The 55,207-nt window shown below is 66.0% G+C and carries 59 protein-coding genes, 4 tRNA genes and 1 pseudogene (2 of these 64 running past the window's edge); 30 read left to right on the top strand and 34 right to left on the bottom strand.

Going from position 1 to position 55,207, the window contains the following annotated elements; genetic code table 11:
- Together IXW21_RS09395 and IXW21_RS09390 are read right to left on the bottom strand one after the other, a co-directional pair.
- Positions 1–362, bottom strand: partial view of a SufE family protein gene (locus IXW21_RS09395; protein ID WP_194763991.1) — the 5' portion only. It extends 70 nt beyond the left edge of the window; the window shows 362 of its 432 coding nt (coding positions 1–362); its start codon is at positions 360–362; the stop codon falls past the left edge of the window.
- A 19-nt stretch (positions 363–381) separates the two neighbouring features.
- Positions 382–1,275: a sulfurtransferase gene (locus IXW21_RS09390; RefSeq protein WP_194763990.1), complete on the bottom strand. Its 894-nt coding sequence runs from the start codon at positions 1,273–1,275 to the stop codon at positions 382–384.
- Positions 1,276–1,422: 147 nt separating this feature from the next.
- Here IXW21_RS09390 and zapE point away from each other — a divergent pair, with 147 nt between their 5' ends.
- The 3 genes from zapE (at position 1,423) to IXW21_RS09375 (ending at position 4,415) form a co-directional block, all read left to right on the top strand.
- The gene (gene zapE / locus IXW21_RS09385; protein ID WP_194763989.1) at positions 1,423–2,472 is read left to right on the top strand and encodes a cell division protein ZapE; all 1,050 of its coding nucleotides are present in this window, start codon (positions 1,423–1,425) and stop codon (positions 2,470–2,472) included.
- 114 nt (positions 2,473–2,586) lie between these two features.
- Positions 2,587–3,825, top strand: coding sequence for an ammonium transporter (locus IXW21_RS09380; protein WP_194763988.1), 1,239 nt, complete (start codon positions 2,587–2,589; stop codon positions 3,823–3,825).
- 20 nt (positions 3,826–3,845) lie between these two features.
- Positions 3,846–4,415: a type II toxin-antitoxin system PemK/MazF family toxin gene (locus IXW21_RS09375; RefSeq protein WP_323742205.1), complete on the top strand. Its 570-nt coding sequence runs from the start codon at positions 3,846–3,848 to the stop codon at positions 4,413–4,415.
- Here the strand turns inward: IXW21_RS09375 and IXW21_RS09370 are convergent.
- On the bottom strand, positions 4,394–5,053 hold the full coding sequence (locus IXW21_RS09370; RefSeq protein ID WP_194763987.1) for a Pr6Pr family membrane protein: 660 nt from the start codon (positions 5,051–5,053) through the stop codon (positions 4,394–4,396). The two genes, IXW21_RS09375 and IXW21_RS09370, sit on opposite strands and share 22 nt — an antisense overlap.
- 96 nt (positions 5,054–5,149) lie before the next feature.
- On the opposite strand from IXW21_RS09370, the gene IXW21_RS09365 reads away from it, so the two are divergent.
- Positions 5,150–5,533 carry an SPW repeat domain-containing protein gene (locus IXW21_RS09365; RefSeq protein ID WP_194763986.1) on the top strand — a complete coding sequence of 128 codons (384 nt, stop codon included), beginning with the start codon at positions 5,150–5,152 and terminating at the stop codon, positions 5,531–5,533.
- Positions 5,534–5,579: 46 nt separating this feature from the next.
- On the opposite strand, the gene IXW21_RS09360 is transcribed toward IXW21_RS09365, so the two are convergent.
- Positions 5,580–6,005, bottom strand: a complete 426-nt coding sequence (locus IXW21_RS09360) for a GIY-YIG nuclease family protein (RefSeq protein ID WP_323742204.1) — start codon at positions 6,003–6,005, stop codon at positions 5,580–5,582.
- Positions 6,006–6,170: 165 nt separating this feature from the next.
- Between IXW21_RS09360 and IXW21_RS09355 the strand changes: the two genes are divergently transcribed.
- Positions 6,171–6,263: a sigma factor-like helix-turn-helix DNA-binding protein gene (locus tag IXW21_RS09355; RefSeq protein ID WP_194763984.1), complete on the top strand. Its 93-nt coding sequence runs from the start codon at positions 6,171–6,173 to the stop codon at positions 6,261–6,263.
- Between the two features lie 62 nt (positions 6,264–6,325).
- On the top strand, positions 6,326–6,478 hold the full coding sequence (locus IXW21_RS09350) for a hypothetical protein (RefSeq protein WP_228528338.1): 153 nt from the start codon (positions 6,326–6,328) through the stop codon (positions 6,476–6,478).
- A 71-nt stretch (positions 6,479–6,549) separates the two neighbouring features.
- Here IXW21_RS09350 and IXW21_RS09345 read toward each other — a convergent pair whose 3' ends face one another.
- From IXW21_RS09345 to IXW21_RS09325, 6 genes are all read right to left on the bottom strand, one after another.
- Positions 6,550–7,365, bottom strand: coding sequence for an ABC transporter ATP-binding protein (locus IXW21_RS09345; RefSeq protein ID WP_194763983.1), 816 nt, complete (start codon positions 7,363–7,365; stop codon positions 6,550–6,552).
- Positions 7,362–8,429: a FecCD family ABC transporter permease gene (locus IXW21_RS09340; protein WP_323742203.1), complete on the bottom strand. Its 1,068-nt coding sequence runs from the start codon at positions 8,427–8,429 to the stop codon at positions 7,362–7,364. The genes IXW21_RS09345 and IXW21_RS09340 overlap by 4 nt, the downstream gene beginning before the upstream one ends.
- Positions 8,426–9,454, bottom strand: a complete 1,029-nt coding sequence (locus tag IXW21_RS18250) for an iron chelate uptake ABC transporter family permease subunit (protein WP_228528337.1) — start codon at positions 9,452–9,454, stop codon at positions 8,426–8,428. Before IXW21_RS18250 ends, IXW21_RS09340 begins: the two co-directional genes overlap by 4 nt.
- Positions 9,455–9,478: 24 nt before the next feature.
- The gene (locus IXW21_RS09335) at positions 9,479–10,369 is read right to left on the bottom strand and encodes a siderophore-interacting protein (protein WP_194763981.1); all 891 of its coding nucleotides are present in this window, start codon (positions 10,367–10,369) and stop codon (positions 9,479–9,481) included.
- Positions 10,366–11,331: an ABC transporter substrate-binding protein gene (locus IXW21_RS09330; protein WP_194763980.1), complete on the bottom strand. Its 966-nt coding sequence runs from the start codon at positions 11,329–11,331 to the stop codon at positions 10,366–10,368. Before IXW21_RS09330 ends, IXW21_RS09335 begins: the two co-directional genes overlap by 4 nt.
- Before the next feature lie 109 nt (positions 11,332–11,440).
- Positions 11,441–12,229 carry a helix-turn-helix domain-containing protein gene (locus IXW21_RS09325; protein ID WP_194763979.1) on the bottom strand — a complete coding sequence of 263 codons (789 nt, stop codon included), beginning with the start codon at positions 12,227–12,229 and terminating at the stop codon, positions 11,441–11,443.
- Between the two features lie 338 nt (positions 12,230–12,567).
- Between IXW21_RS09325 and IXW21_RS09320 the strand changes: the two genes are divergently transcribed.
- Positions 12,568–13,086 carry a hypothetical protein gene (locus tag IXW21_RS09320; protein WP_194763978.1) on the top strand — a complete coding sequence of 173 codons (519 nt, stop codon included), beginning with the start codon at positions 12,568–12,570 and terminating at the stop codon, positions 13,084–13,086.
- A 27-nt stretch (positions 13,087–13,113) separates the two neighbouring features.
- Entirely contained in the window at positions 13,114–14,223 is a 1,110-nt protein-coding gene (locus IXW21_RS09315) for a fatty acid desaturase family protein (RefSeq protein WP_194763977.1), read from the top strand.
- Between the two features lie 51 nt (positions 14,224–14,274).
- On the opposite strand, the gene IXW21_RS09310 is transcribed toward IXW21_RS09315, so the two are convergent.
- Positions 14,275–14,347: transfer RNA gene (locus tag IXW21_RS09310), tRNA-Val, on the bottom strand.
- 152 nt (positions 14,348–14,499) lie between these two features.
- Between IXW21_RS09310 and IXW21_RS09305 the strand changes: the two genes are divergently transcribed.
- The 4 genes from IXW21_RS09305 (at position 14,500) to IXW21_RS09290 (ending at position 15,827) form a co-directional block, all read left to right on the top strand.
- Positions 14,500–14,572: transfer RNA gene (locus IXW21_RS09305), tRNA-Gly, on the top strand.
- Between the two features lie 53 nt (positions 14,573–14,625).
- Positions 14,626–14,696: transfer RNA gene (locus tag IXW21_RS09300), tRNA-Cys, on the top strand.
- Between the two features lie 26 nt (positions 14,697–14,722).
- A tRNA-Val gene (locus tag IXW21_RS09295) sits at positions 14,723–14,794 on the top strand.
- A 160-nt stretch (positions 14,795–14,954) separates the two neighbouring features.
- The gene (locus tag IXW21_RS09290) at positions 14,955–15,827 is read left to right on the top strand and encodes a hypothetical protein (RefSeq protein ID WP_194763976.1); all 873 of its coding nucleotides are present in this window, start codon (positions 14,955–14,957) and stop codon (positions 15,825–15,827) included.
- A 217-nt stretch (positions 15,828–16,044) separates the two neighbouring features.
- On the opposite strand, the gene IXW21_RS09285 is transcribed toward IXW21_RS09290, so the two are convergent.
- Entirely contained in the window at positions 16,045–17,031 is a 987-nt protein-coding gene (locus IXW21_RS09285) for a hypothetical protein (RefSeq protein WP_194763975.1), read from the bottom strand.
- 358 nt (positions 17,032–17,389) lie between these two features.
- On the opposite strand from IXW21_RS09285, the gene IXW21_RS09280 reads away from it, so the two are divergent.
- On the top strand, positions 17,390–18,067 hold the full coding sequence (locus tag IXW21_RS09280; RefSeq protein ID WP_194763974.1) for a DUF6766 family protein: 678 nt from the start codon (positions 17,390–17,392) through the stop codon (positions 18,065–18,067).
- 169 nt (positions 18,068–18,236) lie between these two features.
- Entirely contained in the window at positions 18,237–18,515 is a 279-nt protein-coding gene (locus tag IXW21_RS09275) for a hypothetical protein (protein WP_194763973.1), read from the top strand.
- A gap of 211 nt (positions 18,516–18,726) precedes the next feature.
- Here the strand turns inward: IXW21_RS09275 and IXW21_RS09270 are convergent, their stop codons facing one another.
- The 17 genes from IXW21_RS09270 to IXW21_RS09190 form a co-directional block, all read right to left on the bottom strand.
- Positions 18,727–19,197, bottom strand: coding sequence for a hypothetical protein (locus IXW21_RS09270; protein WP_194763972.1), 471 nt, complete (start codon positions 19,195–19,197; stop codon positions 18,727–18,729).
- A 113-nt stretch (positions 19,198–19,310) separates the two neighbouring features.
- Complete coding sequence (locus IXW21_RS09265; protein ID WP_194763971.1) at positions 19,311–19,982, bottom strand: hypothetical protein; 672 nt, start codon at positions 19,980–19,982, stop codon at positions 19,311–19,313.
- A 45-nt stretch (positions 19,983–20,027) separates the two neighbouring features.
- Positions 20,028–22,805: a phage tail tape measure protein gene (locus IXW21_RS09260; protein WP_194763970.1), complete on the bottom strand. Its 2,778-nt coding sequence runs from the start codon at positions 22,803–22,805 to the stop codon at positions 20,028–20,030.
- A 214-nt stretch (positions 22,806–23,019) separates the two neighbouring features.
- Positions 23,020–23,931, bottom strand: a complete 912-nt coding sequence (locus IXW21_RS09255; RefSeq protein WP_194763969.1) for a hypothetical protein — start codon at positions 23,929–23,931, stop codon at positions 23,020–23,022.
- Positions 23,932–23,955: 24 nt separating this feature from the next.
- Positions 23,956–24,417, bottom strand: coding sequence for a hypothetical protein (locus IXW21_RS09250; RefSeq protein WP_194763968.1), 462 nt, complete (start codon positions 24,415–24,417; stop codon positions 23,956–23,958).
- A 189-nt stretch (positions 24,418–24,606) separates the two neighbouring features.
- A complete protein-coding gene (locus tag IXW21_RS09245; RefSeq protein WP_194763967.1) occupies positions 24,607–25,161 on the bottom strand; it encodes a hypothetical protein in 555 nt (184 codons plus the stop codon).
- A 50-nt stretch (positions 25,162–25,211) separates the two neighbouring features.
- On the bottom strand, positions 25,212–25,574 hold the full coding sequence (locus IXW21_RS09240; protein ID WP_194763966.1) for a hypothetical protein: 363 nt from the start codon (positions 25,572–25,574) through the stop codon (positions 25,212–25,214).
- A 20-nt stretch (positions 25,575–25,594) separates the two neighbouring features.
- The gene (locus tag IXW21_RS09235; RefSeq protein WP_194763965.1) at positions 25,595–25,870 is read right to left on the bottom strand and encodes a WhiB family transcriptional regulator; all 276 of its coding nucleotides are present in this window, start codon (positions 25,868–25,870) and stop codon (positions 25,595–25,597) included.
- Positions 25,867–27,069, bottom strand: coding sequence for an AAA family ATPase (locus IXW21_RS09230; protein WP_194763964.1), 1,203 nt, complete (start codon positions 27,067–27,069; stop codon positions 25,867–25,869). The genes IXW21_RS09235 and IXW21_RS09230 overlap by 4 nt, the downstream gene beginning before the upstream one ends.
- The gene (locus IXW21_RS09225) at positions 27,066–27,212 is read right to left on the bottom strand and encodes a hypothetical protein (protein WP_194763963.1); all 147 of its coding nucleotides are present in this window, start codon (positions 27,210–27,212) and stop codon (positions 27,066–27,068) included. Before IXW21_RS09225 ends, IXW21_RS09230 begins: the two co-directional genes overlap by 4 nt.
- A 191-nt stretch (positions 27,213–27,403) precedes the next feature.
- The gene (locus IXW21_RS09220) at positions 27,404–27,589 is read right to left on the bottom strand and encodes a helix-turn-helix transcriptional regulator (RefSeq protein WP_194763962.1); all 186 of its coding nucleotides are present in this window, start codon (positions 27,587–27,589) and stop codon (positions 27,404–27,406) included.
- 846 nt (positions 27,590–28,435) lie between these two features.
- Positions 28,436–28,591, bottom strand: coding sequence for a helix-turn-helix domain-containing protein (locus IXW21_RS18660; RefSeq protein WP_416361095.1), 156 nt, complete (start codon positions 28,589–28,591; stop codon positions 28,436–28,438).
- A 13-nt stretch (positions 28,592–28,604) separates the two neighbouring features.
- A complete protein-coding gene (locus IXW21_RS09210) occupies positions 28,605–29,261 on the bottom strand; it encodes a hypothetical protein (RefSeq protein WP_194763960.1) in 657 nt (218 codons plus the stop codon).
- Entirely contained in the window at positions 29,258–29,686 is a 429-nt protein-coding gene (locus IXW21_RS09205; protein ID WP_194763959.1) for a hypothetical protein, read from the bottom strand. Before IXW21_RS09205 ends, IXW21_RS09210 begins: the two co-directional genes overlap by 4 nt.
- Positions 29,687–29,772: 86 nt before the next feature.
- Positions 29,773–30,936, bottom strand: coding sequence for a tyrosine-type recombinase/integrase (locus IXW21_RS09200; protein WP_194763958.1), 1,164 nt, complete (start codon positions 30,934–30,936; stop codon positions 29,773–29,775).
- Between the two features lie 317 nt (positions 30,937–31,253).
- Positions 31,254–32,330: a 2,3-butanediol dehydrogenase gene (locus IXW21_RS09195; protein WP_228528336.1), complete on the bottom strand. Its 1,077-nt coding sequence runs from the start codon at positions 32,328–32,330 to the stop codon at positions 31,254–31,256.
- On the bottom strand, positions 32,327–32,878 hold the full coding sequence (locus tag IXW21_RS09190) for a TetR/AcrR family transcriptional regulator (RefSeq protein ID WP_194763957.1): 552 nt from the start codon (positions 32,876–32,878) through the stop codon (positions 32,327–32,329). The genes IXW21_RS09195 and IXW21_RS09190 overlap by 4 nt, the downstream gene beginning before the upstream one ends.
- An 80-nt stretch (positions 32,879–32,958) precedes the next feature.
- Between IXW21_RS09190 and IXW21_RS09185 the strand changes: the two genes are divergently transcribed.
- The gene (locus IXW21_RS09185; protein WP_194763956.1) at positions 32,959–33,735 is read left to right on the top strand and encodes an SDR family NAD(P)-dependent oxidoreductase; all 777 of its coding nucleotides are present in this window, start codon (positions 32,959–32,961) and stop codon (positions 33,733–33,735) included.
- A gap of 20 nt (positions 33,736–33,755) precedes the next feature.
- Here IXW21_RS09185 and IXW21_RS09180 read toward each other — a convergent pair whose 3' ends face one another.
- Both IXW21_RS09180 and IXW21_RS09175 read right to left on the bottom strand, forming a co-directional pair.
- Positions 33,756–35,105: a cryptochrome/photolyase family protein gene (locus tag IXW21_RS09180; RefSeq protein ID WP_194763955.1), complete on the bottom strand. Its 1,350-nt coding sequence runs from the start codon at positions 35,103–35,105 to the stop codon at positions 33,756–33,758.
- A gap of 56 nt (positions 35,106–35,161) precedes the next feature.
- The gene (locus IXW21_RS09175) at positions 35,162–35,581 is read right to left on the bottom strand and encodes a hypothetical protein (protein WP_194763954.1); all 420 of its coding nucleotides are present in this window, start codon (positions 35,579–35,581) and stop codon (positions 35,162–35,164) included.
- 77 nt (positions 35,582–35,658) lie between these two features.
- Between IXW21_RS09175 and IXW21_RS09170 the strand changes: the two genes are divergently transcribed.
- The 3 genes from IXW21_RS09170 (at position 35,659) to IXW21_RS09160 (ending at position 38,671) form a co-directional block, all read left to right on the top strand.
- Positions 35,659–36,018 carry a YnfA family protein gene (locus tag IXW21_RS09170; protein ID WP_194763953.1) on the top strand — a complete coding sequence of 120 codons (360 nt, stop codon included), beginning with the start codon at positions 35,659–35,661 and terminating at the stop codon, positions 36,016–36,018.
- Positions 36,019–36,139: 121 nt separating this feature from the next.
- The gene (gene thrS, locus IXW21_RS09165) at positions 36,140–38,086 is read left to right on the top strand and encodes a threonine--tRNA ligase (RefSeq protein ID WP_228528376.1); all 1,947 of its coding nucleotides are present in this window, start codon (positions 36,140–36,142) and stop codon (positions 38,084–38,086) included.
- Between the two features lie 24 nt (positions 38,087–38,110).
- Complete coding sequence (locus IXW21_RS09160; protein WP_416361094.1) at positions 38,111–38,671, top strand: HIT family protein; 561 nt, start codon at positions 38,111–38,113, stop codon at positions 38,669–38,671.
- Positions 38,672–38,677: 6 nt separating this feature from the next.
- Here the strand turns inward: IXW21_RS09160 and pdxY are convergent.
- A pseudogene (pdxY, locus tag IXW21_RS09155) lies at positions 38,678–39,531 on the bottom strand (pyridoxal kinase PdxY).
- 61 nt (positions 39,532–39,592) lie between these two features.
- Entirely contained in the window at positions 39,593–40,900 is a 1,308-nt protein-coding gene (locus IXW21_RS09150) for an aminotransferase class I/II-fold pyridoxal phosphate-dependent enzyme (protein WP_194763950.1), read from the bottom strand.
- A 113-nt stretch (positions 40,901–41,013) separates the two neighbouring features.
- Between IXW21_RS09150 and pdxS the strand changes: the two genes are divergently transcribed.
- The 5 genes from pdxS (at position 41,014) to IXW21_RS09125 (ending at position 48,043) form a co-directional block, all read left to right on the top strand.
- Positions 41,014–41,907: a pyridoxal 5'-phosphate synthase lyase subunit PdxS gene (gene pdxS, locus IXW21_RS09145; RefSeq protein WP_194763949.1), complete on the top strand. Its 894-nt coding sequence runs from the start codon at positions 41,014–41,016 to the stop codon at positions 41,905–41,907.
- The gene (gene pdxT / locus IXW21_RS09140) at positions 41,897–42,502 is read left to right on the top strand and encodes a pyridoxal 5'-phosphate synthase glutaminase subunit PdxT (protein WP_194763948.1); all 606 of its coding nucleotides are present in this window, start codon (positions 41,897–41,899) and stop codon (positions 42,500–42,502) included. Before pdxS ends, pdxT begins: the two co-directional genes overlap by 11 nt.
- A 75-nt stretch (positions 42,503–42,577) precedes the next feature.
- The gene (locus IXW21_RS09135) at positions 42,578–44,035 is read left to right on the top strand and encodes a DUF3375 domain-containing protein (RefSeq protein ID WP_194763947.1); all 1,458 of its coding nucleotides are present in this window, start codon (positions 42,578–42,580) and stop codon (positions 44,033–44,035) included.
- Positions 44,028–44,687 (top strand): DUF4194 domain-containing protein, encoded by a 660-nt coding sequence (locus IXW21_RS09130; RefSeq protein ID WP_194763946.1) that lies wholly within the window; start codon positions 44,028–44,030, stop codon positions 44,685–44,687. Before IXW21_RS09135 ends, IXW21_RS09130 begins: the two co-directional genes overlap by 8 nt.
- Complete coding sequence (locus IXW21_RS09125; RefSeq protein WP_194764045.1) at positions 44,684–48,043, top strand: ATP-binding protein; 3,360 nt, start codon at positions 44,684–44,686, stop codon at positions 48,041–48,043. The genes IXW21_RS09130 and IXW21_RS09125 overlap by 4 nt, the downstream gene beginning before the upstream one ends.
- Before the next feature lie 26 nt (positions 48,044–48,069).
- Here IXW21_RS09125 and IXW21_RS09120 read toward each other — a convergent pair whose 3' ends face one another.
- Positions 48,070–49,449, bottom strand: a complete 1,380-nt coding sequence (locus IXW21_RS09120) for a pyridoxal phosphate-dependent decarboxylase family protein (RefSeq protein WP_194763945.1) — start codon at positions 49,447–49,449, stop codon at positions 48,070–48,072.
- Positions 49,450–49,608: 159 nt separating this feature from the next.
- On the opposite strand from IXW21_RS09120, the gene IXW21_RS09115 reads away from it, so the two are divergent.
- From IXW21_RS09115 to secF, 7 genes are all read left to right on the top strand, one after another.
- Positions 49,609–50,370 (top strand): YebC/PmpR family DNA-binding transcriptional regulator, encoded by a 762-nt coding sequence (locus IXW21_RS09115; protein ID WP_194764044.1) that lies wholly within the window; start codon positions 49,609–49,611, stop codon positions 50,368–50,370.
- Positions 50,371–50,415: 45 nt separating this feature from the next.
- The gene (ruvC, locus tag IXW21_RS09110; protein WP_323742202.1) at positions 50,416–51,000 is read left to right on the top strand and encodes a crossover junction endodeoxyribonuclease RuvC; all 585 of its coding nucleotides are present in this window, start codon (positions 50,416–50,418) and stop codon (positions 50,998–51,000) included.
- A 9-nt stretch (positions 51,001–51,009) separates the two neighbouring features.
- Positions 51,010–51,615 (top strand): Holliday junction branch migration protein RuvA, encoded by a 606-nt coding sequence (gene ruvA, locus IXW21_RS09105; protein WP_194763944.1) that lies wholly within the window; start codon positions 51,010–51,012, stop codon positions 51,613–51,615.
- The gene (gene ruvB / locus IXW21_RS09100) at positions 51,608–52,633 is read left to right on the top strand and encodes a Holliday junction branch migration DNA helicase RuvB (RefSeq protein ID WP_194763943.1); all 1,026 of its coding nucleotides are present in this window, start codon (positions 51,608–51,610) and stop codon (positions 52,631–52,633) included. The genes ruvA and ruvB overlap by 8 nt, the downstream gene beginning before the upstream one ends.
- Before the next feature lie 76 nt (positions 52,634–52,709).
- Positions 52,710–53,117 carry a preprotein translocase subunit YajC gene (locus IXW21_RS09095; protein ID WP_194763942.1) on the top strand — a complete coding sequence of 136 codons (408 nt, stop codon included), beginning with the start codon at positions 52,710–52,712 and terminating at the stop codon, positions 53,115–53,117.
- A 61-nt stretch (positions 53,118–53,178) separates the two neighbouring features.
- Positions 53,179–54,909 (top strand): protein translocase subunit SecD, encoded by a 1,731-nt coding sequence (gene secD / locus IXW21_RS09090; RefSeq protein WP_194763941.1) that lies wholly within the window; start codon positions 53,179–53,181, stop codon positions 54,907–54,909.
- On the top strand, positions 54,909–55,207 hold the start of the coding sequence (gene secF / locus IXW21_RS09085; RefSeq protein ID WP_194763940.1) for a protein translocase subunit SecF. Its footprint extends 691 nt past the window's final position; 299 of the gene's 990 nt are visible here — the first part of the coding sequence; the start codon lies at positions 54,909–54,911; its stop codon lies off the right edge, out of view. Before secD ends, secF begins: the two co-directional genes overlap by 1 nt.

Genomic DNA, 55,207 nt, shown 5'->3' with positions numbered 1-55,207 from the left:
GAGACCGCTTTCGTGAGGCCGATGGACTGCGGATAGTCGTCGGGGATCGCGAGGACCTCGTCGGAGGTGAGGCCCGTGATGCCCTGCACCAGGATGCTGGCGAAGCCGCGCGTGGTCGGCGCCTCGGGCGGGGCTGTGGCGTGCATGGTGACGATGTCGTCGATCACCTCGACGTAGATGTAGACGGGCGACTGGCACTCGGCGACGCGCTCGCACATCTCCGGATGGTTCGCGACCTCGTCGGAGACCTCGGGAAGCTCATCCGAGTACTCCAGCAGCAACAGCAGTCGATCGGCCTCAGGGGTCTCGAGGAAGCCGTCGCGGATGTCGGCGAGAATGTCAGGGAGTTCGCTGGTGCTCATCCCTGACATTCTCACACGGTCAGAGGGTTCCCGGCTCTGCGCCCGTGACGATCGGAACGCGCACGGCGCTGCCCCACTCGGTCCACGACCCGTCGTAGTTACGGACGTTCTCGAAGCCGAGCAGGTGCTTGAGCACGAACCAGGTGTGGCTGGAACGCTCACCGATGCGGCAGTAGGCCACGACCTCGTCGCCGTCGGCCAGGCCGGCACCGTCGCGATAGATGGCGTCGAGCTCGGCACGGGACTTGAATCCGCCGTCTTCAGCGACCGCCTTGGCCCACGGGACGCTCTGCGCGGTCGGGATGTGCCCCGCCCGCAGCGTTCCCTCCTCGGGGTACGCGGGTGCCGTGGTGCGCTCACCGCTGTACTCCTCGGGAGAGCGCACGTCGATCAGCGGGCTGCCGATGTGCGCGAGCACGTCTTCCTTGTACGCGCGGATGACGGAGTCGTCTCGTTCGACGACCGGGTACTCGGTCGGGGTGATCTCAGGCGCGTCCCGGGTGATCTCTCGCTTTTCGGCGATCCAGCGATCGCGACCGCCGTCGAGCAGGCGCACGTCCTCGTGGCCGAAGAGGGAGAAGACCCACAGCGCGTAGGCCGCCCACCAGTTGTTCTTGTCGCCGTAGATGACGACGGTGTCGTCGCGGGATATGCCCTTGCGGCTCAGAAGCGCCGCGAAACCCTCACCGTCGACGTAGTCGCGAACGACCGGGTCGTTGAGCTCGGTGTGCCAGTCGACCTTCACCGCGCCCGGGATGTGGCCGGTCTCGTAGAGCAGCACGTCCTCGTCGGACTCGACCACGACCAGCCCCGGCTGACCGAGGCGCTCGGCGAGCCAGTCGGTGGTGACGAGACGGCCGGGTTCGGCGTACTCGGCGAACTTGGGTGACGACGTGTCGAACTCGATGGCCACAGGGATCTCCTCAGACTGTGAGCGGCGGTGCTGCCGGGTGCGGACGGCGTAGTGTTGATCCGTCACTTCGACGATAGATCCACGCCGAGCGCTCTGCACCCGATTCGTAAGACTTCGACACAGCTGCGCCCCCGATACAGGACCGTGATGACCGACACGCCCACCCGCACGGGCATCGTGCACCTCACCGATCGCCAGCCGACCGTCACCGGTCCCGAGATGCTCGCCAGCCTCGTGCCGCCGCCGCAGTTCGACGGTGCCACGTTCGAGAGCTATCGGGCGGACGATGCGTACCCCTCGCAGGACGAGGCCAAGGAGACGCTGATCCGCTTCGCGGGCCGAAGTGCTCCGGCCAAGCGGGGCGGCTTCTTCAGCCGTGCGAAGAAGGAGCCGGAACTCAAGCCCGGCGTCTATCTCGACGGTGGGTTCGGTGTCGGCAAGACCCACCTGCTCGCGTCGATCTATCACGCGATGCCGGCGCGAAGGAAGTACTTCGGATCGTTCATCGAGTACACGGCGCTCGTCGGCGCGCTCGGCTACAAGAACACCGTCGATCTGCTCAAGGGGGCAGACCTGCTCTGCATCGACGAGTTCGAACTCGACGACCCGGGCGACACGATGGTGATGACGCGCCTGATCGGCGAACTCGTGCCGACGGGCACCAAGCTCGCGGCCACCTCGAACACGCCTCCCAACGCCCTGGGCGAAGGGCGCTTCGCCGCCCAGGACTTCCTTCGTGAGATCCACGCGATGTCGGACAGCTTCCAGACCATCCGCATCGACGGCGTCGACTTCCGACAGCGCGCACTCGACGGGCACGCAGTGGTGAGCGATGAGGCCACGTACGCCGAAGCCATCGCCGCCGGCGCCGCCGAGGGAACAGCATCCGATGACTCCTTCGCCGACGTGATCCGCCACCTCGCACGGGTGCATCCGTCGCGCTACCTCCGTGTGATCACCGGACTCGACCTCGTCGGACTTCGGGACGTGCACGTGCTCACCGATCAGTCGGAGGCACTGCGCTTCGTGGCCTTCGTCGACCGGGTCTATGACGCGCAGATCCCGATCGTCGCGACGGGTGTGAGTCTCGACCAGGTCTTCGCCGAGGAGATGCTCGGCGGGGGATATCGCAAGAAGTACCTGCGCGCCATCTCCCGACTCAATGCACTCACACACGCGGATCGCAGCATCGCGTAACGCGATGTTCACACAGGAGCCGCGTCTGTAACGCCCAGGCAACAAACTTCACGCATTCCGGAAATCGGGCCTCGTCACACTGAAGCTCTCAGTTCCCGAATGTGAGGTTTGACTATGGATGCTCCAGGCAACATCTCCTGGGCGATCACCGCGACCGCCCTCGTACTGCTCATGACGCCCGGCGTCGCCTTCTTCTACGGCGGCCTCGTGAAGGCCAAGAGCGTCGTCAGCATGATGATGATGAGCTTCGGTTCGATCGGACTCGTGGCGGTGCTCTGGATCCTCTTCGGATTCTCGATGAGCGCTGTCGACAGCCCCACCGCCTTTGCAGGCAACCCCTTCGCCGACATCGGCCTCTCCTCCCTCGCCGAGGGCGAGGGATCCAACGTGGCACTCCTGGGAGTCGCCTACGGTGCCACCTTCGCGATCATCACGGTCGCGCTGATCTCCGGTGCGATCGCCGACCGTGCGAAGTTCGGCAGCTGGCTGATCTTCGCCGGCGTGTTCGCGACCGTCGGCTACTTCCCGGTCGCCGCCTGGGTCTGGGGTGGTGGCTGGATCATGAACCTCGGCACCACTCTCTTCGGCGAGGACAGCGGGATCGGCGTGATCGACTACGCCGGTGGAACGGCAGTGCACATCAACGCCGGTGCGGCGGCACTGGCCCTCGCGCTGGTCCTCGGAAAGCGGATCGGATTCCAGAAGGGAATCCTGAAGCCGCACAACGTGCCGCTCACGCTTCTCGGTGCTGCGCTGCTCTGGTTCGGATGGTTCGGCTTCAACGCCGGAGCCGAGTGGCTCGCGGAGGACATGGGCGGGGTCGGCCTCATCGGGCTCAACACCCTCGGCGCCACCGCGGCCGCGATCCTCGGATGGATCCTCATCGAGAAGATCAAGGACGGCAAGCCCACCTCGGTCGGCGCCGCCTCGGGTGCCGTCGCGGGTCTCGTCGCCATCACCCCCGCCTGCGCCAACCTGACCCCCGGCTGGTCGCTGCTGCTCGGCGCCATCGCCGGTATCGTCTGTGCACTCGCGGTCGAGATGAAGTTCCGCCTCGGCTTCGACGACTCGCTCGACGTCGTCGGCATCCACCTCGTCGGTGGCCTGATCGGAACCTTCTACCTCGGCTTCTTCGCCACCGGCACCGGCCTGTTCGTGGGTGGGGACGCTCGCCAGCTCGCCGTGCAGGCGATCGCCGCCCTCGGAGTGCTGATCTACTCCTTCGTGGTCGCCTTCATCATCGGCTTCGCGATCGAGAAGACGATCGGCTTCCGCGTCACCAACGAGGACGAGATCGCCGGTGTCGACCAGGTCGTGCACGGCGAGGAGGGCTACGCACTCGCCGACGCATGACATGCGGTTAGGGTGACCGTGTGGCAAAGAGCAACGGCATCCTGACAAGACTCGTGGAGATCCTTCTCACAACACTGGGATCTGACCGGGCGTCTCGGACCTCACCAGGTGCGAGGCGCCCGGACGCGCGTCTGCGCACCTCCGAGGAGGTGCGCTCGTCGCCGTCGGCGACGGGGAGAGGCACCACGACGGAGCGCATCGACCCCGAGCGCATCACCAGGCTCCGTATCGACTACGCTCCCGCGCGTGACGGCGCCCCCGACGCGGGCGAGATCGTGTGGACCTGGGTTCCCTACGAAGAGGGCGACGGACGCGGCAAGGACAGGCCCGTGCTGGTGATCGGGCGGCAGTCCGCGGACCGGGTGTACGCGGTGCGGATGACGAGCAAGCCGCACGACCGGGATCGTGATTACCTGTCGATCGGATCCGGTGCCTGGGACTCACAGGGACGCGAGTCCTGGGTCGACATCGAGCAGCTCTACAGCGTGCACGAGGCGGGACTGCGACGCGAGGCCGCTGTCCTCGACCGTTCCCGCTACGGCCGCGTCGCGGCGGCTCTCGTCGGCCGCTACGGCTGGGCGACCGCCTGAGAGCCAGCGGACTCCGGAAACCGACGCGCGACCCGCACTCTGCTGAGGCCCCACACGAGGGTTGCCGAGGCAAGCAGGGTCGCCAGCAGCGCCACGACGGTGATCGCCAGCATGAGCGTGCCTCTCTCCGGGAGAAGGAACCCGTAGGGCACCCATCCGTCCGTCCGTCCCCGGAACAGGACGACGACGAGCCAGAGCAGGGGATAGGTCAGCACCGCCCAGAGGCTCCTCCAGGGCTGGGGTCCGCGATCGGGGACGAACGCCCAGTCGATCAGGAGGAGCAGCGGCAGCGCCACGTGCAGGATCGTGCTGACCCATGCGGGCGCGCTGCCCGTGCCGGGAACGATGAGGTTGTAGACGAGCGCCACGACGATCATGGATGCGACGGACACCGCACGCGAGGTGACGAGCCACGCAGGCACGCGCCGTCGACGCAGCGCGAGCGTCCCGACGGTCATCATCACGATGGCGGTGAGCAGACTGGTGAGGTTCGTGAAGTACCCGAAGTAGTCGAAGAGGCTCGCCCCCTGGCGCGGGATGCCGATGACGTACGTGTAGAGCAGAATGCCGGTCACCGATGCTCCGACGACGACTCGCACCGTGGAGACGGTGCGGGATGGCGGGGGCGTCGACGTCATCGCTCCAGCGTACGAGGGAGCACTCGGCAATCCGTTTCGGCGAGCGCTGCGAACCATCTGTGAGTCGCAGGATGCGACGACACCACAGGAGGAATCATGCGTTTCATCCCCACCAAAGTCCACGGAATCCTCGACTACGTCGTCGGAGTCGCATTGATCGCTGCTCCGTGGCTGTTCGGCTTCGCGAGCGTCGGCGGCCCTGCTGTCATCATCCCGATCGTGCTCGGCGTCGGACTCATCGTGTACAGCCTGTTCACCAAGTACGAATGGGGCCCCTTCGGGTTCATCCCGATGCCCGTCCACCTGGTCTTCGACATCGTCGCGAGCCTGTTCCTGGCACTGTCGCCCTGGATCTTCGGCTTCTCGACCGAGGCGCCGAACGTGTGGGTGCCGCACGTCGTCGTGGGTGTCGCCGTCATCGTCGTCGTGCTGTTCTCGCAGCCGCAGCCCGCGAAGGTCAAGGCCACGGCACGCGCCTGACGACAAGACCCTGAGGCCCCGCACGGTATCGGTCCCGTGCGGGGCCTCAGTTCTGCAGTGCGGCACACACCCATCGTGAATAGAGCTGCCAGGGATTCCCCGCGGCGCGGACGTCGTCGATATGCGCGGACAGTCGGGGAGAGAGGGTGAACCATTCGCCCCCCTCGCGGATCTCGGCGAACTCCCGATGCCTCGCCTGCTCGATGTCGCGGCCACCCCGCTCGAACGCGAGGAGTTCGTGATGACGGATGCTGGCAAGACGCTGACGCGGCCTCCGGCTCGTTCCGATCTTGACCCGTCGGTCGTAGCGGATGTAGTAGACGACCTCGATCACCGGGCGCGGCAGATCAGGGTCAGGAGAGTCCCCGTAGCGCCATCCGCACCAGGCGCACACCAGTGCGGATCCGGCGCGTTCGCCGTCCGCGCGACCGCACAGGACGCAGCGGCCGGGAAGCGGGAGGCTCGTGTTCACCGTCGGCACGGTACCGGGAGCCTCCGACGTCGGGATCATCGCGTGCGGTCGCGACCCGCGGTGCGCCGATCGACGCCGCTAGCATGAGGCGGAGTGTCCGTATCGATGAGGGGGCCCGAGTGAATCTCCACGCCGCAGCGATCGCGTCCGAGCGTCGTGGACGGGATGACGGCGCAGGAGATCGGGCGGCAGCTCGGCATCACGCCCGCTGCCGCTCGTCAGCGCATCTCCCGCGCGCGCCGAGCGCTTCGCGGGTGAGTGCGCACCTCAGTGCACAGGAGCCGTTCCGTCACATCTGTTCCTCGCGTACGTCCTTCTTGATGGGCCGTGTCGCGGTCGCGGACTGGACGATCGAGGGCACCGGCCCTGACGGCTCCGAGGTCATGCTGAGCGGCAGCACCGCCGATGTCGCGGTCCACGACGTCGAGCACGGGTGGCGCTACGCCATCGACAACCCCTTCGGCACGGCTTGAGCATCGCCCCGGCGGCGGACGAGGCGGTTCGCCCGATCCGCCGCCGGCACGCGCTCACCGGGGCGTGCCGATCACCGGGGCACGATGAGCGGTGTGCCGGTGTGCGGATCGGCGATGACCGAGCAGGCCAATCCGAAGACCTCTTCGACGCGCTCCGAGGTCACGATCGACGCGGGGTCGCCGGACGCCACGATGCGGCCGTCGCGCATCATGATCATGTGGTCGGCGAACCGGGCGGCCTGGTTGAGGTCGTGCAGCACGGCGACGATCGTCCGCCCCTCCTGGTGCAGACGGTGGAACAGCCGCAGCAGGTCGTACTGGTGCGCGATGTCGAGAAAAGTCGTCGGCTCGTCGAGCAGCATGGTCGGCGATTCCTGGGCGAGCAGCATCGCGACCCACACCCGCTGGCGCTGACCGCCGGAGAGCTCATCGACGAGGCGGCCGGCGAGCTCCGTCGTTCCTGTCGCCGCGAGCGCCGCGGCGACAGCGGACTGGTCGGCGTGGGACCACTGTCGAAGGATGGTCTGGTGCGGGTGGCGTCCCCGTGCCACCAGGTCGGACACGCGAATGCCGTCCGGAGCGATCGAGGTCTGCGGGAGCAGGCCCAGACGACGAGCGACCTCCTTCGTCGGGAACTCCGTGATCTCTCGTCCGTCGAGCAGGATCTGCCCGTGCTTCGGCCGCAGCAGCCTCGCGAAGGCCCGCAGCAGGGTCGATTTTCCGCACGCATTGGGACCGACGACGACCGTGAACGACCCCGCGGGGATGTCGGCCTCGAGGTGCTCGGATACGACGCGTCCGTCGTATCCGATCGCCAGGTCCCTGGCGCTGAGCCGTGGGGTGTTGTCGGTCCGGACGATCGGGGTGTGTGCGTCGATGAGTGTCATCGTCTTCTCGCTTCCTGAATGAGCAGCCAGACCAGGTACACGCCGCCGAGGCAGACCGTGACGATGCCGACGGGGATCTGGATGGGCGCGAACAGCCGCTGCGCCAGCACGTCACTCGAGATCAGCAGGAGTGCCCCGACCGCGGCTGAAGCGGCCACGGTGACGCCCGCGGACCCCGTCAGTCGACGTGCGATCTGCGGTGCTGCCAGTGAGATGAATGCGATCGGGCCGGCCATCGCCGTCACGGAGGCGGTCAGGCCGACTCCGAGGACGATCAGTGCCAGCCGCGTGCCTCCGGTGCGGACGCCCAGAGCGGACGCGGTGTCGTCGCCGAGCTCGAGCAGATGCATCCGATCGGCCAGCACCGCCACCGAGATGGCGATCGGGACGATCACGCATGTCGCGACGCCGACCTGCTCAGCGGTGATGAGGTTGAGCGATCCTGCCCCCCAGGCGCTCGCCAGCATCGCGATCCTGAGGTCGGCGTTGAGGATGATCCAGGTGTTCACCGATGCGAGCATCGATGCGACACCGATGCCGACGATGATGAGACGGAATCCCGTGAAGCCGCGACGGAACGCGAGGAGATAGACCAGCAGTGCTGTCCCGGCTCCTCCGACGAGCGCCGCCATGGCGGTCGAGACGGTGCTGACCCCCATCGTCGTGATCACGATCAGAGCCCCGGTGTACGCCCCCGCGTCGAATCCGATCACGTCGGGACTGCCCAGCGGGTTGCGGGTGAGCGACTGGAAGATCGCTCCTCCGACGCCGAGGGCGAGGCCGAAGATCAGTGCGGCGAGGACCCTCGGGAGCCGCCACTCGATGATCACCAGCTCGCCGCGCGGTTCGCCGAGCCCGAGGAGGGTCATGACGACTTCGGCGGGCGAGAACGGCGCGTCCCCGAGAGTCAGTGCGAAGACGCCGACGGCGCCGGCGGCCAGCAGTGCAGCGATGGTCACGACCGTCGCACGCACTCCGATGCGGCGCGAGAAGACGAGAGACTGCGGGGCGAAGACACGACGACCGGCGTCGACCGGGGCGGGCGAGGGCAGCAGCGCGGTCACAGCCCGCTCGCCTTCCGACGGCGCACGAGCGCGATGAGCACGGGAGCACCGATCAGGGCGGTGACGACCGACACGGGTAGCTCTCCGGTGGTCAGGACCACACGGCCGACGATATCTGCCGTGAGCAGCAGCAGGGGAGCGGCAAGCACCGTGCTCAGGAGGATCCACCCCTGATGCGGTCCGACGAACCAGCGAACCGCATGGGGGACCATCAGGCCGACGAAGGCGATGGGGCCGGCCGCCGCCGTGGCGGCACCGCAGAGCAGAGTCACGGCGATGATCGAGAGCATCCGGGTGAGCACGACGCGCGATCCGAGCGCCGTGGCGAGGTCGTCGCCGAGCGCCAGGGCGTTGAGGGACGGCGCGAGGCAGAAGGCGAGTACGAGTCCCAGGATCAGGAACGGCAGAACCGCGTACACGTCGGGTGTCAGGGCGCTCAGCGAACCGGCATTCCATGACCGCACTGAATCGAAGACGGCAGGGTTGAGCAGCCCGATCGCCGCGACCACCCCGCCCATCACGGCACCGAGGGCGACGCCCGACAGCGTCACGCGCATCGGATCGGGCGCGGTGCGCCCCGCGGAGCCGATCAGGTAGACGAGCACGGTCGCGATGATGGCGCCGGCGAACGAGAACCAGATGTATCCGCCGGCCGCGCTGACGCCGAAGAAGGCGACCCCGATGGTGACACCGAGGCTGGCGCCGGCATTGACACCGAGGATGCCCGGATCTGCGAGCGGGTTGCGGGTGAAGCCCTGGATCAGCGCGCCGGCGATGCCGAGTGCTGCGCCGACGGCGAGACCGATGAGAGTGCGGGGAATCCGCATGCCCTGCACGATCGCGCCCGGGTCTCCGGCGCCCGTGGTGAGGCCGATCCAGACCTCGACGACGCTGATGCGCTGGGAGCCGAGGAAGATGCTGGCGATCGAGGCGAGCGCGAGCGCGACGGCGAGCAGGATCACGACCAGGCCCCGGCGCGTGGCCGAGACCCGGGTCGTCTGCGCCTCGATGAGATCTGAGGTCATGAGCGGATGATCATCGGCCCGGGGTCACAGACCCAGCTTCTCGAGCTCGGCCTCGTAGGCCTCTTCGATGTCCTCCGTGGGGCGGGTGTCGTCGTCCCACATCGCCCTCAGTCGAGCGTGCGTGCCGTCATCGAGAGAGTCGTACCGCTCACGCCAGGCCTCGGCGTTCTCCGTCCAGTACCCGATCACCTTGTAGGCCGAGGCGGGCAGCTTGAGCTCGTGACGAAGGAGTTTGCGGACTCCACGGGTCGCCTTGGTCTCGCCGGCCACCCAGACGTACCCGGGACCGGTGGGGAGCTCCGACGCACGCAGGATCTCCTGGATACGGGTCGGAGCGTGGCCGTTTCCGCCGTGCACCCAGTGCAGCTCGACGCCGTCGGCGGGCGAGAGCGACAGTTCGTCGTCGGGCGTCGAGACCTCGAGCACGACGCGGGTGCGCACACTCTGCGGCGCATTCTCGGCAAGGCGGGCGGCGGCAGGAAGCCCTGTGGCATCGGCGATGAGCAGCTGCCATTCGATGTCGGCGGGAGGGTCGTAGAGGCCCTTGGGCGTATTCACCCCCACGACGTCGCCGGGCTGCGCGTGCAGCGCCCACGCGGCGGCGACGCCACCCTCGTGCACGACGAAGTCGATCGTGAGTTCACGCGTCGCCGCATTCCAGTCGCGGACCGTGTACGTGCGCATCGGGGCGGGCTCGACGCCCTCGGGGAAGTCCCAGTACCCGTCGTCCGTGGGGAACGGGAGGTTCGGCTCGACCTGCCCGTCCACCGGGAAGAACACCCGGAAGTACTCGTCGCCGACGTCGGTCGAGACGAATCCCTCGAGACCGTCGCCGCCGAAGACGACGCGGACCATGCCGGGACTGAGACGCTCGACGCGCTGGGCGACGATCCGGTGCACCAGGTTGACGCTCATCCGAGAAGCGCCTTCTCGACCACGGTCAGGAACGCATCCTGGCCGCTGGGGGAGCCGTAGATCATCTCGTAGTTATAGGGGTGGTACGCGCCGTCCGAGACGAACGAGAGGTTCTGCCAGAGCTGGTTCTGCTGCAGCGCCGAGTCGTCTTCGATCCAGACGGTGCCGTCTTCGTTCGCGCCCGTGAAGACGACATCGACGCCTTCGAGCTGTCCGACCTGTTCGGGGCTGAGCTGGGTGTAATCGTCGCTCGCGGGGAGGCCCTCGTCGGTGGCGTTCATGAGTTCGTGCATCTCGAGGCCGAGGTCTGCGAACACCAGGCACGGCACGCCGTAGCACGAGGTCGTGACCTGGCCTTCGAAGTAGCCGACGTCTGCGACGACGGGGTGGATGTCAGCGGCATCGAGACGAGCACGGATGTCGGCGACGCGTGCCTCGTACTGGTCGACCCATGCCTGCCACTGATCTCCGCGGCCGAGGTCCGCAGCCGCCTGCCCGACGACATCGCGCCAGTCGCCGCCGTCGAAGGCGTTGTACGTGTAGGTGGGGGCGATCTTCTGGAGCTTGCCGTCGAGATCCTCTTCGTAGCCGAGGCCGTTGAGGATGAAGTCGGGCTCGGCCTCGAGGACTGCTTCGAGGTTGAACTCGGGGAAGTTCCCGAACGTGTCGAGCCCCTCGAGCTCGTCCTGTGGGAAGAAGTCGGGGAATGCGGTGAAATCGTCGCGGATCGGCTGGGTGTCGGCGAGCTCAAAGCCGAGAGCGATGAGGATGTCGAGATCGGTCGTGTAGAAACCGAGCGCGGACTGCGGGTCGGCAGGAACCTCGATGTCTGCGCCCGCGGGGGTGGTCAGCGTCACCGTTTCGGCCTGGTCGGACGAGCCTGCCGCAGTGGAGCCGGCGCAGGAGGTGAGAAGGAGGGCGGTCGCGGCGAGCGCGACGAGCGAGAGGGGAGTGGAGCGCATGGATCGTCTTCCAGAGGAGGGTGCGGGAGGCGCCAAGAAGGTTAGCTAAGGCTTGGCTTACCCAGTATGGAACGGCGAGATGTCGTCCAGGCGCCAGTCGCTGTCGCGCTCAGGCCGACTTCCGCGTGGCCACGCTGCGCACGGACGCGAACTCTCCCGGAGTGCGGCCGAGTTCGCGTCGGAACGCCTGGACGAAGGCGCTCGGAGTCGAGTACCCGCAACGCCGACTGACAGAGGCCACGGTGTGATCTGCGGCGAGCCAGTCGATGGCTCGGCGCATGCGAGCCCGCGTGCGCCAGGTCGAGAAGCTCAGTCCCGTCTCGGCTACGAAGAGCCGCGACAGGTTGCGAGCGCTGGCACCGACATGTCGGCCCCAGTCGTCGATCGAGCGGTCGTCGGCCGGCTCGGAGAGTAGGGCCTGCGCGACCTGTCGCGCCCTCGTGTCGAGCGGAAGGGGGAGGTCTATCGTCGATACCTCGACGGGCTCGAGCAGGCTGAGGGTCAGTTCCTCGGCGTGCCGCCGGGGCGAGAGTGCGAGGTACGGAGCCGCCTCGAGACGTTCGAGGACGACCCGAACGACTTCGGGGATGGCCACGGCGGTCGTCGCGGCGGCGATGGACGGCAGATCCGCGTCGATGAACGTACAGCGGAAGGCGGTGCCGGGGGCGGCCGCGACGCGATGCTCGGTGCCTGCGGGTATCCACAGGCCCAAGGAGCCGGGAACGGCGAAGTAACCGTCGGTCGTCTCGGCGGAGACGGTCCCGCGAGCTCCCCACAGGAGCTCGTGTCGATCGTCGTGGGCGTGCGACTCCCACTCGACATGATCGGTGAGGTCGAAAGAGTTCGTGTCGATACGCCAGACGACCGGTTCGTCGGTTGCGGGTCCGATCAGTGACATCGTCGACTCACCAGCCGTCTCGAGGGAATGGGTTAGGAGACCCTAACCTACCAGGTGTGAGGCTTCGCGGAGACGCGGCATGACGGAAAGACCACGAGCGTACGCCTGCGTGTGGCAGGGCGCCATGGGGTGGTGCGGTGACGCCGGTGAGCGTACTCTGCCCGAAGAGCACGCGCCGGGCAGGTCCATGGGGAACCTGTCGGAATGTGGCTCCGGTAGAGAGGTTCTCGGGCCGGTAGTGAAACACCCGTAGCGCGAGGACCTCTCCGCTGTGCGGGCCTGAGGCTCCTGCCTCTCAGCCTGTGAACGCGCACAGCCAAGGGGCGTAACGTCAGCACATGAACGCACAATTGAAGATCGCGGGGCACGGCCCCGAACTGCTGGGTCTGGAATCCATTCTGATCGGCTCGCTCCCTGCGGCGCTGATGACCGACGAATCCCCGGACCGCTACACCGTCGAAGCGGTGTTCACGCGCAAGACCGATCGCGACGAGGTCGCCGCGATCCAGGGCGGCGACACTCGCGCCCACCTGTCCGCGAACGGGTTCCCGACCGTCGAGCTCCACGTCGCCGACCGTCGCCTCGAGATCGCGAACACCAACCTCGAGGAGCTTCGTGACGGCCTTGCCGCCGTGATCGCGGATCGCCTCGCCGACATCAGCGCGGGTATCCAGTCGGAGCGAGACCTGGCTGCGATCCGATTCCAAGACGCCTCGGTGCGCGAGCAGCGCCGTGCGGCATCCGTGGTGGCTCTGGCCGAGTCGGTGAGCTTCGCGCGCCGACCCGCGACAGCAGGATCCGATGACGAGTCGCGCATCGAGGGTTGGGTCGAAGAAGGTGGTGCCGTCCGCGCGTAGCGCGACGACGCCGGAGAAGGAATCATCATGGACGGCGACCGTCCGATCGTCCGCACTCGCCCGCGCGACACCGCGCGGGGAGGATCGAGTGCCTTCACCGAACTGGCGCAGCAGATCCGTGACCGCGGTCTGCTGCGTCGCCGTTACGGCTACTACTGGACGAAGCTCATCGCAGCGCCGGTCGTGGTGGCGGCCTGCCTCGTCGCCTTCGTGTGGATCGGCGACACCTGGTGGCAGCTGTTCACCGCCGGTGTCCTCGCCATCGTCTTCACTCAGATCGCCTTCCTCGGCCATGACGCCGCCCACCGTCAGATCTTCGTTTCAGGGCGATGGAACGACTGGGTCAGCATCATCCTCGGCGATCTGCTCGTCGGCATGAGCTATGGCTGGTGGCAGCACAAGCACACCCGCCACCACGCGAATCCGAACAAGATCGGCGCCGATCCCGACATCGAGCTTCCCGTTATCGCCCTCACCGCCGAGACCGCGGCACGGCGTCGTAACCCGGTGGTCACCTGGATGCAGGCCCACCAGGGACTGTTGTTCTTCCCGATCCTGCTCCTGGAGGGGCTCGCGCTGCATGCGTCGAGCATGCGCAGGGTCGTCTCGCACGGACGACTCGAACGCAGGTGGGTGGAGATCGGCTTTCTCGCCGTGCGGATGATCGGTTATCTCGTACTGGTCTTCGTCGTGCTGTCGCCCGGAATCGCGGTCGCGTTCCTCGGAGTGCAGCTCGGGCTCTTCGGGTTCTACATGGGAATCGCGTTCGCTCCGAACCACAAGGGGATGCCGGTGGTGCCCCGTGGCCTGGCTTTGGACTTCCTTCGGCGTCAGGTCCTGATGAGCCGGAACGTGCAGGGGAGCTGGATGATCGACGTGGCGATGGGTGGTCTCAACTATCAGGTCGAACATCACCTGTTTCCGTCGATGCCGCGGCCGCATCTGCGACGCGCGGCCCCGATCGTCGCCGCGTATTGCGCCGCGCACGACGTGAAGTACACGCAGGTCGGGGTGCTCGCGTCGTACGCGATCGTCGTCCGCTACATCAATCGGGTCGGTCTCGGGGAGCGCGATGTCTTCACCTGTCCGCTCGCGGAGCAGCGAGCAGCGATCGGCCCGACGGCGTCGTCTCGGTGAACGGAAGATGCCCCCGACCGAGCGGTGCGCTCTGTCGGGGGCTTCTGGCTGTGGGCGATACCGGACTCGAACCGATGACCTCTTCCGTGTGAAGGAAGCGCGCTACCAACTGCGCCAATCGCCCATACCCGCGGGGTACGTCAACCGATACTACCCGACCCCTGAGCGGCTCGATGACCATTCGCGTGGACACGCGCGAGATTCGTTCCCGGTTTTGACAGTCGCCGTTCATCGGCTACTGTTTCATATGTGCCCGGGACAACAACCGGGAACAACGCGGATGTAGCGCAGTTGGTAGCGCACAACCTTGCCAAGGTTGGGGTCGCGAGTTCGAGTCTCGTCATCCGCTCAAGTGCAGGGGCCTTCTTCGGAGGGCCTTCAGCACGTGGGGTCAATCCACACGGTGGCGTGGCCGAGCGGCTAGGCACCGGCCTGCAAAGCCGTTTACACGGGTTCGAATCCCGTCGCCACCTCTCTGAAAACTGAACAGCCCACTTGGGCGCGATTGGCGCAGCGGTAGCGCGCTTCCCTGACACGGAAGAGGTCACTGGTTCGATCCCAGTATCGCGCACACTGAAACCCCCGGCTTACCGGGGGTTTTTCTTTGCCTGGGTGAGGCTGGGCAACATCTGGGCAACATGATCTGGCAATAGTGCGGCCCGAAAACTTCTTGGTTACAACTTGATCTCAGCAGCGGGATCAGGGTGATCCTCGCTTCGTGAGGAGTAGCTATGAAGGTTCAGACGCCATCGGTGGCGCATGGCCCAGCGGGGGAGACGGCCGAGTACGTCTTCGTCACGCCGGAGCTCGCAGTGTCGTGGCTCGCCTTGAACATCGACAACAACCGCAACGTGCGCAAGGGGCGTATCAACGGGTACGTCCGGGACATCCAGGCGGACCGCTGGGTGGTGACTGGCGAGGCTATCAAGTTCGACGCAGCCGGCCGGCTCATCGATGGTCAGAACCGATGTCAGGCGATCGTCGCGGCAGGCAAGGGTGCCTGGGTACTCGTGGTGACGGGGATCAGCGAAGAGGCCCTCGTGGTGCTCGATTCGGGTGCCGCCCGCAGTACAGGGGACATGCTCATCATCACCGGGCTGGCAGAGCGCGTAGACGCCAAGGACGTGGGAGCGATTGCGCGTCTCCAAACCGCATATCAGGCCGGCGACGTGAAGCACGCGGCTTCCCACATCGGTGGCAGCTACAGCCTGACGAAGTCTGAGCTGGCTGAGGCGGTGCTGACGATCCCTGATATCGAGTTCGCTGCCCGCCACGCTCGAGGGATGTACCGCTACTTACGGCTGCCTGTCAGCGCTCTCGGCGTGGCATTCCTTGAGTTTTCGAAGCTCGACGTTGACGATGCGGCCGAGTTCTTCAACCGCATCCGGGACGGCGTTCAGAACGGTCCTGGTGACCCGTTCCTGACGCTGTCACGACGGGTCACGAACGACCTGCAGGCGGGGGGAGCGCGACGCATCCTCCCCGGTCAGGCGCTCTTCTACCTCTTCCGAACGTGGAATGCATTCAGGGAGCACGAAGCCCTGGTCAAGCTGCAGATCGGCTCGACGCAGGCTGGATTTACGCCCATCCCGGTGCCGAAGTGACCTGCCGCCAGGGCTGGCAGCGAGCAAGCACGCTCAGCCACGACTACAGAAGAGTCGTCACCGCCCCAGTCGGCTAATGGAAAACGCTCCGATCAAGGTCGGTGCCAAAATAAGGTAAGGCGACGTGCCTTCTATGATCACGCTCACTATGAACACCGCGATTGCCACTACACAGATAAAGGTAATCGCCAGCCTTCTAGCGTCGGCGGGCCGAGGTCTACTCGATCGAGGGGGGCGCCGGTGTAGAAGGGATGTCATCCTCGCCTCCCGCCCTTCTGCGTGTCACTTCGAGTACCGCCCACTCAGTGGAGGTGTTCTTGCCACGCTCCTTGGACACCGTCTCGCGGATCTTGAGCCAGAATATGTCGCCCTTGTGCAGAGCTTCTCCCTGATCCAGTCTCCGCAGAAATTCCCTGTCCTCGATGGTAGCCGTCCTCGATCCATCGTTGGGGGTAAGAACCTTCCAGCGTTCATTGCTGCTGAAATCGATGCTCCCAAGTGTTGCTTCGGTTTCGAAGATTCGCTCGTCTGAGAACGAGTCGTCGGGCTCAAAGATCGCAGTGAGATAGTCCGTGCGATTCGCAACGGCATCCGCCGGGGTGCTTAGGATCTCGTCAGTGGTTTCGGATACGGATGCATCCCTGACCTCCAGCGTGTCAGAGTCCGTGTTCAGGGGAGTCAGTATCTTGCTCAGGGCGTTGCGGGTTGGCTTCTTCATCGCCTGCAGCTGAGTCCAAGTTTCCTCACGGACTTCGCTCACGCTCCCGTCAGGCCAGTCCACCTTCACGGTTCCGCCGTCGAGGTGCTCGAAGCCAACCGGTCGCTCACCGCGGAGCTTCCGAAGGCCGATCCCGATACCCTCTGCGATTGCTTTGCCGGCCGCTGTGCCGATCTCCTTTGCCGCGGCTGCACCTGCAATTCCGGTAAGAGCGGCGGCTGCAGTTCCGATCGGATTCTCTTGGAACCAGACCACAGCCTCGAGGATGAAGGAGCCTTCTTTAGGAGCACGCACTCGAACGCGGGGCGCCGGTCCTTCTCCAAACTCACCCGCTCGCGCCAACTCCGCGCTGAAGGCCACCAGGCCCTGTAGGACTTCGGCGAGGTCGGACGCGCCGATCTCGTTCACCTGGTCAGTGGAGTTCGCGAACCGCAGTTGGACGACACCGTCCACGATCTCACTGTCCTCGCGCGAAAAGCTCATCATGTCCCCTCATTAAGACGAATGGACCCAAAGTATCGGATCGCATGCGTATGACTCGGCATCCAGCCCCCGCACGCCCTTGGGGGACTCTTCTCCAGGCTGCTTGTACTCGCTGTCATGATCTCGCCATGCCCGCGGCTAGGTTTGCAAAGGGCAGCAAGTCAACCCCTTCCAGCGGGCGTCGCCATCGCCCTACGGTCAAGAATCACGGGATGCAACTTCGGCCCGTGGGTTCGAGGAGGTAGGTCAGATGAAAGACACGGAATCGACGTCGCCGCGTGGCGTCTTTTGGACGTGGGTCGGCGTCATCGGCGTCGGGCTCGCTGTCATGATCGTCCTGCCTCTCGCGGGGAGGTGAGCCGTGCGTAGGCGTCTCCGCGATAACGGGCTTGGCATTGCGTTCCTCACGATCTTCCTGCTCACACTCGCCGGCCAGTCGCTTGTGGGGCTTGCCTACACGAACGAAGAGCTGGAGCAGCATCAACAACCTGCCATGGGATACCTGGACTTCATCACCTCGTCTGACTTCCTGGTCGACGTGGCAGAGAACTGGCAGTCCGAGTTCCTGCAGTTCTTCCTCTTCATCCTCGCAACGATCTGGCTTGTGCAACGCGGCTCACCAGAATCGAAGAAACCCGGGGACGAGGGTATCGGAGGTGAGGCAGATCAACTCATCGGCAGGCACGCGCGGAGCGACTCTCCGGCGTGGGCGCGTCTCCGCGGCATCCGCCTGTGGGTCTACTCGAACTCTCTCCTGATGGTCATGGGCGCGATCTTCCTGCTCTCCTGGTTGGCACAATCCCTCGCCGGCCGCATCGTCGCAAGCGAGGAGAACGCAGAACACGGCTACCCACCGGTCAGCTGGCTCGAGTACGTCGTCTCGCCCGAGTTCTGGAACCGCACCTTGCAGAACTGGCAATCCGAGTTCCTCGCCGTCGGAGCGATGGTCGTGTTCAGCATCTACCTGCGCCAGCGTGGCTCGAGCGAATCGAAGCCTGTTGGCGCTCCGCATGCCGAGAGCAGCGTGGAGTCCGAGTAGCTTCATAGGCCTTGATTTTCAAGGGCCTGGACCGATATTCCGGACGCTCTTAACTTGGTACAAGATCTGGCGGACGACGAGTAGCCCGTTTGGTCGAGTCGCACCCCCACGCGCACGCAGGGCTCCTCTCGCCGACCAGGAACTGGTTCTATGAGAGTGGAGTCCCCCAATGTCTGACCCCCGGTTTGAACTTCGCAAGGTCACGGAAAGCGAGTGGCTGATCCTTGACCACAAGTATGCAGCTCATGACGCGCGCCAAACGGTTGCCTGTATCTATCAGGTCGACAGCGTCGAGGTGGACATCGTCTGGATGCGCGACCTCCCGTTGGCGAACTGCTACATGTCCGCCGACGATGTCCTCGTCGACCTCCAGCGGTTCTACGCGACCCCTGATCGCACTACCGCTCCGATCGTGATCCCGCACCTTCCGCCCCTCGCAACCGCTTGACTTGAAGCGCCAATGTTCCGAGACCGAAGCCCTCGCGATGGCAGCGATTTCCTGTCAGTGTCCACAGATCCGAACATAGCGTCCCGGGTCGCCGGGTTGCGCCGTTCGCGACCTCAACATCAGGGGGAGGCGGCAACGTGTTCGTCGCCGCGCAGTGACATCGCCCCCGCCTCGGCTTTCACTGGGGCGGGGGCGATTGTGCGCCGTGCAGTCACAGTAATTGCGGATCAAAACCCGGCACGCTTCGAGGTAGTTCAGACGCTGAGGCCCACGGGCCGATGCGATGGATACGCCAACACGCCAACGGACCCCACTTTGAGATTTCGGGACGCCATACCAGAGTCGCCCAAGCGAGCACGTTGTCTTGATCCAGCTTGCCGCTTATCCACGCACCTTCATCAGGCGCGAACTTCACATATGCGACGTCGGGAGCCTCCGGGTCGTAGCGCGTTGCGAGGCTGATTCGCATCGGACGGTTTGCGAACTCGCGTGCGGCACCATAGTCAGCCCAATCAGCTTCAGACTCGGGAGTGATCAAAGTCGCGAGTACATCAGCCGCTTCGGGGTCCGTGGATTTCAGTGCGCCAATGAATGCCTGGACCAGCCTGACGGGGTGGGTAATCGGTAACGACTCGGCGTGCAGCTCCGCGTCGTCCCGATCTGTCCATTGTGTTTCACTCACTTTTCCCCCTAGTAGTGACCTGTAATAGAGCGCTCCGGCGCAACTGGCCCCGCGCGAGCCGAAGACCAAGACGGGGCCATGTTACGTGTTACTGCGGCCTTCGGTGCGGGAGATCAAGACAAGCGGTAGAACCTTCCCGCCAAGTCGACCCAGACGCCGCCGACATAGCCCCCTGGAACGTCGCCAACTGGCTTGGTGGCCATTCCGGGGATGCGGATCGTGTTGTTCACGAAGTAGACGATCTGCGATCCGGAGGTGAACGTGAACGAATCAGTTCCTCCGTTGATCTGAGCCGAGCCCAGCGTGATCCGCGGGTCTGAGTAGCTGCTGTCCAGCACAACATCGCCGCCGCCACCCTTGACGGTGATCTTTCCGCCATTGCGCACGGTAACGTTGCCGCGCTGATCCGTGTCGCCGGTCTGGGTCACGTTGCCAGCGATAGTCCCGGCGCCGTTCATGTTCCACGGGCCGTTCTGCGTAAGCGTTCCGGTCGACGTCACGTCACCGCTGATTATCACATCACCAGTGATCGTTCCATCGCCCTCGAGGCCCCACGGCCCTGTGACCGTGAACGATCCTGTCACAGTGGTCGTGCCGTCGATCTCCAGCGTTCCGACGATCTCGACGCGACCGCCCGAATCGACGCGCAGCAGACCGCCGATGAATCGGACACGCCCGCTCGTCACCGACGCGGCCTCGAGGTGATTCGTCCGCTTGAGACGGTCGATATCCTTGCGCAACCCATCAAGCTGAGCTTGCAGCTTCCGGTTCAGATCATCCGCCATTTTGGTTCCTTTCGTCGCTTCCCTCGATTTGATGCGTCAGATGATTCACCATCCGCGCAACCCCGATCCGAGCTCGTCATCCTTCTGCTCAATACGCGCGTCGATCATCTGCTCGAGACTTCCCTTGAGTGAAAGCAGGACATTCACGTCCTGAGGCGCGCTCGGCTGTGTTGTCCCACCCGCCGCCTGCGCGAGATACGGGCTCGTGGGAACCCACGCGGCCTGATCTCCTGAACGCCATGCGTCAAGAGCGTCATGGCCTCCCGCGCGACTCACGTCCTGGGCAGTAAGCACGTACTCGCCCTTCGACAAGTACGCCGGGATTGAATCAGATGTCGTCGTGCCGGGGCCGGTGACGCGACCACCAGTTGCGTAACCATCAGGCTTGAGAACCGTGCCCACGCCCACAGTCGACGTCGCAACCGGAATGTTCCACGTCCTGCCGACCAGATCGTTCAAGCTCCCCCACAACGCGCTCACCTTGGACTGCGCTGTCGACGTCTCCGCGATCACCTGAATGGTTCGCTCCGGAGGCATTGCCAACAGCGTGTCACGAAGGATCGCGGCCTCTTCCTCGCTCGCGCCCATCTGGATCGCGGCCTCGTAGAGCTTCTGACGCTGCGCCTCGAGAGTTGCCGTGAAGTTCGCCGTGTCACCATCGAGAGCAAGCTGAGCCGCAGCCGCATCCCACGCATCCTCAGACAACGCAACCAGCATCGCCTTGTTGTCCGCGCCAGCCTGCGTCGTGATATCCAGGCCACGGCCGAAGCCCTCAACGCCATCAGAGATGTTTCGGATCTGCTCCTCAACATCCCGAAGCGTGTCCTGGTACTCGATGTTCGACGACACCGCATCCCGGTTCATGCCGTTCGCCTGATCGATCGCATCAATCAGATCCATGAACTGCGAATGCAGGTTCGCGACCGCATCCGCCTCGTCCATATACGCCTCAGTAGCCGTCTGAGCGGGACTCTCAGCCTCACCCATCGCCAGATTGAGCAGCGTCTGCTCGTCAGCCGTCTGCCCCGCCGCAGTCGCCTGCTCAGTGAGCGCCTTCTTAAAGGGCTCCATCTCGTCGAGAAGCGTCCCCATCTGCTCATCAGTCAGACCGGCAGCGTCAGCAAGCTCACGGAAGTTGGCCTGAGCCTGAGGGAGATCCGTCTTCGCAAGCTCGGCGTACTCATCGCCCAGGTTCCTGACCGCCGAAACGTACGGGTCGAGGTCCGCCCGACCGCGATACCAGAAGTCATCCTGCGCCTTCTTCGCATCGTCGAGAACCATGCTCAACCTCGACAAAGCCTCCTGGCCCTGCTCAATGTTGTCCCAGCGATCGCCACCGACGCTAGCCATACCAACCTGCAACTGCTGCGCGGCATCTGTCGCAGTGCGGAACTTGTTCGTCAGTTCCTCAGCGCTCGGAGAAAAGGACTCAGAGATCTTCTCAGCCATCGCGTCCACGGCGGCTGTCGCAAGGGCAAACGCCCCGAGCACTCCGGCAGCTCCGACAGCCCGCTGCAAGCCCCCCATGATCCGATCTGTACGTGCGGCAGAGATCCCCAAAGTGATCAGCCCATCCCTGAACTCAGCAATCTTCGGAATCGCAAGCAGAATTCCCCCGCCAACAAGTCCCGCACCGGCCGCAACCGCACCCAGCCCAACGCCGAGTTGCTTGGCCCAGTCCGGCAGAGTGTTGAACGAGTCGACCAACACTGTGAGCTGCTGAACCAAGTACCGAAGAGGGCCGTCCGCACCCTCGCCCATACTGATAAACGCCGAGTCAAGAGCGCCAGTCAGCGCCTCCCAGTCGCCGATCAGGTTGTCTAGGCGTGTGGCCGCAGTCTCAGCCGCATAACCCTGATCATCAACAGCCGCGATCCAGTCCCGAATACCCGACTCGCCCTCGGAGTAGAGCACAGTCGCGGCACGAACAGCATCCGAACCAAACATGATCTCGAGCGACGCGTTGCGCTGCTCATCAGTCAGACCAGACATCTGAGTCTTGAGCTGTCCCGCGAACGCTTCCAGGCCAACGAAGTTTCCGCTCGCGTCGTACGCCGAAATCCCGAGACGCTTCATCTCGTCGGCAGCCTTCGCCGAGTTGGGGGTCAGCGCGCCAAGCATGGTCTTGAAGGACGTTCCAGCATCGGAGCCAAGAAGGCCCTGCGAAGCGAAAGCGGCCAGACCCGCCGTCGTCTCCTCGATGGACAGTCCCGTGGAGTTCGCCACGAGTGCGGTCTGGTTCAGTGCCGCAGACAGGTCGGTGACGTCGCCCATCGCCTTGCCTGCACCCGCAGCAAGAAGATCGGCGACATGCGACATGTCCGAACCCTCAAGGTTGAACGTCTTGAGCGCCGTAGCCGCGATACCTGCGGCGTCAGCAACATCGAGGCCGCCAGCAGCCGCCAGATCGAGAGCGCCAGCAAGGCCACCGCTCAGGATCTCCTTCGCAGAGAGACCAGCCTTCGCCATCTCCTCGATCGCGTTCGCCGACTCCGTTGCCGAGAGCACCGTCGCCGCGCCCGCATCAAGAGCGGCCTGGCGCAGAGCATCCATGTTCTGCCGTGCGTCGTCACCCGTGGCCGCCACATACGACATCGCCTGGTCGAACTCAGCAAACTTGGCAATGGCTACACCCACGCCAGCAGCGAGGGCGGCGCCCATTGCTACCCCGGTCGTTCCGAGGAGCTGCATCGACTGGCGAACCTGCGCCAGCTTCTCCGCCTGCGTGCCCACAGTGCGGGTCGCCTCAGCGGCCTCCCGCATGCCCTTCTTGTAGTCCTCGACGACGGCGGAAAGCCTGACTTTGACAACGCGCTCAGCCAAGAGACACCCCCGCTTCTTCTTGAGCCTGGATCGCGAGAGCCTCACGCCTGGCCACTCGTGCAACTTTCTGGTTCGTTGCCATGGTCTTCTCCTTCATTCGTTGATCGTGATGCACAAAAAAAATGAGGTCGAACCGCACGCACAATGAGAGCGGCTATTCCCAGCGACCTTTGGCGGGGTCGGAGGAGACCCCGCCAGGGCCGTAAGTCAGCATCTAGTTGGAAAAGGCCTTCGCGACTGCTGACGCAACGTCAGAGTCGTCATGGACGTTGCGGAGATTGGTAACGCGCTGCGGGTCTGGCAGTAGCGACGTGTCTCCGAGGAACACGGTGCGCTGGTGTTCCGACTCCTCGGGGATAGTTCCCTCGATGAGCTCCGCGTTCCCGTTGTGCACCATCTGAGCAAGCACGCCCAGCGTGTGGTTGCGGGTGGTGAGCACGTCGCCTACTGCCCGCCCTCCGATCGGTGTGATGAGCCGCACTGCCGCGGTGTCGACTCGTGCTCTACCTCGGCTGTCAGCCTGGTCGAGGTTGCTTGGATCGATGGCCATGTGCGCCTTCGCTGCGAGCTTCTCGGTGATGTGCCGCACGTGGCCGGCGACGGAGGGAACGGTGGCTACGCGGCCTGGCCCAACGGAGATGGTGGTCCCGGTTGTCCCTCCGGACTGAATGCGGATCTCATCGTCGTTGACGGTGAGCCCGGTGTCGGGGATACCGAGTCCTCGCAGTCGCTGCACCCATTCGACGATGGCCGTGTTGCGATCATGGTTTGCGCTCTCGAGAGCGATGAGAGCGGTCCGAAGCGCGGTGACGGCGTCTTGCAGGGCGGCGGTTGAGAGGGTCGGGTCGTCGAGCAGTTCAGCGATGGCATCAGCGATGTCGTTGGGTTTGCCGAGTTCTGAGAGTTCCCGGTCGGCGGCGGCTCGCGTGGTGTCCGCTCGTAGCGTCGCAAGGTTCACCCGGTCGGTGTGGGTTGCCAGCTCGCTTGCGCTGAGATCTCCATTGAGCGCGGCGTGGTGGATGCGCTCGGTTTGTCCGTGGAGTCGTGCGAGTTCCTCTGAAGCTGTCTCAGCGGCGTCGGTGCGCGGGGATCGCAGTTCGATCGTGTGTTTCTGAATCTTGGTCATCGTGGTTCTCATCTCTCTTGTTATTCAGTCCCAGAACGTGTCATTGCCCATGAGTTCGTTCACGAACGAGCTCATTTCACGGTCGGAGCGGTTGTCGCCGGTCTGCCTGTACGTGCCTTCGCGCGGCGCTACGTTCCGCATCGGTACCGCTGGTGCGCCAAGCCGTTCCGCCTGCAGGGTGAGGGTCGCCTCGTCTGCGCCAGTCATGAGGAGCGCCCGATCCTCATCGGAGACTCCGAATCGTGCGGCCACCGACGTCCGCAGGGACTCGAGCTGCACATGAGAGATCTCGCCCTGCAGATCTGCGATCTTCTGCTCGAGTTCTGTTGCGCGCTCTGCCTGCGCACGAACCTCGTCGTAGTCCGCTGGTTTGATGTCCTTCTCGGCGTTCCTTAGCGCCCGTGTCACTTCACGATCGATCTGCTCCTGCGTTAGTCGACGCGGTGCGATCTGTGCTGCCACTGTGGCGGGCGTCGGCGCCTCCACCTCGTCAGCGCTCGTCTCTTCAGTCATCTTCAAACTCCTATCTGTTGCTGTTAGAGGGCATCCGGATCTGTGGAAAAAAAAGACCGGAGAGGGATGCCGGGAAGCCCCAGAGACCCGGAGGCGAGAGGGCACAGGGGTACCCCGCCCTGGGGCATAGCTGCTCGTTCGACGTCCATTGCTTACCCTCGATCACATGTACGCGACGGTGCGGTTGAAGCTGGCATCGCGGAGCTCCTCGAGCTTGTGAACGTCGTTGACGAGCTTTGCCACTGCGGGATTCTGCGCGGCAAATGCCTGCTTCGCTTCAGTCCACCGGGCGTCAACTGCTCGACGGTAGATGGCGTGAGCGAGCGTCGTGTCATTAGTGCGCAGGGCTCGTGCCATGACGGTCGCGGCTTTGTCGCCGTCGCTGATGCTCTCGGCGCGGTCCTGGGCGTCGCGAAACGCCATGATGTTCTCGCTCGTGTACCCGACGTAACCGTCGAGTCGCCGCTCGAGTGCCGTGATCTTGTCAGAGATGATCTGCTTCTCCTGCTCCATCGCTGCCTTGCGCTGGGTCTTGCGCGCGGCTTCGAGTTCGGCGGCTCGTTCCCTCTTGCCCTGGTCGCTGAGGTTGGGGTCGCGGTTGATGGCGTCCAACGCGCGGCCATGCTCGTTGCTCGAATGCTTCGCCTTCTCGCGAAGCGTCTGGATCTTGGTGGCGACGTCGACGAGCTCAGCGCTGTCGCTGTCGCGGATGGTCACGCGATCGCTGTCCCGGAATTGCATTTCCACTGGTCTTTCTCCCTTTTGGTCTAGGCGGCTGTGCGGCCGTCGATGTATTGCTGTGCGGCTTCTCGGGTGATCAGCCAGGTGCGGTTGACTTTCTCGGCTGTGATCAGTCCGAGCCCTATGTGGTTTCGTACAGTTCTTGCGGTGACGCCTGCTCGCCGTGCGATGTGCTCGACGCTCACGATGTCGTTGCTTTGACTCTCGTCCGATTCCGCGGGTTTCCCCCGGTTCTTTCCGTCGACGGAAGCGGCGTGGATGAACGCGGCTTCGGTGATGTCCGTGAGTAGTGCGTAGAGGCGATCTGACTTGCCTCGAGCGGCAATTCGCAGGCGCCGTATGTTCGCTACTTGGTAGAGCAGCGCGGCATCCGAGCCTGTGAGAATCACAGCGTTTTCTACCCGCCGGGTCACGACTGATCGCCGCTCTTCGGGGTGCGCTCTTTTCGGCCCCAGAATCTCCCTGCCCACATGCCGGCGGACGGCCGAGCCGCGTCGCCGTAAGTGCGGCAGAGGGACTGCACGGGGCAGGCGCGGCAGGCTCGCTGCATGGCTGCGACGTCATCTGGGTCGAGCACTTCACGGTCCTGGATGTAACGCCAGTCGTTGCTGCAAGCCGGCGTCACGTCGTCGAGGGCTTTGGATAGGGCGAGGTACTCGGCGTGGCCGCTCCCGGCGCGGGTCATGCTGCGACCCCTCCGCATCGTGAGCATCGCGCCCCGGTAGTTACCCCGTGTTCGCAGTAGTCCTCGGTGCCCGCAACACCGTTCGCAACAGAACCAGGTGCCGTTGCGACTGTTGCGTGTGTGGCAAATGGGGCGAGAGGAGAGAGGTTTGCAACACTTGCAACACTCCCAACAGGGTCGGGGGATGTTGCGTTGGTGTTGCGAAGGGCGACGTAGATGCCTCGCTCGGCTCGATTGATGCGGCCCCCGGATGCCGCTCTGCTGAGGTAGGTCCGCGCTTGGTTGACGGGAATATCCAGCGCCGCTGCAACGTCCTCAGCCCGCACACCCTCAGGCTGACGGTTGACGTAGTCGATGAGCTCAGACGATCGCTCGCCAAGCACAGAGACATCTCGATTGAGGATGTCTTGCACTGTCAACGTCGAGTCCCCAAGCATGACGGCCATACCTACTGTGGTCGTGTCACCCGTTCGTGTCGGCACGTCGACTGACTCCACGTGAAACGCGATGGACGGCTTAACGGGGGAGTAATTCGATTTCTCTACAGACAGAATGCGGTTGTCCGTCTCGTCGTCCACAGCCAGCAGCAGCATCGACCGTGCGATGTCACGGAAGGCGTGTGAGCCGGATACCTTGTCGCTCGCCTGCCCGCCGCCCTTGTTGAAGTGCGCAACGCAAACGATCGCGATGTCGAGTTCCGCAGCCATGGATGCGAGTGGGTCTAGGTTTCGACGCACGTCCTCGAGTCGATGGGAGTCTCCGCGCATCAGGCTGATGATCGGGTCGATGATCAGCAGGCGCGCGCCCGTTTCTACGAGAGCTGTTCGGATCGCCGCCAGGTCGTCGGCCAGGTTGGGAGAGGTGATCCAGTCTTCGCCTTCTTCCACAACGTGCACGCCGCTGAGTGCCGTCACGAGCTCGAGGTTGGCGCCGGCTACCTTCAGCCGCGGCACGAGCATGCGAGAGATGTCGTCTTCCCCAGCGATTATCGCTACGGGTACAGGGGTGCCATAGAAGTCGCCGTGGAGCGTTCCCTGCGTAAGTCCGGCGACGTACCAGGCGAGGATCGTGGACTTCGCGATCCCTGCCATTCCGGCGAGGATCGTGATGACGTCGAGCGGGATCTGGTCCCGAACTAGCCAGCCCTGCCGCTCGATCTCAACGGAGGCGAGAGATGTTCTCAGGAGTTCCCGACTCATGCGACCACCCCTGTCTCCCAGTCGATGTTGGCTTGCAGGTAGGACGCTTTCCGGCGCATCTCGGCTATCTCGGCGGGGGAGTAGTTCGCGGCGATGTACCAGTGATTCACGTCGTGCTCGAGGCGCTGGATCTGGCGAAGCATCTCCGCTCGCACTTGAGTGGCGCCTTCGACGAATCCTTCTCGCCAAAGGTCGGCCAGGGGAGCGGGTAGGCGGTGCGGCGGAAGCTGATCGGTGATAACCCCATGGCAGAGGTCTCGGATCGTAGTCTTGGATACGAATCCCGCCCCCACAGCAGAATTCACAAGGGCCTCCTCCGGGAGGCTCTTGTCGTTCAAGCGCCAGTCCAATTCATGGCGCGGCCGGACTGTTCAAGGCTGTGCATGTCCACGCGCACGAGCCGCGGTCCAAACTTCTTCGCCCGGATAGATCCGTCCGCAATGCGACGGCGGATTGTCTTGCTGCTCACTCCGAGGTGCAGGGCGGCGTCCTCCATGGTGCCCCAACTGGATTCGTTCATCAGTCGCTCCTTAACGACAAAAGGCGTGACCGAAGTCACGCCTGGATGGCAGAGTCCTCCCCAGGACGGGGAAGCTCCATTTCTAGAAGCGCCCCGTCAGGGGCATGGGTTGTGTGTTCAGTTGTGGGGGCCTGGGAGGTCCACGAGTGGACAGCCTGGGCCAAATAGAAAGGCCCCGACCGGATGAGGGCCAGGGCTGGTTGTTAACGAGAAGAAGCCCCAGGATCTGACCTAGGGCTTCGGTGGCGGGAGACACTTCTCTCGCACATGTTGATGCTACCAGAGAAGGTTGCGGGTTTTGCAGGATTCTCGCTAGTACGCAAAAGGTGACGCATCCCAAACTGGGCGCACGTCACCTAGGCAGGCACGAGCCTATCACTTGGCACGCCAGATATGCCAGATTTTGGGTGCCGCCCGTGAACGAAAAAGAGGCGCGGTGCCCGGTTTGGGCACACGTCACCTCTGCGAGAGCGATCCTATTAGCTCGCACCTCGTTGTCTCAAACTTCTTTTCGCTATCGGCAGGGTGCCCCGCCCTGACCCGGAGAGGGGCACCCTGGCTCATGCGGTAGCGGCTCCGCGGTTTTTGTTCTCTGGGTGCGCCACTGCGGCTCGCAGGCATTCATCTATCGGTGCCTCGCGATCACATGAGCTCGCGATCTTCATAGTGCTCATGCTGCAACCTGCCGATGTGATCCCGTGCCCAGGTCTACCGCTGAGTGTCGCAACATGCGTCCATAGTCGAGGCACTCCTCGGACGTCCAGGAGAGCTCGGGAAAGTGCCTCTTCAGGACGTCTACCGAGATTCCCAGCGAACGGGCTGTTTCGGTGCGGGACGCCCCGTCCATCAGCATTTCGTGTGCGCTTGAAGCACGGAGGGCGGGGTCGGGTACTTACGTCCACCCCGCGACCGACCCATCGCCCTCCGCCACCTCGTGACGGTTCGAGCCGAAACACCCAGCGCGACCGCGATCTCTCGGGCGGATCGCCCAGAGGCGTCCATGCCGACGAAGCCCTCAGGAATCGACATTGCCGGTCTCCGCTTCGATTCGGTCGGCCCACGCGAAAAGCGCGCTTGCTTTCTGCCGCAGTTGCTCCACCGTGCAGTCGGCGTTCAGACTGACGCGTTCCTGGTAGGAGCCGGTGGAAAGCTCGACTTGCCGCGTGTAGAAAAAGCCCTCGGGGTCGTACGTTTCGAAACGGGCGAACCGGGGAGCGAGCTGCAGGTCGACCCTCGTCGCCCATGCCGGTTTGAGCTCGGCGCATCGGTCGGAAGAGGGAAACTCCTCCAGCCAAATGTCCTTCCGCGTAAAGTGCACATCGTCGCCGTCGATTGCCGTGACGACGTACTTCCCGCGGTTGATCGCGAGGTTGCCGTTGCGCATCTTGCCGATGGCATTCTCGTGCGCGAGCACGTCGTAGCAGCGGATCTGGTTCTTCATGGCTGCTCGCGAATCGGACACGAGCCTGCCGTCCGGGGCGTAAACCTCCCACAGCGTGGTGACTTCCATGACCGACTTGGTGTGGCCGGGGATCGTGCGGACCAATCGCTCGGGGATGGGGTGATATAGCGGTTCGCCTTCCTCGAGTCCCCACCATTCATTGCGCGGCAGTTCTGCGAGGCGACCGAATGCCCACTGAATGTTCTCGACGAGCGCTGCCGATGCGTTCATGACTCGCGCTCCCGCAGCATCTCTTCGACCTCCGCGCTCCGCCGAACCTCCCGCGAGGGAGTTCGAGCGACGTCGTGCGCTGCCTGCAACGCTGAGATGACCGCCGGGATGTCGTCGATCATCACAGAGAAGATCTTGACCTCGCTGGCCCCTTTGACATCGTACGAGTCCCACCACAGGGTGGCGTCAGTTCCGTAGTCGATTTTCCGGATGAGGTTCTCGATACCGACGTAAACCTTACCGTTCCTGAATTCAGTCCGGTGGAGGACCGACAGATTGATCTCGTCTTCGTCGATCTCTGTCTTGGTAGCCCAAGCGGGCGGTGCGACGACGCTGGGAGAGCAGCCCATGCGCCCGGCTGCGATCACCAGATCCTTCACCGTGACTTCTTCGGGCCTTGAGGGTGACATAGTTGTCTTGGTCATTTCAGCTCCTAGTTGTCTGACCTAGCCCTCGCCGAGTTGCACCTCGGCGGGGGCTTCCTGGGGCACTGCGGGTGCAGCGCCCCGTGCTACGCGAGTTCGCTCATGCGCCTCGCGAGTTCTTCATCGCGTCCAGCGGTGTGCTGGTAGCGCATGGCAGCAGCTACCGTGGAGTGTCCGAGCCGCGCCTGCAGCTCTTTGAGCGTCGCGCCGGCCAGGGCCGCTCTTGTGGCTCCGTAGTGACGCAGCGCGTGCCACGGCATGTCGCCTCGCTCCGCTGCGTGCCGCGCCGGGTTCCAATGCTTGTAGAAGGCCGACTGTGCCAGGTGGCCGCTACCGCCCGCGGAGGGGAAGAGGAGGCTGTCCGCGGAGCGTCCAACGTTCTCACTGAGGTGCTTCTCAACTAGCCCATTCACATGTGGGGGGAGCACGACGGATCTAACCCCTGCCTCCGACTTTGTGGGTCCAACGATGAAGCCAATTCTGGGTACATGGACGACCGCGCGGGACACATTCACGACGATCGAGCGCGTACCGTCTCCGTTCTCGACCAGCTCGAGATCCCGTCTGCGCAGCTCCGTGAGCTCGCCGTAGCGGAGGCCCGCCCAGGCTGCCAGTGTGACCGCCGCCTGGAAACGTGGAGCGATCGCGTCGATCATCGTCTGCAGCTCGGCGGCAGTAGGAGGCTCGACCTTCTTTCCTGTACTCGCTGAGGCGCCACCGCGGATCTGGCATGGATTGACCTTGATCCGCCCGTCGAGCGTGGCGGTCGACAGGATCGACTTCAGGAGCTCGTATGCACGCGCAGCTTGCGTCTTCGTGCCGGCCTCGATCATCGACGAGTACCAGGCGCGGACCTGATCCGGAGTGATCGCGGTCAGACGAGCGTCAGCAAATGGCAACAGCGGCCCAGCGATCAGGCGCCGGTACTCCGCGATAGTGCGGGGACGCAGGTGGTCACCGTGGCGATTGGTCCGAGTCGATACCCAGTCGGCGGCGTAATCGGCGAACGTCAGCCCGCGACCTTTGCCGGACTGTTCTGCTCGAGCCGTATCGAACTCCGACCAGGTGCCATCGATGATGCGGGCTTGCTGCACGGCGAGCCAGCCGCGGGCGTCGGTGATGCCGTCGAACGTCTGTGGTGCGTTGTGCCGTTCACCATCGGGGCCGACATAGGAAGCCTGGTAGCGGCCTGAGGAGCGCTGTCGGATAGCGCCGAAGGACTCGCGTCGCTTCCTCTTGTTGGTCACCATATGGGGCCTTCCTGGGCAATAACGGGCAATATCTTGTGTCCGGTTGTGGCTTCTTGCGGTTCCCAGTGACCTTAACACGGTCCCGCTAAATCCGCACCAGCACGCGGTAAAATGGCGGTATCACGCGGAAGTGCCCAGTAGCCCAGATACTGATTCGATCCCAGTATCGCGCATAGACGAAAACCCCCGGTCATCCGGGGGTTTTTTGTTGTACTGGCGGGTTGTCGGAGATCGCCGCACTCGTCCGTGCCACGATCTCGACGGCGACGAACCGAGGGGCGAACGGACGCATCCGTTCGACCCTCGGCCGTGTCATGTCAGCCGGCGTGCACGAGGATCTTGGCGCCGGCGCCACCCCGCAGCGCGTGGATCGCGTCGACGACACCCTCGAGAGGGACTTCCTCCACCCAGCCGGACGTGTCGTACACACCTCGGGACATGGCCTCGATCACGGCGTCGAAGTCCTCGGGCAGGTAGGCGAGGGCGCCGGCGATCTCCGTCTCGGCCATCACGAGGGTCGTCGGAAGGAACTCCATCGGCCGCTCGTGGATGGCGACGATCACGACACGTCCTCCGGGTACGAGATTCGCAAGTGACGAGGCGACGGCGGGGCCGGCACCCGCGGCGTCGAACGCGACATCGACGCCGTCCCCGTCGGAGATCTCCGCCACCGCGGCGGCGAGGTCCTGATTCACGGGATCGACCACGGTCGCGCCGAGAGCGGCGATGATGGCCCGACGCTCGGCACTCGGCTCCGAGACGAGAACCCTCTCGATGCCGCGCGCCTTGAGGGCGAACCACACCCCGATGCCGATCGGCCCCGCGCCCGCGATCAGAGCCGTTCCGCCGGCGGTGACGCCGCTTCGGGACACCGCGTGCCATGCGACCGACATCGGCTCGACCAGGGCGCCCATGCGCAGGTCGACGTTCTCGGGCAGCACGTGGAGCTTCGACGCATCGACCGTCGTGAACTCCGCCATCCCGCCGCCGTGCGAGCTCAGACCGTGGAAGCCGATCTTCGCGCAGGCGTTGAACATGCCGCGCCGGCACGCCGGGCACTCACCGCAGTAGTAGATCGGCCACACCGCGACACGATCGCCGACCGCGACGTCGGTCACACCGTCGCCGAGTTCCGTGACGGTGCCGGAGAATTCGTGTCCGAGGATCTGAGGGAGCGTCGACCCGGTGACGGGGTGCGGGTGATGGAAATCGAGCCCCGCCGCGTCCGGCGAGTAGTACACGTGCAGGTCGGATCCGCAGATCCCGGCGAACGCGTTGCGGAGCTTGACCTGACCGGGTCCGGGGCTCGGTTCCGCGACCTCTTCGACACGCAGGTCCTCCTTGGCGTGGAACAGCGCGGCCTTCATCATCTTCTCCATTCCGGCGGCTGTCATCGCAGCCACCACTCCGGTGATGCCGCGAGGATCATCCTCACGGCGCTCTCGACATCAGAATCCCCGCTCCGCAGCCACTCCTCGATGGCGCCGACAGTGCCTGCGGAGGCATAGGAGACGGCGATCCTCATCGCGGAGGCATCGCCCGCGATGTCGATGGGCACGATGTGCGGGTGCAACTCCGCCCACACCAGGAGACCGGAGCGGATGGATCCCTCGATCACTGCGCGGACGGGGGCTGCGAGGATCGGGTTCATCGCCCCGCGGTAGACATCGGCGTGCTCGCGCACGTGCGTGAGCAGCGCTCGTTCCGCGTCGCCGATCGCATCCGCTTCTGGCAGTCTCGCCATGATCTCGTCGATCTCGGCGGAGAGGGCGTCGGCGAGGAGGTCCTCCGGGTTCGCGGCATGTCTGTAGAACGTGTCGCGCGTGACGCCCGCCTCGATGCAGATGGCGGATGCGGTGACCTCGCCGATCGGCATCTGCGCCGCCAGAGTGAGGACCGCCCCCCTGAGGCTGTCTCGCGAGCGTCGCGACCGTGGGTCCATGAGGGGAGTTTATACGACATCTGTCAGATAGGCGTAGTGTGCCTCGGGGGCGTGCATCCGAGCGCCAGATGGAGAAGACAATGACCGCATTCGAGAACACCGTCGCCGTCGTCACTGGGGGTGTGTCGGGCATCGGCGCCGCGATAACACGTCGCCTCATCGATCGAGGTGCGAAGGTCGCCGTCGCGGACATCGACAGCGAGGCAGTATCGGCGGCGGCGACGACGTTCGGCGAGAATGTGGTGGGAGTGCGTACCGATGTCACGGACGAGGCGTCGATGGAGGAGCTGTTCGCCGCAGCGATCGAGCGGTTCGGTTCCTTCGACGTCGTCTACAACGTCGCCGGCGGCTCGAAGCCCGCGCGCGTCGTGGACATGGATCTCGCGACCTGGGACTTCAACATCAAGCTCAACCTCTACGGGGCGTTCCTCGGCACGAAGCTCGGCGCTCAGCACTTCCTCGCCGTGGAGAAGCAGGGAGCGATCGTGAACATCGCCTCCCTCAACTCCCAGGTGCCCATGCATTTCGGCTCCGGGTACTCGACGGCCAAGGCCGGAGTCGTCATGCTGACGAAGAATGCCGCTCTGGAGCTCGGCGGGTACGGCATCCGGGTCAACGCGGTGTCTCCCGGCCTCGTCGCGACGCCCCTGACCGGCGGGCTCCTGGCGACTCCTGGCGTGATGGACACCTATCTCGATCGCATCCCCGCGGGTCGCGCCGCGGATCCCGACGAGATCGCAGGGGTCGCGCTCTTCCTCGCTTCTCCGGATGCGTCGTACGTCAACGGCGAGAACATCGTGGTCGACGGCGCCTGGGCGACCACCGGGTACCCGGACCTCCGGCCGTTCATGTCCTGAGGGGGTCACGGCTTGCGCCGTCAGTCGGCGGCGCGGGCAGATCCTTTGACCACCTCATAGGCCGCGAGAGCCTGCTTGCGCGTCTCGCGGAGATCGACCATCGGCTCATTCGGAGCATCCGATGCCCACTGCGAGATGTACAGGCGCTGCGGGTCGAACTTCGTGGCCTGGAGTTCCGGGTTGAAGACACGGAAGTACGGTGCGGCGTCCGCGCCCGATCCGGCCACCCACTGCCAGTTGAACGGGTTGCTCGCGCCGTCTGCATCGACGAGCGTGTCCCAGAACCACTCCTCGCCGCGGCGCCAGTCGATCAGGAGGTTCTTGATGAGGAACGACGCGGTGACCATGCGGACGCGGTTATGCATGAATCCGGTGTGCCACAGCTCGCGCATCCCGGCGTCGACAAGGGGGATCCCCGTGTCGCCGCGCTGCCACGCCTCGAGATGCGAGGGCTTGAGTCGAGGCCACGGGAACGCGTCGAACTGACGACGCAGATTCACGGTCGCCAGATCGGGCGAGTGGAACGCCGTGTGCCAGGCGAACTCGCGCCAGCCGAGTTCCGAGAGGAAGCCTGCGGCTCCGTCGGCGTCGACCGCCTCATGCCAGACCGTGAAGGGGCTGATCTCACCCCAGCGCAGACGGGGCGAGAGCAGTGAGGTGGCACCGGCCGACGGCTCGTCGCGGGCGCGATCGTACGTTCCGATGTCGTCGTGCAGGAAGGAATGCAGCCGGGCACGGGCTGCGGGCTCGCCGGGCTCCCAGGTCTCGCGCAGGCCACCGGCCCAATCGGGGCGAGTCGGCAGTAGGTCCCAGTCGTCGAGGTCGTCTGACGCCGGGGGACGATCGACACCGTCGAGGCTTCGCGGTGCGGGAAGCGGCGATCGCGGTGCGGGAAGTGCGAGGCAGGCGCGCCAGAAGGGAGTGAACACCGAGAAATGGGTTCCGCTGCCGGTCGTCACCGTCCACGGTTCGTGCAGGAGAGATGCCTGGAAGGACGTCACCTCGAGTCCGTCGGCGCGGAGAGACGCCTTCAGTGCTGCGTCGATCTCACGCTCCGCCCCGCCGTACCGACGGTTCCAGAACACGGCCGTCGCGCCCGTGTCGGCGACGGCCTCGCGGACCACGCGCTCAGCGGGTCCGCGCCGCAGCGTCACGGTCGCGCCGAGATCGCGCACCCGTTCGCTCAGTGAGGCGAGCGAGTGGTGCAGCCACCAGCGCGCCGCCCCACCGAGGGGACGGATGCCCGGCGACTCCTCGTCGAGGACGTAGAGCACGACGACGGGCTCGTCGCGGTCGATGGCCGCTCGGAGCGCCGGGTTGTCGGCGAGGCGGAGATCGTCGCGGAGCCAGACGAGTGAGGGGGAAGCCATGGGCCCATTCTCGCCCGAGGGCAGAATCGTGCGACGGGGGTTGCCCGGGGACGGGGTCAGCGAGTACGGCGCCGCGCACGACGCGTCGGCCGCCGATCGGGCGCCGTCGACCACAGAGCCCACAGCACGAGGAGGGGCTGGAGGAAGAGCCGCCCGAAGCGGCGTGCCTCTGTGTCGAGCCCAGGCGTCGAGCGGTGCGTGCGCCACTGGTGCACGTTGCCGGGGAGAACCGCCACGAAGAACGCGGCGGTTGCGATCCCGATGCGTCGTCTCTCCTTCGGCAGTGCGAGGAGGCCGGCCGCGAGCGCGACCTCTGCGGCACCGGAGGCGATCACGATCGCGTCCTTGTCGAGGCGCGTGGCCTTCGTGGCCCAGTCCGGCACGACGACCCGGAAGCCACGGGTGCTGACGAAGTGCACGATGCCGATCGCACCGAGTGCGAGTGCGAGGATCCAACGCGCCAGTGCTCTGATCATCCGCTCACGCTACCTCGGCCGCCTCCGCGTCATCGACTCATTCGGTCGAGCGGGTGATGCTTTGCCACACTGAGGGCATGACCGTCCTGCGCATCAGCATCCTCTTCGTGCTCGCCGCCGTCGCCGAGATCGGGGGAGCGTGGCTCATCTGGCAGGCCGTCAAGGAGAACCGGGGATGGGTCTTCGCGGTGCTGGGCGTCATGGCGCTCGGCGCCTACGGGTTCATCGCCGCTCTACAGCCGGACGCGAACTTCGGACGTGTCCTGGCCTCGTACGGCGGCGTCTTCATCGCCGGATCGCTGGCCTGGGGGATCATCGTCGACGGGTTCAAGCCGACCGTGTGGGACTGGGTCGGCTCGGCGATCGCACTGGTCGGTGCGGCGATCGTCATCCTCGCGCCGACCGCGGCGAACACGGCTCCCGAGACCGCGCTGTAGCGGTCATTCCCGCCCGGGCATGCGAGTAGCCTAGATCCAGACCCAGATGGAGTGTGCAGTGCCTGAAAATGCTCAGCCGAAAGACGGCTTCGCCCTGTTCTCTGACCGTTCAGTCGTCGCGATGCGCGTCAACGGAGCCCTCAAGGACCTCGCCGCGACAGTGACGGATGCCGACGAGGTCGAGCCGGTCACGATCGATAGCCCCGACGGACTGAACATCCTCCGTCACTCGGCGGCGCACGTTCTCGCGCAGGCCGTGCAGCGGATCAACCCGCAGGCGAACCTCGGCATCGGCCCGCCCATCGCCGACGGCTTCTACTACGACTTCGGCGTCGACACCCCGTTCACGCCCGAAGACATCAAGGCCATCACGAAGGAGATGCAGCGCATCGTCCGTGAGGGCCAGCGCTTCGTGCGCCGCGTCGTCACCGATGACGAGGCGCGTGCGGAGCTGGCCGACGAGCCGTTCAAGCTCGAGCTCATCGGTCTCCAGGGGCCTTCGGCAGGCTCAGGAACCCAGGTCGGAAAGGTCGAGGGCGCCTCGGTCGAGGTCGGCGAGGGCGAGCTGACGATCTACGACAACACGACCCGCGACGGCGAGGTGGTCTGGAAGGACCTCTGCCGCGGGCCGCACCTGCCCAACACGCGCATGATCGGCAACGGCTGGGACCTCACCCGCATCGCCGCCGCCTACTGGCGCGGCAGTGAGAAGAACCCGCAGCTGCAGCGCATCTACGGCACCGCGTGGCCGTCGAAGGACGAGCTCCGCGAGTACCAGCACCGTCTCGAGGAGGCCGCGAAGCGCGACCATCGGCGCCTCGGCAAGGAGCTCGACCTCTTCTCGTTCCCCGAGGAGATCGGCTCGGGGCTCTCGGTCTGGCACCCGCGCGGCGGCGTCGTCCGCGGCGAGATGGAGCAGCACGCGCGCAAGCGTCACATCGAGGGCGGATACACCTACGTGTACACGCCGCACATCTCGAAGGAAGACCTCTTCCTCACCTCGAACCACCTCGTCACGTACAAGGAGGGCATGTACCCGCCGATCGTGATGGACGAGGAGCGCGACGACGAGGGCAACATCACCAAGCAGGGCCAGGATTACTACCTGAAGCCCATGAACTGCCCGATGCACATCCTGATCTACAAGGAGCGTGCGCGCAGCTATCGTGACCTTCCGCTCCGATTCGCCGAGAACGGCACCGTCTACCGCAATGAGCTCTCCGGTGCCCTGCACGGCCTCACTCGCGTGCGCGGCTTCACCCAGGACGACTCGCACCTCTTCGTGACGCCGGATCAGCTCGAGGCCGAGGTCTCGAAGGTCCTCGAGTTCATCCTGTCGATGCTCCGCGACTTCGGCCTGACCGACTTCGAGCTCGAGCTGTCGATGAAGGACGACGAGAAGTCGAAGTGGATCGGCTCAGACGAGTTCTGGGAGTCTTCCACCGATGCTCTGCGTCGCGTCGCTGTCGCATCCGGTCTGAAGCTCACCGAGGTGCCCGGCGAGGCCGCCTTCTACGGCCCCAAGATCGACCTCAAGACGCGTGACGCGATCGGTCGCACCTGGCAGCTGTCGACCGTGCAGGTCGACCCGAACCTGCCGGAGCGCTTCGAGCTCGAGTACATGGACAAGGACGGGCAGAAGAAGCGTCCGATCATGATCCACCGTGCCCTGTTCGGTTCGATCGAGCGGTTCTTCGCTATCCTCCTCGAGCACTACGCCGGAGACTTCCCGGTGTGGCTGTCACCGGTTCAGGTCGTGGGCATTCCCGTCGCCGACGACTTCGCCGACTACCTCGGCGAGGTCATCGACACGCTGCGCACACAGGGCGTGCGCGCAGAACTCGACACCTCCGACGACCGGATGCAGAAGAAGATCCGCACGCACACGACCGGCAAGGTGCCGCTGCTGCTGATCGCGGGAGAGAAGGACCGCGACGCCGGCACGGTCTCGTTCCGCTACCGTGACGGCACGCAGGAGAACGGAGTGCCGGTCGCCGACGCCGTGTCGCGCATCCGCGCCGCGATCGATGCGCACACGCTCGTGCAGACAGCAGGGGATCTGGCGTGACCCTTCGACAGGCTCAGGGACCCCATCGACAGGCTCAGGGAGCCGGTGAGTGAGCCGTGGGAGGACGCCGGTGAGTTCGCCGGCGTCCCCGACGAGTTCCAGCGGCTGTGGACCCCGCACCGGATGGCGTACATCCAGGCGGGTCCGGAGCCGCTGCGCGAGGAGTGCCCGTTCTGCGAGGCTCCGAAGTTCCCGGATGCCGAACGGCTGATCGTCGCGCGCGGTGAGACGGCCTACGTGCTGCTCAACCTGTTCCCGTACAACTCGGGGCACCTGCTGGTGTGCCCGTATCGTCACATCGCGACGTACGACCAGGCGACGCCTGAAGAGGTCGCCGAGATCGGAGCGCTCACTCAGATCGGGATGCGCGTGCTCCGGGAGGTCTCGCGCTGCGACGGCTTCAATCTCGGGATGAATCAGGGCGCTGTCGCAGGAGCCGGCGTCGACGGCCACCTGCACCAGCACATCGTGCCGCGGTGGACGTCGGACGCCAACTTCTTCCCGATCATCGCCAAGACCAAGGCGCTGCCCCAGCTGCTCGGCGAAGTGCGCGAAGCCGTCGCGAACGCCTGGCCGAACAGTTGAGCGAGTTCAGCGCACCTGGCGTGCGGTGAACTGCATGCGCGGGTTCGCGTAGAACTCCTGCGCCTCGACGAGCTGCAGCTCGCGCGCACCGGACTCGAGGGTCAGCGACAGCAGATCGAACACGCTCGACGCCGTGCGCTCGAGCGCGGTCTTCCCGTCGCCGGTCTCGACGTAGTGTGCGGTGAAGAGTGCGGCCGTCACATCGCCCGAGCCGTTCGCCTTCATCGGCAGACGAGGCGTCTGCACGATCCATGCCCCGGTCGCATCCGCGACGAGCATCTCGATCGTGCCCTCTTCGCGGTCGGGACGCTCGACGCTCGTGACGAGCACCGTGCTCGGTCCCATGGCCATCGCCAGGTCGACCGAAGCGAGTGTCGACTCGAGGGTGTCGGGCGAGGTCTCGGTGAGGAAGCCGAGCTCGAACTGGTTCGGAGTGATGATGTCGGCGGCGGGCACGACCTTCTCACGCAGCAGGATCGGGATGGCCGGTGCCACGAAGCATCCGGACTTCGCATTCCCCATCACCGGGTCGCACGCGTAGACCGCGTCGGGGTTCGCCGCCTTGACGCGCGGGCGACGGCGTCGATGATGACGTCTCCGATGCCCTCGCCGCCCTGGTAACCGCTGAGCACCGCGTCGATCTCGCCGAACACGCCGCGCTCCTCGATGCCGGTGATGACCTCATGCACGTCATCCGGAGAGATCAGTGGGCCGCGCCAGGCTCCGTAGCCGGTGTGGTTCGAGAAGTTCACGGTGTAGACCGGGAGCACCTCGACGCCGATGCGCTGCAGCGGGAAGACCGCGGCGGAGTTGCCGACATGGCCGTATGCGACGGCGGACTGGATGGAGAGGACCTTCATTCCCCGATCCTTTCATTCAGGGCGGGAGTGCTCCCGCGGCGGTAGGACATCGAGTCGTGGATCATCGGGTGGCCGCGACGAGGTCGGCGACGAGCGTCTCGGCATCCTCGTCGGACAGGTCGTGCACCGTCAGGCGCAGGTGGTGTGAGGGGTCGGCGCGCTCATCGAGGGCGAAATCGTCACCGGTGCGTGCCAGCCAGCCTCGTCGCATGAGCTTCTCGGCGACGAGACGCGCGGGCTTCGGCAGAGCGATCCACAGACTCAGCCCGTCGGTCACGGGGAAGTCGAGGCCCTCTTCGCGAAGGCGCGACGCGAAAGCGGCGTTCCGTGATGCATAGTGTTTCCGCGCGTCGGCGATCTTCGCCGCGGCGGACGCATCGGTCAGCTGCGTGAGCGTGAGGCGCTGCAGCAGATGACTGACCCAGGTGGTGCCGGGGCTCAGCCGCATCGCGAGCCGCTCGGCCGTGGTGGCATCGGTCGCCGCGATCGCGAGGCACATGTCGGGCCCCAGGAACTTCGACACCGAGCGCACGAGGGCGAAGCGGCGGTGGTTCGGACCGATCAGCGACTCATAAGGGCGCTGCGACAGCATCGAGAAGTGATCGTCCTCGATGATCAGCACATACGGGTGATCGACGAGCACGGCGCGCAGCTCGGCCGCGCGGGCGGCGGTCAGACTCGCCCCGGTGGGGTTCTGAGCTCGAGGTGTGCAGATCACGGCGCGGACACCGGCATCCAGCGCGGCGCGCAGGCCCTCGACCGTCATCCCCTGATCGTCGACGGGCACGGGCACGGCCCGATAGCCGCCGAGTCGCACCGTGTGGATGCTGGCGAGGAAGCACGGATCCTCGAGGGCGACCGCGTCATCGCGCATGAGCGCCTGGGCGAGCAGCCGCTCGACGGCGTCGACCGCTCCGCTGGTCACCGTGATGCCGAAGTCGGGATGACGAAGGTCCTGCGCGATCCATTCGCGTGCCCACTCGTCGAGGCCGCGGTCGATGACCGGTTCGCCGTAGAGCACCGGACGCCCCGCGACGGTCGCGAGCGCTGCGGACGGATCGGGGATCAGACGAGGATCGGGATTGCCGGTGCCGACGTCGCGCAGCACCGTGTCGGAGGCGTAGCCCTCCTGTGCCACCGACTCGTGGCCCGTGATGACGGTGCCTGCCCGCCCCCGAGACACGACGATCCCGGCCTGGGCGAGCTGACGATACGCGGCGACGGCGGTGTTTCGGTTCACGCCGAGGGTCGAGGCGAGTTCGCGGACCGGTGGGAGCGCGCTGCCCGGACGCAGGACGCCACGATCGCGAAGATCGCGCACGCTGTCCGAGATGTCGGCTGCGGTGGTTCCGGTGATCTGGTCGCTCATGTGTCCTCACCGTCATTCTAGGTCGTGATGGACAGTGCTACTGTTTGGCCTAGATCAAACGAGACATCGTTCGACACACTCATGCACATCGTGCTTCCCCGACAGGAGCTCTCATGACCGATCAGACCACCACCGGATCCTCGCGCGTCAAACGCGGCCTCGCCGAGATGCTCAAGGGCGGCGTGATCATGGACGTCGTCACCGCCGACCAGGCGAAGATCGCCGAGGACGCCGGCGCGGTCGCCGTGATGGCGCTGGAGCGGGTGCCCGCCGACATCCGCGCGCAGGGCGGCGTCTCACGCATGAGCGACCCCGACATGATCGACAGCATCATCGACGCCGTGTCGATCCCCGTGATGGCCAAGGCACGCATCGGGCACTTCGTCGAGGCGCAGGTGCTGCAGGAGCTCGGCGTCGACTACATCGACGAATCCGAAGTGCTGTCACCGGCCGACTACGTGAACCACATCGACAAGTTCGGCTTCACCGTGCCTTTCGTCTGCGGAGCCACCAACCTGGGCGAGGCGCTCCGCCGCATCAACGAGGGCGCGGCGATGATCCGTTCCAAGGGCGAGGCCGGAACCGGCGACGTCTCGGAGGCGATGAAGCACATCCGCAAGATCCGCGGCGAGATCGCTGCGCTCACCGCCCTCCCGAAGGACGAGCTGTTCGTCGCCGCGAAGGAGCTGCAGGCACCGTACGAGCTCGTCGCCGAGATCGCCGAGACCGGAAAGCTCCCGGTCGTGCTCTTCGTCGCAGGTGGTGTGGCCACCCCGGCGGACGCCGCGATGATGATGCAGCTCGGCGCCGACGGCGTGTTCGTGGGATCCGGCATCTTCAAGTCGGGCAACCCTGCGGAGCGCGCCAAGGCGATCGTCAAGGCCACCACGTTCTTCGACGACGCGAAGGTGATCGCCGAGGTCTCCCGCGGACTCGGGGAGGCGATGGTGGGCATCAACGTGTCTGACCTGCCCGCGCCGCACCGCCTGGCCGAGCGTGGCTGGTAAACCACGGGTCGGAGTCCTGGCGCTGCAGGGTGACGTGCGCGAGCACGCCGCCCTGCTCCGTGGGCTCGGCGCCGAGGTGGCGCTCGTGCGTCGGCCGGAGGAGCTGGCGATCGTCGACGGCCTGGTGATCCCGGGTGGCGAGTCGAGCGTGATCGACAAGCTGTCGCGCTCCTTCGGGATGCAGAGGCCCATCCGCACCGCGATCGCTGCGGGCCTTCCGGTCTACGGCACCTGCGCGGGTCTGATCCTTCTGGCCGACGAGGTGCTGGACGGCATCGAGGGGCAGGAGTCCTTCGGCGGGATGGACATCTCGGTGCGCCGCAACGCGTTCGGTCGGCAGACGGAGTCCTTCGAGACCGCGCTCGATGTGCCGGCGCTCGGGGACGAGCCGGTGCGAGCGACGTTCATTCGCGCACCGATCGTCGTGCGCACGGGCGACCACGTCGATGTGCTGGCCACGCTGCCGGACGGCGGCATCGTCGCGGTCGAGCAGGGGCGACTCCTCGGGACGAGCTTCCACCCCGAGGTCGACGGTGAGACGCGCTTCCATGAGCGGTTCCTCGCGCATGTCGGCGACCGACTCCGCGAGCCGTGACGGATGACGAGCGCGACCCGCCCGGATGCCACGGCATGACGGCGTGAACGCCGGGTCGCGACTACTCTCGATCGGGTGACTGGATCCCGAGCAGAAGCGGCGTACTCGCGCGCCGTCGCCGCGTTCAGCACACCCACCCTCGATCTCCTGCACGGCAGATTCGCGCCGTTCGTCGTGGCATCGCTCACGATGCTCTTCACCGCCGACCGGGCATCGGTGCCGATCGCCGACGCGCATGCGGAGCTCGCGGAAGTGATGGACGAGCTTCGCGGTGACGGTGAGGACGACAGACGGCTCCCCGCGGGGAGCAGCCGCGACGTCTGTCGTAACTGGGTCCGCCTCGGATGGCTCGTGCAGCAGATCGACGATGAGGTCGAGGTCTACCGTCTCTCCGCCCACGCGGTCGAAGCCCTCGAGATCTCGGGCCGCACGGGGGCCGGGCGCACCAGAGTGTCGAACTCGCGGGTGCGCACGCTGCTCGATGCCGTCGAGCATCTCTCCGACAGCGCCGAGGCGGATCCCGTCCGTCGACTGGCTCGTCTGCGCGCGGAGCGCGATCTGCTCGACACCGAGATCTCCCGCATCGAGGAATCGGGGCGCGCGGACCCGCTCGACGACGATGAACTGCTCGAAGAGGCCGAGAACGTCCTGCACCTCGCACGCGAGCTGCCCGCCGACTTCACCCGGGTCGCCGAGTCGCTCAAGGCCATGCAGCGGGATGTCGTCGCCCACCTCCGACGCGACGAGCGACCGACCAGCGAGGTGCTCCGCGAATACCTGCAGCGGGCGCAGGACGTCATGCAGTCGACCCCGGAGGGACGGGCGTTCTCGGGTGCTCTCCGACTGATCGGCGATCCCGAGCGCATCGATGCGCTCACCGAACAGCTCAGCGGGCTTCTCACCCAGCCGTTCGCGCGCCTCCTCGACAGTTCTCAGCGTGCCGAGCTCGATGCCGTCGGTCGACGCGTCGAGCTCGGCGTGGAAGAGGTTCTGGCCGCGCAGCGGCGCGCCTCTCATGTGATCACGGGGCAGGTGAAGACCCACGACCCGCTGCGCGACCGCCAGATCGACGACCTGCTGCGCGACGTCATCGCTGGGCTGCACGGCTGGTCGGGCCCGGCCACGGTCGTCGACCCGGTGCGCAGCATGCCGTTGATCGACCTCGGCCATCTCAGGCAGACCACGAGCGACATCCGCCCACCCCGGGCGCCTGCGCCCCTCGCGGACGCGGACGACGTGGACTTCCTCGACCACGACACGCGCGCGTGGGGCGGGCCGCGATACGCCGAACTCGAGGCGTACGTCGGCGGGCTGGCCGACGAGTTCGATCTGGCCGAGGCCTTTCGGCACATCCCGATCGACACCCGGCGTCCTGTCGACCTGCTGGGGCTCCTCGAGATCGCGCACCGCAACGGACTCGTCGACGGCGACGGCATCTCGACGGTCGCGACGCTCCGGCCGGACGGAACGACGAGACGGTTCGCCTTCGGTGCCGTGACCGCTCGCAGCACGAAGGAGGATGCAGATGAGTGACGACGACCACGCCACGGTCGGCGCGGAGGATGCGTTCATCGCCCCGACGGCGATGGAGCAGGATCTCGAGGAGCACTTCCCGGGAGATCGCGGGACTCTCGATCCCGAAGTGCGTCGAGTGCTCGTGCATCTGCTGCAGCGACGCTTCCTCTCGGCCGAGCGCAACCGCCGCGAGTGGGCGCTGCTGCGGGACCACCAGCAGATCATCGAGTCCCGACTGAACGACCTCTACCTGCGTCTCGTGATCGACCACGGTCGCGGGTTCGCGTACAAGCAGCAGCTGCGCTCCGACGAGATCGACATGCCCGTCCTGTTGAAGGACGCGCCGTATTCGCGCGCGGAGACGCTCGTGCTCGTGCACCTGCGCACCGTGTATCAGCGGGAATCCGCCGCGGGGGAGACCTCGGTGCGCATCGACATCGAAGACGTCGAGCAGACCGTTCTCAGCTACTTCGCCGAGACGGACGGCGGCACTGCGAAGCAGCAGCGCGCGATCCGCAGCGCACTGGACCGACTCGACCGCGAGGGCATCGTGCAGGAGGAGACGAGCGGTCGGTACCGGATCACCGCTCTCGTCGAGGTCGTGCTCAGCGCGCAGACCCTCAAGGAGCTGCGGGAGTGGCTGCGGACGCAGGAAGCGGTGGCGCGATGACGATGATGGACACGCTCTTCGGACTGATCCCGTCGACCTCGCGGGGCCAGCAGTGGGTCGCCGAGGAACTGCAGCTCATCAACTGGGGCGGCTACGACGGCGGACCGCACCGGGTGCGATTCTCGCCGGATGCGACCCTGCTGTGCGGTGGATCGGGATCGGGCAAGTCGACGCTCATGGACGGCTACATCGCCCTCATGATGCCGCACACGACCCCGTTCAACGGGGCCTCCAACGGGGGAGTGACCGGTCGTCCGCGCGGTGAGGAGCAGCGCAACATCCTCTCGTACGGTCGCGGCAAGATCGACGAGTCCCGCACCGACGAGGGCACGAAGCTCCGGGTGCTGCGAGGCGACGGCGAGGACACGTGGAGCGCCGTGTCGATGACCTGGCTGGACCATGACGGCTCGCGTTTCACAGCGGTGCGCGGGTGGTACATCCCCGCCGACGCCCGCACTCTCGAGGACACGACCAGGCTCCGCGCGACGATCGACGGACCCTTCGATCTCGCGGGCCTCGAGCAGGCGGCCTCGCACCGGCTCAGCGATACCGCGGCGCGCTCAGTCGGGCTCGATCCCGTCGCGACCGACCGGGAGTTCTCGGCACGCCTGCACGCAGTTCTCGGCATCGGCGCGGCCGGCTCCGGCGCCAAGGCGATCAGCCTGCTCGCGCGCATCCAGGCCGGTCAGCAGATCACCACCGTCGATGACCTGTACAAGAAGCTGGTGCTCGAGGAGCCCGAGACCATGGCCACCGCCGACGCGGTCGTCGCGCACTTCGACGAGCTCGAGAGCACGCGGACGCGGATGCTCATCGCCAAGCAGCAGGTGGCGGCGCTGGAGCCGATCCGGGGCATCTCCGAGCGCATCACTGCGGCCGTGGAGCGCATGCAGGTCGTGGACGAGGTCGGCGTCTTCGCCGACACCACCTCGCTCGCCGCGCTGTGGAGCGCCGAGCGCCGCCTCGATCTGCTGCGCGAGGTCGAAGGCGATCTGCGCGACCGCACGCAGGCACTCCAGTCGGCAGTGCGCGAGAAGCACGCCCTCATCGCAGCAGCGGAGCTGGAGCGGGAGGGGCTTCTCGACGTGCTTCGTCAGTCCGGGGGAGATCGCCTCGAGACGGCCCAGCGCGAGCTGCGCGCGGTCGAGCGGCGGCTCGAGGATGTGCAGCGGGAGCGGGCTCGTTTCGACGCCGTGGTCCGTGACCTCGGCTCTGAGGTGACGAGCGCCTCGGAGTTCGAGAACCTGCTCGGGCGCGTTCGCGGCGAGCTTCGTGACGGCGGTCTGCGCGCTGCCCGCGCCGCCTTCGCCGAGGCGGAATCCGAGCGGCGGTCGGCGGAGCGAGAGCTCGCACTCGTCAGTGCCGAGCGCGAGCGTACAGAGGCGCTCCGCGGCAGCATCCCCGCTCACCTCCACGAATCACGTGCGTTGCTGGCCCAGGCGGCAGGTCTGTCGGCCTCGGAGCTGCCGTTCGTCGGAGAGCTCATCGAGGTGCGCACGGAGTTCGAGCCCTGGCGAGAGGCCTTCAACCTGGCACTCGGCGGATTCGCGCGGACGCTGCTCGTCGACGCCGCCCACCTTCAGCGCTTCCGCTCCGCCATCGAGTCGGTCCGCACTCCGGAGCGACTCAGTTACGAAGGCGTGCAGACCGGATTGCCCGAGGTCAGGGCGTCGGACCCTCGAACGCTGCCCGCCCGCATCGACCACCGGTCGACACCGTTCGTCGGCTGGCTGCAGCAGCGCCTCCTCGAGCGATTCGCCTTCGTGTGCGTCGACTCGTCCGCCGAACTCGCGGTGCATCCCCGCGCGCTGACGCTCGCAGGGCAGGTGTCGCAGGGTGACCGAGGATCCCACGGTGGGCACGGTCGATCGAACATGCTGGGCTTCTCGAACTCACGTCGTCTGCGCGAGCTCGACGAACAGCGTGCGGAGCTCGAGGCCCGGCGTGCCGCGGCGACCGTGGCAGCGGCAGATGCCGAGTCGCGCCTGGACCGCCTCGATGCCACGGCCAAGGCCCGTGCGAAGATCGAGGACCTCAGCTGGGATCAGATCGATGTGGACGCCGTCGCCGCGGAACGGCAGCGATGGCTCGCCGTCGAAGCGGAGGTCACCGACGACAACCCCGAGATCGCCGACCTGAAGACTCAGGCGGAGGAGTTCCGACGTCGTGCAGCACGTCTGCGTGACGAGGCCGCACGGCTCGGCGGCGAACTCACGGTCGCCCAGGACCGGTGGGTCGAGGTCACCGATCGGGTCGACGAATGTCAGCGCGTCATCGACGCTGCCGAGACGGCCGAGGTCTCGCTCGAGGAGCGGCATCGGGCCTTCCTCGATGCGCGGTTCCTCGGTGCGGACTCGGCAGTCGACGTCACCGCCTCCGAGCGGCTCGCCCATCTGGACTCCGCATTGCGCACGGCGGCGACCAGGCTCCTCGAGGAGCGCACCGCGGCGGCATCCGCCCATGCCGAGCAGCGGGAGCAGATGCGGCGCCTCATGACCGGCTTCCTCGAGCGCTGGGACACGCTGACGATCCTCCCCGACCCCGACGAGTCCGTCGCGGAGTTCGAGTCGATCCTCGACGCGCTGCAGACGAACGGACTGCACGAGCTGGAGTCCGAATGGCGCGACAGCCTGCTCAAGCTCTCGGGCAACGATCTGACGAGCCTGGACTCGACGCTCAGTCGTTCGTTGCGGGAGATCAAGACGCGCATCGATCCGATCAACCGGATCATGGAGGAGCTGCCCTTCTACGACGACGAGCACCGCCTCCAGATCTCGCCACGGGAGAACCAGTCCGAGGCGCGTCGACGGTTCCGTCGGGAGCTCCGCGAGGTCCGCGGTCTGATCGACGCAGCCGCGACGGATGCCGAGCGCGAGAACGTCTATCGCAGGATGAGCCGCCTGATCGCCCGGATGCGACGCACGGCACCGGATTTCGCCGAGCTCATCGACGTGCGGAATCACGTCCGCGTCAGCGCCGAACGTGTGCACGCGGTGACGCGCGAGCATGTGGCGCTCTACGACCACATCGGCGAGAAGTCGGGTGGCGAGTCGCAGGAACTCGTCGCGTTCATCGTGGGCGCTGCCCTGCGGTATCAGCTCGGAGACGCGGGCGCTGCGCGTCCGCGCTACGCGCCGGTGTTCATGGATGAGGCCTTGATCAAGGCGGACGCGCACTTCACCAAGCGTGCGATCGGTGCGTGGCGTGGGCTCGGATTCCAGCTCGTGATCGGTGCGCCGAACGACAAGTACAGCGCGATCGAGCCGCACGTCGACGTGGAGTACGACATCCTCAAGGACACGCGCGGTCGCTCGTGGGCGCGGCCGAAGGTGGGCCTGCCGGCCGAGGACGCGTGAACCGGCGCTGACCTCGGTACGCGCTCTCACCCCGCGACGAGCCCCCGGATCGCGTCGAGCGTGCGGTCGATGTCGTGCTGCGTGGTCACCCAGGACGACATCGAACAGCGCAGGGCCGAACGTCCACGCCACTCGGCGCCGGTGACAGCCGCGGTTCCCTCTGCGAGGATCGCGGCGCCCAGGTCGCGTGTGGCGTCGTCGGAGGCGAGACGGAACATGACCTGCGTGTAGACGACCTCGTTCACCACGTCGATTCCCTCGATCGATGCGAGTCCTTCCGCCATCGCCACCGCGTTGTCGTGGAGCCGGTCCATGAGATTCGCGACGCCGTTGCGTCCGAGGCTCCGCAGCGCAGCCCATGCGGGGACCCCACGTGCGCGGCGGGAGAGCTCGGGCGTGACGTCCCAGGGATCGAGGCTCGTGTAGATCAGGTAGTCGCCGCCGGTGCGGAACGTGGCGATCGAGTCGGCGGGGTCGCGGACGATCGCCATGCCGCAGTCGTACGGCACGTTGAGGGTCTTGTGCGCGTCGGTCGCCCACGAGTCGGCCTGATCCATACCCGCGGTGAGGGACCGCAGAGAAGCGGATGCCGCGGCCCAGAGCCCGAACGCGCCGTCGACGTGCACCCAGGCACCGTGCTCGTGCGCGATCGGGATGAGGGATCTGAAGTCGTCGAAGGCGCCGGTGTGCACTTCGCCGGCCTGGAGGCACACGATGAGCGGCCCCGAGGTGTCGGCGAGAGCACCGCGCAGGGCGTCCGGTCGCATCCGTCCGTGGTCGTCCGACGCGATGACCGTCAGATCGGCTCGCCCGATGCCGAGGAATCGGGCGGCGCGGTCGATCGATCCGTGGCGATCCGCACCGACCACGAACCGGAGAGGAGGAGATCCACGCAGGCCTCGCTCGGCGAGGTCCCAGCCTGCGCGGGCGAGGACAGCATTCCTCGCCGTCGCCAGGCAGGTGAAGTTAGCCATCTGACCCCCGGTGACGAACCCGACGCTGGATGTGTCCGGAAGATCGAGCAGATCGAGCATCCACTGGCCCGCGACGCGTTCCATGGCGACGGTCGTCGGGGTGAGGCTCGCCGATCCGGAGTTCTGATCCCATGCCGACACCAGCCAGTCGGCCGCGAGGGCCGCGGGATGCGTTCCACCGATCACGAAGCCGTAGAAGCGTCCGCCCGGTATCGCGACCAGTCCGGGGTCGGCCCGTGATGCGATCTCCTCGATGACATCGACAGCATCGCATCCGTCATCGGGCAGAGACCCGCCGAAGGCGGTGAGCATGTCGTCGAGGCTCGCGCGCGGCCACACGGGGCGGTCATCGAGCGAGTCCAGGAATCGGAGTGTGGCCGCGTGTGCGGCGTCGAGTCCGCGGGCCCTGTCGTCGTCGACTCTCTCGTCCATGAGTCAGGACTACACCCGTGATCCGCGTCACGCCAGGGGGACAGCGTGGGCATCGGACGAGATCTCACCCCGGGTGCATCCACGGGCCGACCGCATGGTTCGATAGAATGGACGATGCCCTGGGCCGAGCCCACGGGCGGATACGACGAGCGGAGACTTATGTCCGGGCATTCCAAGTGGGCCACCACGAAGCACAAGAAGGCCATCATCGACTCCAGGCGCGCCAAGTCCTGGGCCAAGCTCATCAAGAACATCGAGGTCGCCGCCAAGCTCGGCGGTGCCGACCTGCAGGGCAACCCGACGCTGTTCGACGCCGTGCAGAAGGCGAAGAAGACCTCGGTCCCGAAGGACAACATCGACCGCGCGGTGAAGCGCGGTGCGGGCATCGGCGGCGAGGCCGTCGAGTACACCTCGATCATGTACGAGGGCTACGGACCCAACGGCGTCGCGATGATGATCGAGTGTCTGACCGACAACAAGAACCGCGCAGCGGCCGAGGTGCGCACGGCCCTCAGTCGTAACGGCGGCACCCTCGCCGACCCCGGCAGCGTCGCCTACAACTTCAGCCGCAAGGGCGTCATCGTCGTCGGTTCCGAGGGCACGACCGAGGACGACGTGATGATGGCCGCCCTCGAAGCGGGCGCCGAGGAGATCGAGCCGCACGCCGAAGGCTTCGAGATCATCACCGAGGCGACCGACCTGGTCGCGGTGCGCAGCGCCCTGCAGGATGCGGGAATCGACTACGAGTCGGCCGATGTGGAGTTCGTCCCGAACCTCAAGGTCGAGATCGACGCCGACACGGCGCGCAAGATCTTCCGTCTGATCGACGCGCTCGAAGACAGCGAGGACGTGCAGAACGTCTTCACGAACTTCGACCTGTCGGCAGAGGTGCAGGCCGAGCTCGAGAACGACGACGCGTAGGCGCGCCGACGCGGCGGAGCTCGATCCGACGAATAGCCTGGGGGAGTGACCTCCTCCTCGCTTCGCGTGCTCGGCATCGACCCGGGACTCACCCGATGCGGTGTCGGAGTCGTCGATGTCGACCGAGCCCGCCGCGGAACGCTCGTCCACGTGGGCGTGATCCGGTCGGACCCCGATCTGCCGATCGGCGAACGCCTGGCGCTCGTCGCCGCGGGCATCCGTGACGTGCTCGACCAGCACCGGCCCGATGCCGTCGCGGTCGAGCGTGTCTTCGCGCAGCAGAACACGCACACGGTCATGGGCACTGCTCAGGCCAGCGGGGTGGCTCTGCTGCTCGCTGCCGAGGCGGGGCTCCCGGCGGCGACGCACACGCCGAGCGAGGTGAAGGCAGCGGTCACCGGGTACGGTTCGGCGGACAAGAAGCAGGTGCAGGCGATGATCGCCCGCATCCTGCGCCTGGATGCTCCACCGCAGCCCGCCGACGCCGCGGATGCCCTGGCGATCGCGCTGTGTCACGCGTGGCGCCGCGGCGCAACCGGCGTTCCGGGGCAGGACGCGCTGACCCCCGCCCAGCGAGCGTGGGCCGACGCGGAGCGTGTCGCTCGAACATACATACGATCGCACGCCTAGTCTGGTGTGATGATCTCTTCGCTGCACGGCACCGTCCTGCACTCGTCGTCCGACCAGGTCGTCATCGATGTCGGTGGTGTCGGATTCTCGGTCGCCGTTCCCGGAGACGTGGCGCACACGGCGACGGTGGGCGAGCGGCTGATGCTGCACACGAGTCTGATCGTGCGTGAGGACGCCCTCTCGCTGTACGGGTTCGCCGATCGCAGCGAACTCGAGATCTTCGGCCTGCTCATCAGCGTGACCGGCGTCGGACCGAAGTCAGCCCTGGGGGTGCTCTCGCATCTGACCGTCGACCAGATCGCCGAAGCGGTGAACGCCGAGGACGATGCCCCGTTCCGCAGGGTGTCGGGCATCGGACCGAAGACGGCCAAGCTCATCGTCGTGCAGCTCGCGGGCAAGGTCCAGCCGGTAGGGGGCGGCTCCCGGGTCTCGACCGGCGGCGGGTCCGATGTGGTCGATCAGGTCACGGCCGCGCTCGTCGGCCTGGGCTGGTCGGAGAAGGTCGCCGCAGAGGCTGCCGCGCAGACCGCCGCGGAGGCCACCGACGCCGAGCGAGCCGCCGTCGCTCCGCTCCTGCGTCGCACGCTGGCGCTGCTCGGGCCGGCCCGTGTCTGACGCACGCGACGCGACCGAACCGGTCGACGACACCGAGCTGGCGATCGAAGGCGCGCTGCGCCCCACGAGCCTCGGCGAGTTCGTCGGACAGCAGAAGGTACGCGGACAGCTCCAGCTCCTTCTCGATGCCGCGCGGATCCAGAGTCGGCCCCCCGATCACATACTGCTCGCGGGCCCTCCCGGTCTCGGCAAGACCACACTGGCGATGATCGTCGCCCATGAGAGCCAGCGCCCCCTGCGTCTGTCGAGCGGTCCGGCGATCCAGCACGCCGGCGACCTCGCGGCGCTCCTGTCGAGCCTCGTCCCCGGCGAGGTGCTCTTCATCGACGAGATCCACCGCATGGCCCGGTCCGCCGAAGAGATGCTCTACCTCGCGATGGAGGACTTCCGCATCGACATCATGGTCGGCAAGGGCGCCGGAGCGACGAGCATCCCGCTGGAGCTGGCTCCGTTCACGCTGGTCGGCGCGACCACCCGTTCGGGGCTGCTGCCGAACCCGCTCCGCGACCGTTTCGGATTCACCGGGCATCTCGAGTTCTACGACGAGCCGGAGCTCGAACAGGTCATCGCGCGTTCTGCGCTCGTGCTGGGCGTCGATCTGCCGCGCGACTCGCTCTCGGAGATCGCGCGACGCTCGCGCGGCACGCCTCGTATCGCGAATCGCCTGCTCCGTCGGGTCAGGGACTACGCGCTCGTGCACGGCGGGGGAGCCGCGTCACTCGACGGAGTGCGAGCCGCGTTGGAGCTCTACGACGTCGACCCGATCGGGCTCGACCGTCTCGACCGCGCCGTGCTCGAGTCGCTCGTGCGTCGGTTCCGAGGCGGCCCTGTCGGCCTCAGCACCCTCGCCGTCGCGGTCGGCGAAGAGGCCGAGACGGTGGAGAGCGTCGTGGAGCCGTACCTCGTGCGAATCGGCTTCCTGGGGCGCACTCCGCGCGGCAGGGTCGCGATGCCTGAGGCCTATGCTCACCTCGGCGTCGCCCACCCGGATGGGGCGCTTCGCTTCGATGACCTATAATCGCTGAAGACTTCCCCCCGATAGAAATGTGCGCCCGTTGGTTGGTGCGTGCACCTGAGAAAGGCGCTTGCCACCCATGGAAATCCTGCTCTTCGGCCTTCTTGCCGTCCTCGTCGTCTTCATGTTCGTCAACGGACGCAAGCGTCAGAAGCAGATGAAGGCCGAGCAGGAGGAGAAGGCGTCCAAGACCGTTCCCGGCGCCAAGGTCCTCATGCAGGGCGGCATCTACGGCACCGTGGTCGCCTACGACCACGAGGACCTCGACTCGCCCGCGCTGATCGAGATCGCTCCGGGCACCGTCATCGAGGTGCACAGCCAGGCCATCCTCCGTATCGTCGAGCCGAAGGACGATGTCGTCGTCTCCGAGTTCGACGACGAGACCCCGGTCGTGAGCGACATCGACCCGCTCGCCGCAGATGCCGCGGTGGTGGAGACCCCCGAGGAGACCCGCCGTCGCCTCGAGCGCGACGCCGACGACAAGTAAGCACCCTTCCTCGCGGCGCCGCAGCGCTCCGCGCTCGGGTCTCTCAGAAAGCTGATGACACGTGGCTTCATCTTCCCCGGTCCGTCACGCCTGGCGGGTCCTTCTCGGCCTGCTCCTGGTGACGGGCGTCCTGTTCGGCGTCAACGCGCTGGGCGTGTATGTCTTCCAGAAGAGCTCCTGGACTCCTGAGCTGGCACTCGATCTGCAGGGCGGAACGCAGATCGTCCTGAGCGCCGAGACCGAGAGCGGAGCGGCTCCCTCGCAGGAGCAGCTCGACCAGGCCGCCGCGATCATCCGCCAGCGCGTGGATGCCTCCGGTGTCGCCGAGGCCGACATCACCACCGAGGGTGGACAGAACATCGTCGTGCAGATCCCGGGCAACGCCGACGAGGAGACGCGTCAGCGCATCCAGTCGAGCGCGCAGCTCGAGTTCCGCCCGGTGCTCGCCACGACGGCGGCGGCGAACTCGTTCGTCGGCGACGACGGGAATGAGACGCCGTACCCGACGCCCGACGATTCTCTCAACGCGACTCCCACCGCGGAGCCGACCGACGCGAGCGACCTGTCGTGGGTCACCGACAAGCTCAGCGCCGAGTTCCTCGCCTACGACTGCGCGAACCCGTCGACCGACCCGTCGACGGCTCCGCAGGGTGAGCCTCTCATCGCCTGCGATCCGACCAATCAGGCCAAGTACCTCCTCGGCCCGACCGAGCTCACCGGTGACGTGATCACCGACGCCACGGCGGGACGCGACCCGCGCTCGGGCGCCTGGCTCGTGCAGCTCGAGATGAACGGCGAGGGCACCGAGAAGTTCGGCGAGGTCAGCACGCGTCTCAACCAGAACCGCATCGACGGGATGACCCCGCGCGACCAGTTCGCCTTCGTCCTCGACGGCTCGGTGATCAGCGCACCGCAGATGAACGGTCAGATCCTCGACGGTCGTCCCAGCATCTCGGGCAGCTTCAACCAGGAGACCGCGACCACGCTCGCCAACCAGCTCAAGTTCGGCGCACTGCCTCTGAGCTTCGTCGTGCAGAGCAGTGACACGGTCTCCGCGACGCTCGGCACCCAGCAGTTGCAGATCGGTCTGATCGCGGGTCTCATCGGCCTCGCTCTCGTCGCGATCTACTCGCTCATCGTCTATCGCGCGCTCGGCTCGGTGATCATCGCCTCCATCGCGGTGATGGCAGTGCTGACCTACATCATCATCTGCATCCTCGCGTGGCGACTCGGCTTCCGCCTCTCGCTGGCGGGGGTCGCCGGACTCATCGTCTCGATCGGCTTCACCGCCGACTCGTTCATCGTCTACTTCGAACGAATCCGAGACGAGCTGCGAGACGGCAAGTCGATCACCTCGGCGGTCGAAGACGGCTGGGGTCGCGCCAAGCGCACGATCTACATCTCGAAGTCGATCAACATCCTGGCGGCGGTCGTCCTGTACATCCTCGCCGACTCCACGGTGAAGGGCTTCGCCTTCACGCTCGGGCTCACGACGATCATCGACGTGTTCATCTTCGTGATCTTCACGCACCCCGTGATGCAGCTCCTCGCGCGCACGAAGTTCTTCGGTGGGGGCCACAAGCTCTCGGGACTCGACCCGGAGTCCTTGGGCGCGGTGTATCGCAGCCGGTCGCAGTTCCGCGAGGTCTCGACGGCATCGGCGGGACGCGGTGCGAAGAACACCCGTGCTCGCGGCGAGGCCGAACGCCGTCAGACCATCGCAGAGCGCAAACGCGCCGAGGCACTCGCCGGTGACAGATCCACCAGCACCGGAAGTGAGGGAGACGCCTGATGGCTTCCATGAACGAGTTCGGCAACAACCTCTACTCGGGCAAGACCTCCTTCCCCTTCGTCGGCAAGCGCCGCCTGTGGTTCATCATCGCGATCGCGCTCGTGGTGGCGTCCGCCCTCGTGCCGCTGTTGCGCCCGATCCAGTTCTCGATCGAGTTCACGGGTGGTTCGCAGTTCACCGTCCAGGCTCCTGACTCGCTCGACCAGGAGACCGCGACCACCGCTGTGCAGTCCGTCGTCCCGGGCGCGGCGGCCAAGGTCGTCGTGGTGGGCGACACGGACATCCGTGTGCAGACTGA

This window comes from Microbacterium sp. UFMG61 (genome assembly GCF_015354505.1).
Lineage (GTDB): Bacteria > Actinomycetota > Actinomycetes > Actinomycetales > Microbacteriaceae > Microbacterium.
Note: the sequence above shows the minus strand (reverse complement) of the source record. Positions and strands in the feature narration are given on the sequence as shown.

What these genes read in the sequence shown, in the direction of transcription:
- IXW21_RS09225 (WP_194763963.1), bottom strand. Translation starts at nt 27,212, where the DNA reads ATGCTTCGCCAGATCCAGCGCCTCGAGCACGACGTGAATCACTGGTAC.
- IXW21_RS09265 (WP_194763971.1), bottom strand. Translation starts at nt 19,982, where the DNA reads ATGGCGGATGATCTGAACCGGAAGCTGCAAGCTCAGCTTGATGGGTTG.
- IXW21_RS09350 (WP_228528338.1), top strand. Translation starts at nt 6,326, where the DNA reads ATGGGCCGTGTCGCGGTCGCGGACTGGACGATCGAGGGCACCGGCCCT.
- IXW21_RS09370 (WP_194763987.1), bottom strand. Translation starts at nt 5,053, where the DNA reads ATGACGTCGACGCCCCCGCCATCCCGCACCGTCTCCACGGTGCGAGTC.
- IXW21_RS09230 (WP_194763964.1), bottom strand. Translation starts at nt 27,069, where the DNA reads ATGAGTCGGGAACTCCTGAGAACATCTCTCGCCTCCGTTGAGATCGAG.
- thrS (WP_228528376.1), top strand. Translation starts at nt 36,140, where the DNA reads ATGCGCGTCAACGGAGCCCTCAAGGACCTCGCCGCGACAGTGACGGAT.
- IXW21_RS09205 (WP_194763959.1), bottom strand. Translation starts at nt 29,686, where the DNA reads ATGACCAAGACAACTATGTCACCCTCAAGGCCCGAAGAAGTCACGGTG.
- IXW21_RS09150 (WP_194763950.1), bottom strand. Translation starts at nt 40,900, where the DNA reads ATGAGCGACCAGATCACCGGAACCACCGCAGCCGACATCTCGGACAGC.
- IXW21_RS09195 (WP_228528336.1), bottom strand. Translation starts at nt 32,330, where the DNA reads ATGACAGCCGCCGGAATGGAGAAGATGATGAAGGCCGCGCTGTTCCAC.
- IXW21_RS18250 (WP_228528337.1), bottom strand. Translation starts at nt 9,454, where the DNA reads ATGACCTCAGATCTCATCGAGGCGCAGACGACCCGGGTCTCGGCCACG.
- IXW21_RS09115 (WP_194764044.1), top strand. Translation starts at nt 49,609, where the DNA reads ATGTCCGGGCATTCCAAGTGGGCCACCACGAAGCACAAGAAGGCCATC.
- IXW21_RS09255 (WP_194763969.1), bottom strand. Translation starts at nt 23,931, where the DNA reads ATGACCAAGATTCAGAAACACACGATCGAACTGCGATCCCCGCGCACC.
- IXW21_RS09355 (WP_194763984.1), top strand. Translation starts at nt 6,171, where the DNA reads ATGACGGCGCAGGAGATCGGGCGGCAGCTCGGCATCACGCCCGCTGCC.
- IXW21_RS09185 (WP_194763956.1), top strand. Translation starts at nt 32,959, where the DNA reads ATGACCGCATTCGAGAACACCGTCGCCGTCGTCACTGGGGGTGTGTCG.
- IXW21_RS09315 (WP_194763977.1), top strand. Translation starts at nt 13,114, where the DNA reads ATGGACGGCGACCGTCCGATCGTCCGCACTCGCCCGCGCGACACCGCG.
- IXW21_RS09095 (WP_194763942.1), top strand. Translation starts at nt 52,710, where the DNA reads ATGGAAATCCTGCTCTTCGGCCTTCTTGCCGTCCTCGTCGTCTTCATG.
- IXW21_RS09130 (WP_194763946.1), top strand. Translation starts at nt 44,028, where the DNA reads ATGAGTGACGACGACCACGCCACGGTCGGCGCGGAGGATGCGTTCATC.
- IXW21_RS09180 (WP_194763955.1), bottom strand. Translation starts at nt 35,105, where the DNA reads ATGGCTTCCCCCTCACTCGTCTGGCTCCGCGACGATCTCCGCCTCGCC.
- IXW21_RS09235 (WP_194763965.1), bottom strand. Translation starts at nt 25,870, where the DNA reads ATGACCCGCGCCGGGAGCGGCCACGCCGAGTACCTCGCCCTATCCAAA.
- IXW21_RS09175 (WP_194763954.1), bottom strand. Translation starts at nt 35,581, where the DNA reads ATGATCAGAGCACTGGCGCGTTGGATCCTCGCACTCGCACTCGGTGCG.
- IXW21_RS09330 (WP_194763980.1), bottom strand. Translation starts at nt 11,331, where the DNA reads ATGCGCTCCACTCCCCTCTCGCTCGTCGCGCTCGCCGCGACCGCCCTC.
- zapE (WP_194763989.1), top strand. Translation starts at nt 1,423, where the DNA reads ATGACCGACACGCCCACCCGCACGGGCATCGTGCACCTCACCGATCGC.
- IXW21_RS09210 (WP_194763960.1), bottom strand. Translation starts at nt 29,261, where the DNA reads ATGAACGCATCGGCAGCGCTCGTCGAGAACATTCAGTGGGCATTCGGT.
- IXW21_RS09120 (WP_194763945.1), bottom strand. Translation starts at nt 49,449, where the DNA reads ATGGACGAGAGAGTCGACGACGACAGGGCCCGCGGACTCGACGCCGCA.
- IXW21_RS09220 (WP_194763962.1), bottom strand. Translation starts at nt 27,589, where the DNA reads ATGAACGAATCCAGTTGGGGCACCATGGAGGACGCCGCCCTGCACCTC.
- IXW21_RS09125 (WP_194764045.1), top strand. Translation starts at nt 44,684, where the DNA reads ATGACGATGATGGACACGCTCTTCGGACTGATCCCGTCGACCTCGCGG.
- IXW21_RS09380 (WP_194763988.1), top strand. Translation starts at nt 2,587, where the DNA reads ATGGATGCTCCAGGCAACATCTCCTGGGCGATCACCGCGACCGCCCTC.
- IXW21_RS09290 (WP_194763976.1), top strand. Translation starts at nt 14,955, where the DNA reads ATGAAGGTTCAGACGCCATCGGTGGCGCATGGCCCAGCGGGGGAGACG.
- IXW21_RS09320 (WP_194763978.1), top strand. Translation starts at nt 12,568, where the DNA reads ATGAACGCACAATTGAAGATCGCGGGGCACGGCCCCGAACTGCTGGGT.
- IXW21_RS09345 (WP_194763983.1), bottom strand. Translation starts at nt 7,365, where the DNA reads ATGACACTCATCGACGCACACACCCCGATCGTCCGGACCGACAACACC.
- IXW21_RS09365 (WP_194763986.1), top strand. Translation starts at nt 5,150, where the DNA reads ATGCGTTTCATCCCCACCAAAGTCCACGGAATCCTCGACTACGTCGTC.
- IXW21_RS09170 (WP_194763953.1), top strand. Translation starts at nt 35,659, where the DNA reads ATGACCGTCCTGCGCATCAGCATCCTCTTCGTGCTCGCCGCCGTCGCC.
- IXW21_RS18660 (WP_416361095.1), bottom strand. Translation starts at nt 28,591, where the DNA reads ATGGACGCCTCTGGGCGATCCGCCCGAGAGATCGCGGTCGCGCTGGGT.
- IXW21_RS09200 (WP_194763958.1), bottom strand. Translation starts at nt 30,936, where the DNA reads ATGGTGACCAACAAGAGGAAGCGACGCGAGTCCTTCGGCGCTATCCGA.
- pdxS (WP_194763949.1), top strand. Translation starts at nt 41,014, where the DNA reads ATGACCGATCAGACCACCACCGGATCCTCGCGCGTCAAACGCGGCCTC.
- IXW21_RS09325 (WP_194763979.1), bottom strand. Translation starts at nt 12,229, where the DNA reads ATGTCACTGATCGGACCCGCAACCGACGAACCGGTCGTCTGGCGTATC.
- IXW21_RS09335 (WP_194763981.1), bottom strand. Translation starts at nt 10,369, where the DNA reads ATGAGCGTCAACCTGGTGCACCGGATCGTCGCCCAGCGCGTCGAGCGT.
- IXW21_RS09285 (WP_194763975.1), bottom strand. Translation starts at nt 17,031, where the DNA reads ATGATGAGCTTTTCGCGCGAGGACAGTGAGATCGTGGACGGTGTCGTC.
- IXW21_RS09190 (WP_194763957.1), bottom strand. Translation starts at nt 32,878, where the DNA reads ATGGACCCACGGTCGCGACGCTCGCGAGACAGCCTCAGGGGGGCGGTC.
- ruvA (WP_194763944.1), top strand. Translation starts at nt 51,010, where the DNA reads ATGATCTCTTCGCTGCACGGCACCGTCCTGCACTCGTCGTCCGACCAG.
- IXW21_RS09275 (WP_194763973.1), top strand. Translation starts at nt 18,237, where the DNA reads ATGTCTGACCCCCGGTTTGAACTTCGCAAGGTCACGGAAAGCGAGTGG.